This window comes from Photobacterium marinum (assembly GCF_000331515.1).
In the GTDB taxonomy this organism is placed as follows: domain Bacteria; phylum Pseudomonadota; class Gammaproteobacteria; order Enterobacterales; family Vibrionaceae; genus Photobacterium; species Photobacterium marinum.
Genome location: NZ_AMZO01000006.1, coordinates 230,686 through 288,356, shown reverse-complemented (window position 1 = coordinate 288,356; position 57,671 = coordinate 230,686). Strand labels below are relative to the sequence as shown.

General features: G+C 46.4%; 49 protein-coding genes, 1 pseudogene and 1 riboswitch (2 of these 51 only partly in view). Of the genes and pseudogenes, 15 read left to right on the top strand and 35 right to left on the bottom strand.

The window, feature by feature from the left end; translation table 11 throughout:
- Positions 1-722, bottom strand: partial view of a DUF3943 domain-containing protein gene (locus C942_RS05825; protein WP_007463544.1) — the 5' portion only. 652 nt of this gene lie to the left of the window's left edge; the window shows 722 of its 1,374 coding nt (coding positions 1-722); its start codon is at positions 720-722; the stop codon falls past the left edge of the window.
- A gap of 357 nt (positions 723-1,079) precedes the next feature.
- On the opposite strand from C942_RS05825, the gene C942_RS05820 reads away from it, so the two are divergent.
- A complete protein-coding gene (locus C942_RS05820) occupies positions 1,080-1,583 on the top strand; it encodes a DUF3016 domain-containing protein (RefSeq protein WP_007463542.1) in 504 nt (167 codons plus the stop codon).
- Positions 1,584-1,693: 110 nt separating this feature from the next.
- Here the strand turns inward: C942_RS05820 and C942_RS05815 are convergent, their stop codons facing one another.
- The 3 genes from C942_RS05815 to C942_RS05805 form a co-directional block, all read right to left on the bottom strand.
- Positions 1,694-2,569 (bottom strand): 6-carboxytetrahydropterin synthase, encoded by an 876-nt coding sequence (locus C942_RS05815; RefSeq protein ID WP_007463540.1) that lies wholly within the window; start codon positions 2,567-2,569, stop codon positions 1,694-1,696.
- Positions 2,570-2,686: 117 nt separating this feature from the next.
- Complete coding sequence (locus tag C942_RS05810) at positions 2,687-3,343, bottom strand: outer membrane beta-barrel protein (RefSeq protein ID WP_007463538.1); 657 nt, start codon at positions 3,341-3,343, stop codon at positions 2,687-2,689.
- A 152-nt stretch (positions 3,344-3,495) separates the two neighbouring features.
- On the bottom strand, positions 3,496-3,873 hold the full coding sequence (locus tag C942_RS05805; RefSeq protein ID WP_007463535.1) for a SpoIIAA family protein: 378 nt from the start codon (positions 3,871-3,873) through the stop codon (positions 3,496-3,498).
- A 228-nt stretch (positions 3,874-4,101) separates the two neighbouring features.
- On the opposite strand from C942_RS05805, the gene C942_RS05800 reads away from it, so the two are divergent.
- Positions 4,102-4,878, top strand: coding sequence for an AraC family transcriptional regulator (locus C942_RS05800; RefSeq protein WP_007463531.1), 777 nt, complete (start codon positions 4,102-4,104; stop codon positions 4,876-4,878).
- A gap of 22 nt (positions 4,879-4,900) precedes the next feature.
- Here C942_RS05800 and C942_RS05795 read toward each other — a convergent pair whose 3' ends face one another.
- Together C942_RS05795 and C942_RS05790 are read right to left on the bottom strand one after the other, a co-directional pair.
- Positions 4,901-6,832, bottom strand: a complete 1,932-nt coding sequence (locus C942_RS05795; RefSeq protein ID WP_036798875.1) for an alkaline phosphatase D family protein — start codon at positions 6,830-6,832, stop codon at positions 4,901-4,903.
- A gap of 105 nt (positions 6,833-6,937) precedes the next feature.
- Positions 6,938-7,810 carry a LysR family transcriptional regulator gene (locus tag C942_RS05790; RefSeq protein ID WP_007463526.1) on the bottom strand — a complete coding sequence of 291 codons (873 nt, stop codon included), beginning with the start codon at positions 7,808-7,810 and terminating at the stop codon, positions 6,938-6,940.
- A gap of 143 nt (positions 7,811-7,953) precedes the next feature.
- Between C942_RS05790 and C942_RS05785 the strand changes: the two genes are divergently transcribed.
- The gene (locus C942_RS05785) at positions 7,954-9,327 is read left to right on the top strand and encodes an MATE family efflux transporter (RefSeq protein ID WP_007463524.1); all 1,374 of its coding nucleotides are present in this window, start codon (positions 7,954-7,956) and stop codon (positions 9,325-9,327) included.
- A gap of 97 nt (positions 9,328-9,424) precedes the next feature.
- Here C942_RS05785 and C942_RS05780 read toward each other — a convergent pair whose 3' ends face one another.
- The 6 genes and pseudogenes from C942_RS05780 to C942_RS05755 form a co-directional block, all read right to left on the bottom strand.
- On the bottom strand, positions 9,425-10,039 hold the full coding sequence (locus C942_RS05780; RefSeq protein WP_007463522.1) for an outer membrane beta-barrel protein: 615 nt from the start codon (positions 10,037-10,039) through the stop codon (positions 9,425-9,427).
- Positions 10,039-10,224: a hypothetical protein gene (locus C942_RS05775; protein ID WP_007463520.1), complete on the bottom strand. Its 186-nt coding sequence runs from the start codon at positions 10,222-10,224 to the stop codon at positions 10,039-10,041. The genes C942_RS05780 and C942_RS05775 overlap by 1 nt, the downstream gene beginning before the upstream one ends.
- A gap of 233 nt (positions 10,225-10,457) precedes the next feature.
- Positions 10,458-11,750 (bottom strand): annotated as a pseudogene (locus C942_RS05770) (MFS transporter); the annotation flags it as partial.
- Positions 11,751-11,845: 95 nt separating this feature from the next.
- Positions 11,846-13,423: a long-chain-fatty-acid--CoA ligase gene (locus C942_RS05765; protein ID WP_007463516.1), complete on the bottom strand. Its 1,578-nt coding sequence runs from the start codon at positions 13,421-13,423 to the stop codon at positions 11,846-11,848.
- Between the two features lie 403 nt (positions 13,424-13,826).
- On the bottom strand, positions 13,827-14,402 hold the full coding sequence (locus C942_RS05760; protein WP_007463513.1) for a sugar O-acetyltransferase: 576 nt from the start codon (positions 14,400-14,402) through the stop codon (positions 13,827-13,829).
- A 359-nt stretch (positions 14,403-14,761) separates the two neighbouring features.
- The gene (locus C942_RS05755) at positions 14,762-15,442 is read right to left on the bottom strand and encodes a DUF4336 domain-containing protein (protein ID WP_036798871.1); all 681 of its coding nucleotides are present in this window, start codon (positions 15,440-15,442) and stop codon (positions 14,762-14,764) included.
- A gap of 403 nt (positions 15,443-15,845) precedes the next feature.
- Here C942_RS05755 and C942_RS05750 point away from each other — a divergent pair, with 403 nt between their 5' ends.
- Together C942_RS05750 and C942_RS05745 are read left to right on the top strand one after the other, a co-directional pair.
- A complete protein-coding gene (locus C942_RS05750) occupies positions 15,846-17,312 on the top strand; it encodes a Na+/H+ antiporter NhaC family protein (protein ID WP_007463509.1) in 1,467 nt (488 codons plus the stop codon).
- Between the two features lie 36 nt (positions 17,313-17,348).
- Entirely contained in the window at positions 17,349-19,460 is a 2,112-nt protein-coding gene (locus C942_RS05745) for a molybdopterin-containing oxidoreductase family protein (protein ID WP_007463506.1), read from the top strand.
- A gap of 94 nt (positions 19,461-19,554) precedes the next feature.
- Here C942_RS05745 and add read toward each other — a convergent pair whose 3' ends face one another.
- From add to C942_RS05700, 9 genes are all read right to left on the bottom strand, one after another.
- Positions 19,555-20,550, bottom strand: coding sequence for an adenosine deaminase (gene add, locus C942_RS05740; protein ID WP_007463503.1), 996 nt, complete (start codon positions 20,548-20,550; stop codon positions 19,555-19,557).
- A gap of 24 nt (positions 20,551-20,574) precedes the next feature.
- Positions 20,575-20,674, bottom strand: a riboswitch (purine riboswitch).
- A 198-nt stretch (positions 20,675-20,872) separates the two neighbouring features.
- Positions 20,873-23,050: a methyl-accepting chemotaxis protein gene (locus C942_RS05735; protein WP_007463501.1), complete on the bottom strand. Its 2,178-nt coding sequence runs from the start codon at positions 23,048-23,050 to the stop codon at positions 20,873-20,875.
- Between the two features lie 386 nt (positions 23,051-23,436).
- On the bottom strand, positions 23,437-23,868 hold the full coding sequence (locus C942_RS05730) for a hypothetical protein (protein ID WP_036798868.1): 432 nt from the start codon (positions 23,866-23,868) through the stop codon (positions 23,437-23,439).
- A 169-nt stretch (positions 23,869-24,037) separates the two neighbouring features.
- Positions 24,038-24,919, bottom strand: coding sequence for an L-ribulose-5-phosphate 3-epimerase (locus tag C942_RS05725; RefSeq protein ID WP_007463494.1), 882 nt, complete (start codon positions 24,917-24,919; stop codon positions 24,038-24,040).
- A 9-nt stretch (positions 24,920-24,928) separates the two neighbouring features.
- A complete protein-coding gene (locus C942_RS05720) occupies positions 24,929-25,576 on the bottom strand; it encodes a 3-keto-L-gulonate-6-phosphate decarboxylase UlaD (RefSeq protein WP_007463492.1) in 648 nt (215 codons plus the stop codon).
- 5 nt (positions 25,577-25,581) lie between these two features.
- Positions 25,582-26,403 carry a Cof-type HAD-IIB family hydrolase gene (locus C942_RS05715; RefSeq protein WP_007463490.1) on the bottom strand — a complete coding sequence of 274 codons (822 nt, stop codon included), beginning with the start codon at positions 26,401-26,403 and terminating at the stop codon, positions 25,582-25,584.
- A gap of 5 nt (positions 26,404-26,408) precedes the next feature.
- On the bottom strand, positions 26,409-27,101 hold the full coding sequence (locus C942_RS05710; protein WP_007463488.1) for an L-ribulose-5-phosphate 4-epimerase: 693 nt from the start codon (positions 27,099-27,101) through the stop codon (positions 26,409-26,411).
- A gap of 9 nt (positions 27,102-27,110) precedes the next feature.
- Positions 27,111-27,587 carry a PTS sugar transporter subunit IIA gene (locus C942_RS05705; protein WP_007463486.1) on the bottom strand — a complete coding sequence of 159 codons (477 nt, stop codon included), beginning with the start codon at positions 27,585-27,587 and terminating at the stop codon, positions 27,111-27,113.
- 61 nt (positions 27,588-27,648) lie between these two features.
- On the bottom strand, positions 27,649-29,409 hold the full coding sequence (locus C942_RS05700; RefSeq protein WP_036798866.1) for a PTS ascorbate-specific subunit IIBC: 1,761 nt from the start codon (positions 29,407-29,409) through the stop codon (positions 27,649-27,651).
- Positions 29,410-29,832: 423 nt separating this feature from the next.
- Between C942_RS05700 and ulaR the strand changes: the two genes are divergently transcribed.
- Both ulaR and ulaG read left to right on the top strand, forming a co-directional pair.
- Positions 29,833-30,588 carry an HTH-type transcriptional regulator UlaR gene (gene ulaR, locus C942_RS05695; RefSeq protein ID WP_007463482.1) on the top strand — a complete coding sequence of 252 codons (756 nt, stop codon included), beginning with the start codon at positions 29,833-29,835 and terminating at the stop codon, positions 30,586-30,588.
- Between the two features lie 186 nt (positions 30,589-30,774).
- Positions 30,775-31,842: an L-ascorbate 6-phosphate lactonase gene (gene ulaG / locus C942_RS05690; protein ID WP_007463480.1), complete on the top strand. Its 1,068-nt coding sequence runs from the start codon at positions 30,775-30,777 to the stop codon at positions 31,840-31,842.
- A gap of 103 nt (positions 31,843-31,945) precedes the next feature.
- Here ulaG and C942_RS05685 read toward each other — a convergent pair whose 3' ends face one another.
- Positions 31,946-32,185 carry a YgjV family protein gene (locus C942_RS05685; RefSeq protein WP_036798863.1) on the bottom strand — a complete coding sequence of 80 codons (240 nt, stop codon included), beginning with the start codon at positions 32,183-32,185 and terminating at the stop codon, positions 31,946-31,948.
- 2 nt (positions 32,186-32,187) lie between these two features.
- Positions 32,188-32,895, bottom strand: coding sequence for a purine-nucleoside phosphorylase (gene deoD / locus C942_RS05680; RefSeq protein WP_007463476.1), 708 nt, complete (start codon positions 32,893-32,895; stop codon positions 32,188-32,190).
- 117 nt (positions 32,896-33,012) lie between these two features.
- Here deoD and C942_RS05675 point away from each other — a divergent pair, with 117 nt between their 5' ends.
- Both C942_RS05675 and C942_RS05670 read left to right on the top strand, forming a co-directional pair.
- Entirely contained in the window at positions 33,013-33,663 is a 651-nt protein-coding gene (locus tag C942_RS05675; RefSeq protein ID WP_007463474.1) for a Crp/Fnr family transcriptional regulator, read from the top strand.
- A 502-nt stretch (positions 33,664-34,165) separates the two neighbouring features.
- Entirely contained in the window at positions 34,166-35,188 is a 1,023-nt protein-coding gene (locus C942_RS05670; protein ID WP_007463469.1) for a lipase family protein, read from the top strand.
- 123 nt (positions 35,189-35,311) lie between these two features.
- Here the strand turns inward: C942_RS05670 and C942_RS05665 are convergent, their stop codons facing one another.
- Both C942_RS05665 and agaR read right to left on the bottom strand, forming a co-directional pair.
- Positions 35,312-37,171 carry a methyl-accepting chemotaxis protein gene (locus tag C942_RS05665; protein WP_232428146.1) on the bottom strand — a complete coding sequence of 620 codons (1,860 nt, stop codon included), beginning with the start codon at positions 37,169-37,171 and terminating at the stop codon, positions 35,312-35,314.
- Positions 37,172-37,687: 516 nt separating this feature from the next.
- On the bottom strand, positions 37,688-38,458 hold the full coding sequence (gene agaR / locus C942_RS05660) for a transcriptional repressor AgaR (protein ID WP_007463465.1): 771 nt from the start codon (positions 38,456-38,458) through the stop codon (positions 37,688-37,690).
- Between the two features lie 294 nt (positions 38,459-38,752).
- On the opposite strand from agaR, the gene C942_RS25000 reads away from it, so the two are divergent.
- Positions 38,753-38,965, top strand: a complete 213-nt coding sequence (locus C942_RS25000; RefSeq protein ID WP_157372567.1) for a c-type cytochrome — start codon at positions 38,753-38,755, stop codon at positions 38,963-38,965.
- Between the two features lie 32 nt (positions 38,966-38,997).
- Here C942_RS25000 and C942_RS05650 read toward each other — a convergent pair whose 3' ends face one another.
- Positions 38,998-39,585, bottom strand: coding sequence for a hypothetical protein (locus tag C942_RS05650; RefSeq protein WP_007463461.1), 588 nt, complete (start codon positions 39,583-39,585; stop codon positions 38,998-39,000).
- A 106-nt stretch (positions 39,586-39,691) separates the two neighbouring features.
- Positions 39,692-40,615, bottom strand: coding sequence for a DUF808 domain-containing protein (locus C942_RS05645; protein WP_007463459.1), 924 nt, complete (start codon positions 40,613-40,615; stop codon positions 39,692-39,694).
- 309 nt (positions 40,616-40,924) lie between these two features.
- Between C942_RS05645 and ftsH the strand changes: the two genes are divergently transcribed.
- Entirely contained in the window at positions 40,925-42,841 is a 1,917-nt protein-coding gene (ftsH, locus tag C942_RS05640) for an ATP-dependent zinc metalloprotease FtsH (RefSeq protein ID WP_007463456.1), read from the top strand.
- Positions 42,842-42,980: 139 nt separating this feature from the next.
- Entirely contained in the window at positions 42,981-43,421 is a 441-nt protein-coding gene (locus C942_RS05635; RefSeq protein ID WP_198287464.1) for a hypothetical protein, read from the top strand.
- A gap of 234 nt (positions 43,422-43,655) precedes the next feature.
- Here C942_RS05635 and C942_RS05630 read toward each other — a convergent pair whose 3' ends face one another.
- The 4 genes from C942_RS05630 to C942_RS05615 all read right to left on the bottom strand — a co-directional run bounded on the left by C942_RS05630 (position 43,656) and on the right by C942_RS05615 (position 49,289).
- Positions 43,656-45,074 carry an FAD-binding oxidoreductase gene (locus C942_RS05630; RefSeq protein ID WP_007463453.1) on the bottom strand — a complete coding sequence of 473 codons (1,419 nt, stop codon included), beginning with the start codon at positions 45,072-45,074 and terminating at the stop codon, positions 43,656-43,658.
- Between the two features lie 110 nt (positions 45,075-45,184).
- On the bottom strand, positions 45,185-47,197 hold the full coding sequence (locus tag C942_RS05625) for a CocE/NonD family hydrolase (RefSeq protein ID WP_007463451.1): 2,013 nt from the start codon (positions 47,195-47,197) through the stop codon (positions 45,185-45,187).
- Positions 47,169-48,518 carry an ATP-grasp domain-containing protein gene (locus C942_RS05620; RefSeq protein WP_007463449.1) on the bottom strand — a complete coding sequence of 450 codons (1,350 nt, stop codon included), beginning with the start codon at positions 48,516-48,518 and terminating at the stop codon, positions 47,169-47,171. The genes C942_RS05625 and C942_RS05620 overlap by 29 nt, the downstream gene beginning before the upstream one ends.
- Before the next feature lie 213 nt (positions 48,519-48,731).
- Positions 48,732-49,289, bottom strand: a complete 558-nt coding sequence (locus C942_RS05615; RefSeq protein WP_007463447.1) for a hypothetical protein — start codon at positions 49,287-49,289, stop codon at positions 48,732-48,734.
- Between the two features lie 174 nt (positions 49,290-49,463).
- On the opposite strand from C942_RS05615, the gene C942_RS05610 reads away from it, so the two are divergent.
- On the top strand, positions 49,464-49,643 hold the full coding sequence (locus tag C942_RS05610; RefSeq protein ID WP_007463444.1) for a hypothetical protein: 180 nt from the start codon (positions 49,464-49,466) through the stop codon (positions 49,641-49,643).
- Positions 49,644-49,697: 54 nt separating this feature from the next.
- Here C942_RS05610 and C942_RS05605 read toward each other — a convergent pair whose 3' ends face one another.
- Entirely contained in the window at positions 49,698-50,969 is a 1,272-nt protein-coding gene (locus C942_RS05605; RefSeq protein WP_007463442.1) for a D-amino acid dehydrogenase, read from the bottom strand.
- A 121-nt stretch (positions 50,970-51,090) separates the two neighbouring features.
- Here C942_RS05605 and C942_RS05600 point away from each other — a divergent pair, with 121 nt between their 5' ends.
- Positions 51,091-51,999: a LysR substrate-binding domain-containing protein gene (locus C942_RS05600; RefSeq protein WP_007463440.1), complete on the top strand. Its 909-nt coding sequence runs from the start codon at positions 51,091-51,093 to the stop codon at positions 51,997-51,999.
- Here C942_RS05600 and C942_RS05595 read toward each other — a convergent pair.
- The 3 genes from C942_RS05595 to C942_RS05585 form a co-directional block, all read right to left on the bottom strand.
- Entirely contained in the window at positions 51,983-52,399 is a 417-nt protein-coding gene (locus C942_RS05595; RefSeq protein WP_007463438.1) for a PaaI family thioesterase, read from the bottom strand. The genes C942_RS05600 and C942_RS05595 overlap by 17 nt on opposite strands.
- 285 nt (positions 52,400-52,684) lie before the next feature.
- The gene (locus C942_RS05590; protein ID WP_007463436.1) at positions 52,685-54,412 is read right to left on the bottom strand and encodes an ABC transporter ATP-binding protein; all 1,728 of its coding nucleotides are present in this window, start codon (positions 54,410-54,412) and stop codon (positions 52,685-52,687) included.
- The gene (locus tag C942_RS05585) at positions 54,405-56,204 is read right to left on the bottom strand and encodes an ABC transporter ATP-binding protein (protein WP_036798861.1); all 1,800 of its coding nucleotides are present in this window, start codon (positions 56,202-56,204) and stop codon (positions 54,405-54,407) included. Before C942_RS05585 ends, C942_RS05590 begins: the two co-directional genes overlap by 8 nt.
- Before the next feature lie 994 nt (positions 56,205-57,198).
- Here C942_RS05585 and C942_RS05580 point away from each other — a divergent pair.
- Positions 57,199-57,671: the start of a cytochrome c peroxidase gene (locus tag C942_RS05580; protein ID WP_007463433.1), read on the top strand. Its footprint extends 1,855 nt past the window's final position; only the first 473 of its 2,328 coding nucleotides appear in the window; the start codon lies at positions 57,199-57,201; the stop codon falls past the right edge of the window.

Here is a 57,671-nt window from a genome sequence, read left to right as displayed (position 1 = left end):
CGTCCGATACTGTCGACAGGGTCGAGGAAAAACAATGTGGTATCACCGAGAACAGACGAACCCCACACCTTTCCGCCACTCAGGATAATTTCCCGCTCTTTATTAAACGCCCACTCACCATACACCCAGCCCAGAACTGGCGTGACCACTATGTCCTGGATTGAAGGAACCTCAGCAAAAGCCTCCAGGCCATACTCCCAGTAAAACGTCGACATCAGGAAGGAATAAACGAAACTGTCCCATTGGCGGTAACCGGATTTCCGCGCCACCTGATAATACACACCACCAAAATAAGGGTGACCTAAATAATTGATGTACCAGATATCACGATCCCAGACCGGCCCTTCTGTTACGTTATCCCACCATTTTTCCAGCAGGCGATCGTCACTTTTATCCCAGTTGGACAAATCTTCCGGCAACAACGCGATAAAACCGGCAACTCCCACACCGTACCAGGCTACGGATTTGGTCTGCGACCAAAGCCGCTCTTTATCTTCTCCGTTAGGGGCTGAAAACAAAGCGACATCAAAAGGCGAATCATAAACCTGCACGGATTTATCGTTCTCTTCCCAGGTCGAATTGCCAAACGGCTCCGTTGAATACTCAATCTTACCTTGCTGACTGTGTTCAGTATCCCCGGCAAGCGCAGAACCGACAGCCAGCCCTATACCCAAATTAAATACCAAAGCAATCAACAGGAGATGATAACGATCAAAATCCATAAGCAAAATGTCTCCCTTCCCTGGCAAAGCACGCACCCTGAATCATTTTAAAATCTTTATTATTTAAGCAATTACCATAAGCGTCACCTATGACAGTATAGTTGAGGGATTTTGTACACTGAGAAGAGAAAAACAGGATTGGTGGCACAATCACAATTATGAGTACCTGAGTGTGAGAGCTTTCCTAACAAGCGTCACCAAGAAGGAAATCACAATATCGCATGCTCTGATAAACTTAGGATTGGTACATGGAAATAGAATCAATATTCATTTTTGGCATACGTAACGTCAAATAAGGTCATTAACGTGACGAGGTTGAACTATCACTACCGCACTATTTTTAAGAGGCTATCTCCCATGAAATTGCCTGCCTGGCTTGGCGCCTTCCTGCTCGTATTCAGTATCTCATCCATTGCTGATGAGACAATCCATTTTCCTCCTGCCTTTGTAACCTGGGTCAGCCCGGAACAATACCGCGACATACGCACCACAGGTGGCAGCCAGAAACGCTTTCAGAAAAACCTGTTTAAGAGACTGAGTGAAGAGTTCAGTGAGATGGCAAGAATCTACCTGAAACCCGATCAAACACTCCATGTTCAGGTAACAAATGTTGACCTCGCCGGAGACACCCGCTTCAGCTCCAAGGCAGGAAAGGATATTCGTGTTCTGACCAGCATTACACCACCGACAATCAGCTTTAATTACCAGATCAAAAAAGGCGATAACACGCTCAGTTCAGACAGTGTCAAATTAACCAATATGAACTACCAATCCACCCCCGTCACTTCACAAATAAACAGAGCCCTGATGTATGAAATTAAACTTATTCAAGACTGGGCGAAAAAAACACTGAAAAACTAAAGCTTTTAAAATCCCTCAAAACGCTGAACACAAAAAAGCCCTCATCAGAGGGCTTTTTTAAATCAAATTGGCTTAGCCGATTTTACTTAAAGGCTGTTAATTAAAAGCTATCACTTAGAAGCCATGGCGCCTTTGCCGACACCTTCGTAAGCGACAACATCCAGTGCTTTACCCGGTACCATTTCACTTACCTGCTCAGCAATGTAGTCAGCAAGCAGTTCAACAGTGGTATCCGTATCAAGCACTTCCGATTCAAAGCGGGCAATCGCCAGCTCGAACTCACCTTGTGGCGCAGTGTAGCGGAAACCATAGTGAGAAGTATCTGTTGCAACAGCAGCCTTTTCGCTTAGTGTCAGCTCAGATACTGAAATCAGGTCTTCACTGCTGCCGAGGTAAATATCCTGCCAGCGTTCTGCCCATTTCTGCTCCAGCTCAGCATCACGCTGACCGTCAACAATCAGCTCTACCGGTGAACGGTGACCGTGTGCGATACGCTGACAGTTACCATCGTGCTTCTTCAGGCCGTGGCTGTAATGATAGAAAGCGCCGTCGATCTTTTCATGTCGCAGCGTCAGCTCCAGCCCCTGAACATTATCCGGCAACTTTCCTTCAAGCACTTTGTACAAGTGGTGGGTCACTGATTCGATAGTCACCACGTCATCATCAATATAACAATAGGCCTGCTCTGGGCAGTTCAGGTGGATGCTCTTTCCTTCACGCAATAAATCGACCATTGCGTAACCTGGCTTGCTTGCTGCAACGTGAATACGGGAGTTCTTCATCGGTACAATCAGGCGGTGATCGACATATTCATCCACAAGCTTTTTGATCTGCTTTTTTACCCGACCGAAATCAAGCACCATGCTCATTTCATTGAGCTCACCCGACATCACCACATCGAGGATCCAACTTTCGCCAACCATACCTCGCTTTTCGCAAAGGTAAGAGGCATCAATGACGGTAAGATCTCTGACAAATAGCTTCAAACTGAAGTCCTTATTGATAATGGTTGTCGTTAAACTAGCTGGGCATTATACGCAGCTGCAGCACGTAGTAAACTGATGCCTGCCATTAACCACCGTCAACAAAGCCTGCCGCTAAGCTTAAAAACGATAACTTACACTGCCATATAACGACGAAACGCCTTTCTGCTGAGACTCAATGGTTACCGGGTTTCCATTATTATCCTGCCCGGTCCAGCTTTGAGTATCTGACGGTAACAACGAATGACGGAAACCAAGCTCTAAACTGAGCTGATCAACAACCGTCCAGTTCACTCCACCCTGCAAGCCAAAAACAAAACCGCTGACGTCAAAGTTAGCAAAGGAGCTCGAATCAGGTTCAACTGAAGAATAGCCAAAGTGCAGGCCGACAAACGGTGTAATGTCGCGATTTTTTCTAAATAGGTAGTCTGCGCTAAACAGGTGCATGCTGGCGACCAATTCGTAGTTAGGAGTGTTCGGGAAGGAAACATCCGTGTTATGGCGTTCGTAGCTGTAATAAAGTCGGCTCTGTCCGCCAGGGGTATAAATACCGATATCGACGCCGGCAAAACCTTCAAAATCCGACTCGCTAGCTTCGACACGCTCACCATTGCTTTGAACAATACGGTCGGAATTACCGATCTTACTGATCCCGCCCTTAATACCGACAAAATACTGTGATGGTGAAAGAGGTTCAGGTTGTTCAGCGGTTTCTGCCAATACGCTAACCGGTAGTGATGCAGCAAGTAAGGCTGCGGCTGTTGATAGTCTGTCCATGATCACCCTTTTATGGTTGCGCTGCCGAAATCCGGGCTATGAGCAGAAAAAAGTGCCCAAATTCATCAACACATTGTTATTCAAAAAAATAATCTATCTTAATCTATCAACTATAGCTGCGCCATACTCATGAAGCATTCATCATGATTAACTCACTCCCTCAGCCAGCTCAGCGCTTCCAGAGGTTCATCAAAACACCGGACTTCACCGCCGACAAACCATGTCCCAACCCTTGATATTACCTCCTGCCATTCACTGTCATTGTAAATGGCCACCTTATTAAATTTTTTCCCGTGCTTCATGCCAAGCACAAGATCATCCCATGCTGCATGCAGTTGCCAGCCTTCACAATCAGTGCTGTCAACATATGCATTCACAATCGGCCGTTTTATATCGGACAATGCCTCATCAAGCTGTGGGGTGATTTTTTCATAATCCGAATGGGTCAGGGTGCCGATCGCCTTAAACTCCATAAAGACTCTTTCATCCACCCGCTCTACATCTACCGAAATGCCGTGTAAGTTGCTCATAACGCCTCCCTGGTGCTCACCTATATCTGGCAATTACCGAGTCGTTGCCTTCTTTTGCTATCAATCCGTCTTTACGATCAATCTTTACCTGCTACCCATATAGTTTAGCCGCCGAAAGCCACAGCAACACCAAGGCTTCTAATCCCAAGATGAACACTAATCTTAAATAGCATAAACAGATCAGGAGCTATAAAATGACAATCAACTAACTGACTGAAATAACAACCAATGGCCTTTATTACCGGGCAAAAACCATTTAATCCAGACACTATCGATAATGCCGTTGTGGGTATTGCTGCGGATGTGGCAAAGCATGACTCAGGCATGCACCATCATCAGAAAGCTCAGCTTCTCTATGCCCCTTCCGGCTGCATGAGCATTACGCTGGATAATATGCAATGTGTATTACCACCGACTCGAGCAGCCTGGATTCCCTCCGGCATCGACCACTGTTCAATCATGAGAAATGTGGTGGCCTACCGTTCAGTCTATTTTGATCCAGCATCCTTTCCGCAGCTTCCTGATAAGCTGAAAGTCGTCAGTGTCAACGGCCTGCTCCGCGAACTGATTGAAAGGATGGCTTTCTGGCCATGGGATATGCCGAATCAGGAACAACAAACCCTGCTTGCACTGTTTTGGCAGGAATTAGCGACAGCTCAGGTAGAGCAGCTCACCCTGCCAAAACCGCAGGATCGACGCTTGCAACAGTGGCTTTCTTCGCTTGAGCAACACAACGAGCTTCTGCCGACCTTGAATCAGGCAGCAAAAAACATCGGCGCAAGTGAGAAAACCATCAGCCGTATTTTTAGCAAAGAAACAGGAATGCCTTACCAGGCATGGCGACAGCAATGGCGCCTGATGAAAGCCATTGAGTTGCTGGCAGAAAAACATCAGGTCTCGGATGTTGCCTCCGAGCTGGATTTTTCCAGCGACAGTGCATTTATCAGCTTTTTCCGCCAGCATACCGGAGAGACACCGAATAAGTTCATTCGCGAGACCCGCTAGGCTTATCGGAACGGCCACATTTTCAGTCAATTTCGGGAAACACGACCCGATCACCACAAGCTGTCAGAATCGCAATATCTGTGGGCTTGCCGTCTTTATCAAGGCGCAACTCCCCGATCGCGCTGCGATTCACCAGTCGGTGATTGCCGGGTGAATCTGGGTCCCGCTTTTTGATTTTCATTCGCTTACGCTTGGTAAACCAGTTCAGCGGCGAGTGAGGACTGTATAACGCCCGGTCCATAAAGTCACAGACCCGCAGCAGGGTATTCGGGAACTCATTTTTAATCCCGCTTGAGGTTATCTGATAGATGTTCGGGCTGCTGCGGCGAAAACGCAGCTTAATGTCATAAGCGAAAGAATAATGCACATCACCAGACAGGATGACAAAGTTTGTCGGCGTCCGGGTATGGGTAAATATACTCAACAGGGTATTGGCAGAGCCCGGATGTGCCATCCAGTTTTCAGCATCTATCAGCAATGGATGTCCCAGCCAGGTCATCCCCCGTTGCAGCATCTCAATAAACTTGACCCCGAACATGGGTGCCGCCGATACCAGAATGACCGCAGGTTCATGAAGCAAAGACTGCTGCAATTCCGTCAGAGCTTCCCAATCCATCAGGCCTGACGGCTTATTCATTTTTGACTCAGAGCGCCAGCGACGAGTACGGGTGTCAAGTACCAGCATTTTCGGCGTCGTTTCTATCGCGTAATGCCATTGCTCAAAACGATAGAGAAAATCAATAAACTGTTCCTGATGGATATCGTCAGGCTCTGAAAAATACGTTTTAGCATGCTCCCAGAAGGTTGCATCAAAATGTTCCGGCGCATTGCCCCATCCCTGGCACAGCCAGTAACTGATCAGAGCGTTACCGATGATCCTGCGAGAAAGCTTGTTGCCATATGCTGCTTTCTCCCACCCGATGGTCAGATTCCAGTCATCAGTCACATCGTGATCATCAAAAATCATGTAGGTAGGAATGTGCGCCATTAAGCGCTGAACTTGCGGCAAACCGGAAACAAAATCATCGATATGGACTTTTTCTTCATGCCAGCGCTGTTGCCACTTCGGCTCCAGTTCGCGTTGCCCGCTCTTAAAGCCTAATTTCTTCAGCCGTTCACGATCGACCAAATCCCACAATTGCGGAGCCCACACCAGCAAGTACATGGCGAAAAACTCACTGAACCCCATCAGGTGATTTTCACTTTCGCGGGAACTGAACACAGGCCGGCCGCGATGTGGCAGCCACTTCCCGAATCCGTTGTCAGATAGCCATTTTCCGGAATCAACATAATGCGGCAGAATCTTATCCCGCGCATAGAAATTATAGGAATGACGGTAAAGAGCTTGTGTATCAGCAACCGGACTTTCACTGAACCTCTCATCCGGCAATCCCAGCAGGGTTATCACCTGCTGAATAGCATCGAGCATCGGCCCGGCCACATGGTCCGCATAAATCTGATCCCCGCTCATCATCAGCAATGCCGGGCGCTCAGGCACAGTTTGGCCGGCAACTTTACTGTCCGCAGCAACTAAGCTGTCTTTGCTCGGATAATGAGGATTACGGCAAGAGCCGTGCAGTACATAATCAGCCCGGGTACGGATGCAAAACGACACCCGCGTTTCGCCATCATAAAACAGGGAAGGCACCAACTGAGACAAATTGCCATGCTGCGTCAGAAGATCATATTCAAGCGGTGTGTCTGTCGGGTATTCACCGTTGAAATTTGCCATGACAACCCAGGCAGAGTAACCAATCTGAATCTGCTGCTGTCGGGTTATCACGTGAGAACAGAAAGCCTCGGACTCACCGGGATAATAGAGGGAAAACTCAGCATCAAGCGGCTCAGATACCACAAGCCACAATGTCAGCTCTCTGGCTGTACATTTTCGCAAAACCGGACCGGCTAATACCAAAGGTAATTGACCTGATGACACTTTTTCCCTCTCTGACATAATCTGCACATCTCTCCCAGGATCAATTAATATCCGTTTATCATACTCTGTTCCGGCAAGAAAAAATGACGGTAAAACGTAAAGTTATGTATCTGTTTAAGCGTTTCAGAACATTTTTCCAAGTTCATCATAGAGCCAGGTCATGATCTGCCCCCGCCCTTTGTCCCTGCGCTTAACCACCCCCATTTCAACCAACAGAGGCTCGGAAATATGCTCTGTCGATAGCTCCTTGAGCTCACTGGCATACCAGTCTTCTTTGGCAACATGCTCCGGCACTAACGCCCAGCCGACCCCCTGCATCACCATGGTCGAAATTAGATAATAACTGTCGATATGCCAGTAATTGGATGAAATCGGATTCGCCAGATGATTTCCCATCCGATCGCGAATCACCAGTTGGCGATAATGAGTAAGATCACTGACCGTCGGCGTAGCAATGTCGGCAAGCGGATGCTGACCAGAGACAATCAACGAGTGCCTGAACTGGCCGATAGACATAAACTCAAGCTCATCAGGTAATGCTTTCAGATTAAACAGTACCCCGATATCGGCTTTTTTCTCCGCCACCCACTGGGAGATATCGGCTTGTGAACCATTAATAATGGTTAACTTCAGCGACGGAAATCGTTCAGAAATTTGAAGATATAAGTGCTCGAACGGAGCAATAGGCACCGCTTCATCCATGGCTACGGTTAATGCCAGTTCCTCGCCGGTCGAAACAGTCATAGCTCGGGATTGCAAACGCTGGCACTGTGCCAAAACGGCCTGAGCTTCGACAAACATATCTTCACCTTCAGGCGTCAGCACTGGAAGGCGGGCACTGCGATCAAACAATTCAAAGCCCAAATCAGCTTCAAGATTAGTAATAGCCGTGCTGACCCGCGACTGCGCTTTACCGAGCCTTCTCGCCGCAGCTGAAAATGATCCCTGCTTTACCGCCAGAACAAAGGCTTCAAGCTGATCCAATGTCCAATTCATCCCTTTCTTCTCTCTTATATTATCTCAGTGTAAACACGCTAAACATCATTCTATCCATCCGAATAACGGATGGATACTAACTTTTATCAATCCGAAAAACAGTGATAATTTACTCATTCAAAACAAAAGCAAACGAGAATGATATGGCAGATACAATCACAGAAATCAATGAAAGCAACAGCACCAGCCGTACCTTCTGGCGTTATGCGATTCCGTCGGTTGCAGCCATGTTGGTCAACGGGTTGTATCAGGTTATCGACGGTATTTTTGTTGGTCACTATATCGGCTTTGAAGGGCTGGCTGGCATCAACATCGCCTGGCCGGTAATCGGGCTGGTTGCCGGTCTTGGTATTCTAGTCGGCATGGGTTCAGGCAGCCTGATTTCCATCTACCGTGGTGAAGGGAAAAACAATCAGGCCCAACAAACGCTGTCCACCGGGTTTGGCGTCATCATCCTTGCCGGGCTTATGGTCATGATGTTGCTGGCAATGCTGGCGCCGACCTTATTGATAGCCCAGGGCGCAACCGGCACAACACTGCAGATGGGTTCCGCTTACATTAGCGTGTTTACATGGGGCGCAATCTTTACCATCGCGGCCGGGGCTCTGCCGATGCTCATCCGTAATGATAACAGCCCGAATTTTTCAACCGCGCTCCTAATGCTGGGTGCTGTAATTAATATTGTTCTCGACTACCTGTTCATCGCTCACATGAACATGGGGTTAAAAGGTGCTGCGATTGCCACGGTGATTTCACAAAGTATTATCACCATCATCGCTGTCGGTTATTTCTTTTCTGCTAAATCGGAGCTGAGACTTTGCCTGGGAAAGCTAACATTTAGTTCGTCGCTGGCGGCCAGATCTATTGAGCTTGGAACATCCAGCCTGTTTATGTACTGCTACTTCAGTTTTATTCTGGCAATCCATAATAAACTGTTCATGACATACGGCAGCCCGGTGCATGTCGGTGCGTTTGCCATCGTCGGCTACCTGATGACCATGCACTATTTGCTATCTGAAGGTATTGCCAGTGGGATGCAGCCGCCGGTCAGCTACTACTTCGGAGCCGGTCAGAAAGAGAAGATCAGAGCCACTTTGTTACTAGCAATCAAGGTGGTTGTGATTTCTGGTATCGCTGCGGTAGTTTTCCTTAATCTATACCCTGAAACCTTAATCAGCCTGTTCAGTAATGGGGATCCGCAACTGGCAGCCGAAACCGAGAACGGCCTGCGCCTGCATCTGTTCTCTATGTTCCTGGATGGCTTCATTGCCCTTTCATCAGTTTATTTCATGGCAGTTAACCAGGGCGGTAAAGCATTGGCGATTTCCGCCGGGAATATGCTGGTACAACTGCCGTTTCTATACCTGCTGCCACAATGGATTGGAGTTGACGGGATCTGGTTGTCAGTCCCGCTGTCAAACATTGTCCTGTTCCTGTTCGTCGCCCCTTTGATTTGGCGAGAGCTTCAGGGAAAGCGTGAAGCTGAGGTAACAATGCAGGCAATCCAGAGCCGATAAGTTCAACGCAAATAAAAAAGACCGGGAATATCATTACCCGGCCTTTACATATTCACTTCAATAATCAACTTAACTTTATTGCCCAACGCCAGCAGCATCAGAACGAAAATCGCATACCGCCCTGCCAGTTAAACTGCTCAGCATCAATAAATTTGTTATACCCGATCCCGGCTTCAAGCGACACACAATCAGTCAACATCAACTCATTAATTAAGCGATAGTCATACATCTGCCCTTTGTTGAAAAATGAAAGGCGGTACTGCGGCTGAATGGCAAAAAAGGACGTCAGTTGCAGCTTCACGCCGACTTCCAGGCTGACAGCTGTCTCATCAAACGTTGATTCGCGGCTATCGCTGTGATTCCTGACAACTTCAACCATATTGGCACCGACACTGGTGTAAAGTGAATTAAAATCAAAATCGTAATGATAGCCGACTCCAAAGAAGTAGTTATCAATATCTGTGCTGGCTCGGGTTACCCCAGTGAGATCGACGGTTCCATAAAAGTGATCATTAAAAGCCAATGAACCGTCAAGGTAAAAGCCACCTAAATCCTTCGACTCATTCGGGTTGTAGTCGTTGCCCAGATAAGAGCCAAAACTATGAGATTTAACCTGAGTTCCCTGAATTCCCAGGCGAACACTGTCGTAAGAAGCAGCAGCATGGGCAAAAGCTGCGTTACTCAGCAACAAGGCGATAATTATTTTTTTCATTAATCACTCTCGAAAATAATGCATGTACCATCATCTCTGGCAGCACACTCGTTCCTGCGCTCATTAAGCACTCGCTCTTCAATACTCATTGATTGCCATTCATCGTCTTCGACATACCGGGTATTAACACAGGACGCATTGAATACGGATAACAGGATCAAAATTGCAGATTTGTAAAAACGCATCGATTTCTCACCAAATAAAACGATGTTCATTTTATTTGTATTATTATTGTATGCAATATAAAAATCAGACTTTCTCTATAAACATTTTTTATGGGCAGTTAGGCCATTACAAAAAAAACGGCACTCCCCTCTCTGTCCGAGTTTGAGGGAAGTGCCGTTGTTTTATTCTTTTAAACCCCTAGGGAGGGTTCCTAACATCAATCGTTACAACGCTCCGCACGTTTGCGTGTTGCCCAGGCAACAAAGCGCTGAGGAAATTCCGGCACTTTGCGGAACAGGTATAGCGCGGAAATGATATTCATCATCGCCAGCATGAAGAAAAACTGTGGAATAGACATTCCTGCCGCCCCCAGAAGCATCATGCCGGTAACGGCACTGACTACCATGAAAATCGCATTCATGATGTTATTAACAGCAATAGCCTGCGCCAACAATTCTTTCTTCGCCCGCTTCTGCATCATGGCGTACAGAGGAACGATGAAAATACCGCCGGACACGCCAATCATTATCAGATCAATGAACACTCGCAGCAGCTCAGGATGAGTGATAAAGCTAAGAATATCAGTGTAGGCAGGAGCGTTTGATGGCACTGCGAACAACAGATCTGCACCAAAAATAGTCAAGCCAAGGCTGCCCAGTGGCACCATTCCCGGCTCAATACGGTGCGCAGACAAACGGTCACACAGCATGGAACCCAAAGCGATACCGACCGAGAAAAGAGCCAGCAATACCGAAACCGCACTGGCACTCCCGCCAAGGTGCAATTTAGTGAACTGAGCAAATTGCGTCAGATAACTGGCTCCCAAGAACCAGAACCAGCTGATCGCCATAATGCACTGGTATACTGTTTTATTCTCTTTCACTGCGCGAATAGCCTGCCCGGTGTGCTTAACCGGACGCCAGCTGAACTTAATCGACGGATCACTGGCCGGTGCTTCAGGGATAGAACGCGAGGCGATATAGCCGAGTATCGCAAATACAACGACAGCCCCTGCTGCGATAACATTAGCATTCGGCTGATCAGCAATCACACCAGCCAGCAAAGTACCAAACAGAATTGCCAGGAAGGTTCCTGCTTCAACCAATGCGTTACCCGGCAGCAACTCATTATCTTTGAGGTGCTGCGGCAACAGCGCATATTTCACCGGGCCGAAAAACGCCGATTGCGTCCCCATAAAAAAGAGCAGCAACAACAACGCAGAATAGCTTTCCGTCAACAGTGCCAGCGCAGCCATCAGCATGATCCCGATTTCAGCCAGCTTGACCCGACGAATCAACCGGGACTTTTCATATTTATCAGCAAGCAGTCCGGCACTGGCGGAAAACAAAAAGAATGGCAGGATAAACAAACCGGCTGCCAGATTGATGATCAGGTTACTATCGATAAGCAATGTACCCGGTGCGGCGAAAGCAACCAACAGCAACAGCACATTTTTAAACACATTGTCGTTAAACGCCCCCAAAGCCTGCGTACAGAAATAGGGGAAAAAGCGTTTATTGGTAAACAAAGCAGATTTCTTATTCATAATTAAATATCAAAGGCACCACACTGTGGTGCCTGCATGATTAATGTTCAGACAGAACTTGCCGTTTGAGTCGCCAGGGTTAACGTCAAAAGCCGTTAACTCATTGACAGTTCAAGCTCAGCTTTCAATTCTTTCTTCAAAATTTTACCCGTCGCACTGATTGGCAGCTGTTGACGGAACTCGATCTGACGCGGGTACTTATACGATGCCAGCTGAGTTTTACTCCACTCAATCAGGCATTGCTCATCCGGCTTTTCAGCACTCTCGCCATTGTCTTTCAGTACAACGTAAGCTTTGATTTCCTCACCCACCTTTTCGTCAGGAATGCCGATAACGGCCGCCATAGCGACACCCGGATGAGTCATCAGTACATCTTCGATTTCACGCGGATACACATTGAAGCCTCCACGGATCACCATGTCTTTCAGTCGGTCGACAACAAACAGGTTACCCGCCTGGTCAAAACGCCCGATGTCACCCGTATGCAACCAGCCATCTTTCAATGAAGATGCAGTCTCTTCAGCACGATTCAGATAACCTTTCATCACATTGTGACCACGGATTAGAATTTCACCGTCCTGCCCGGTTTCCACCGTCTTGCCCTGCTCATCAACGACCCGGATTTCGACACCTTGTACTGGTTGGCCAACCGAGCCAGGAATCCGCTCAGCATCCAGGTGATGGAAACAGGCAACAGGACTGGTTTCAGACAGGCCGTAACCTTCCAGAATTGGAATATCAAACTCAGCTTCAAACGATCGAATCACCTCAGCAGGAAGCGGGGCACCACCGCTGATAGCCAGTCTCAGTGAAGAAATATCATAATTTTTCTCGCCGCTAAGCGTCGCTTTTGCCTGCAACATACCAATGTACATGGTTGGCACTCCGGCAAAGATCGTTGCCTTATGCTGTTCAATTTGCGCCAGTACCACCTGTGGATCGAAACGCGGAATCATCAGCAAAGTAGCACCACACATGACCGCTGTGTTCATATGCGCGGTCTGGCCGAATGAATGGAACAGCGGTAATACCGTAAGATGAACATCATTACCGTTACCAACAATCAGGTTAGCGGCCACCATGGCGTTACATACCATGTTGCTTTGGGTAAGAACGGCACCTTTCGGTGAACCCGTCGTACCAGCGGTATACAGAATAACTGCCGTATCATCCGCTTCACGGGCAACATAGTCCTGTACCGGCTCAGCCCCGTGAATTAATGCGCTGAATGTCGGCATCCCGTTAAAAGACAACTGCTTAAGATCACGGGTAATAACCGCCATGTGCTCACATGACTCAACCTGATTGAATGCTGCGATACCAGCTTCAGCCATCGGCAGTTCTGGCGTACCTTCAAAGCAGAAGAAGAATTTGGCACCGGAATCTTCCAGGTGGTACTTAATCTCACGTTCTTTAAACAGAACATTCAGGGGAACAACAACACCGCCTGCTTTTTGAATGCCATAATAGATGAAAGGAAAAAACGGAATGTTCGGGCAGCTCAACGCTACACGATCTCCCGGCTGGATACCTGAAGCAATTAGCGCTCCGGCAACCTGACTGGCGATATGATCAAACTCGGCATAAGTAAATTGGGCATCACCACAAATCAATGCAACCTTATTCGGTTTACATTTGGCGTTTCGCTGTAACGCGGCGGCTAGATTCATCATGTCTGTGTTCACATTGTTGTATTAATTAGGTGGCGTACCTTATATCAAAATTAAATATGATCAGATCCGACGAGATAAAAATACAAATATAAGCTTATTATATTGCATTAATATTTCAGTTATTAATCGACAATTACAGAAACTCATGAATCAAGTTGGTGAAATAGGGATAAAATCAGCCATTAAAGCTGCGCACAGAATTTTTGCTTTGGCAATAAGAAAATGAGAACAAAGAAGAATAAAAAGAAATAATAAAGAGAACAGAGCCTACGATAATATAAATATTTATTATCATTTAACCAAGAACGACAGATAGGATGAAGAGAATTATTATGCTGAATACTGATGATAAACACGAAAGTACTGCCGAATGTAGGCACCCGGCAGTCATAACAAATTAAAATCATTCAAAGGTGCGCTTTTCCCCAACCGCAAGAGTGCGAATCGGTTTTGCCGGCGAGCCCGCACATACGGTATTAGCAGGCAAATCTTTCACCACAACACTGCCAGCGCCCACGACCACGTTATCGCCGATGCTAACTCCCGGACACACGGTCACGTTGGCTCCAAACCACACATCATGACCAATAGTAATAGCCTTAGCGAACTCTTCACCTGAAGCACGCTCTACCGGATCCAGCGGGTGTCCCGCCGTTGCAATAACTACACCCGGCGCCAACAGGCAGTTATCACCAATCGTAATCGGCGCACAATCGAGAATGGTACAACCATGGTTGGCGTAAAAACCTTTGCCTACTTTAATGTTGTAGCCATAGTCACAGTTAAACGGCGACTCAATCCAGGCATCGCTTTCCTGCCCCAACAGTTCATTGATCAGGCTTTGCCGTTGTGCGCTTTCTGTCGGGCAGATTTGATTAATCTTAAAACACAGCCGTTTTGCTTTAAGACGCTCATCTTTTAGCTCGGCATCCCAAGCCTGATACATCTGACCGGATAACATCTTCTCTTTTTCAGTCATGGTAATTCCGTACTAGTTATTTCCATACACAGTTTATGGTTGGCTATTATGAGCAATTGGATGGCTGATATCTCACAAATTTAAGAGATTGACGATAAATATCTAAAAGAGATCACACTTGGGGAGAAGAATAAAAACCTTTAATAAGAACAAATCACCATAATGATAAGTATTAATAGCAATATAAATACTTAAAATAGGAAAATGCAGGAGTGCAACCTACATTAACCCTTCATCAACGAGATGTGATTTCACCAGACTTATCGACAAAAAATAATATCAGACGTCTTTTATCGCCACCCTGTAATACATATTTATGACTCATATCTGCAGTATAATTGCAAAACGCAAAACACCTTTTACTCAACCCAGTTAAATGAGCGTTGCAGAAAAGCTTCCGCATCCTGCTCTATGATCTCACCATGAGCCATTATGATCCGCTCAGGCTGCCATTCCTGAATTGTGTGAATATGCTCCCTGACCACTTCTTTTTTAAAACTCAACCGCCAGTCCAGCGGGGTCTTACCATTAGGAGCCACAATACCGGCCAACTTGCACAAGAGCTTACGCCAACCTTTAAAGTGATTTTCAGAAAAGTTTTCGATCAAATCGGTCACAATCACCGTCTGAGAAGGATGATGGAAAAACACACACTCCTGCATTAATGATGAGCCACTAACCAGAACCTGGTCGATTTCATCTCTCCACGGCCATTTACGATCGACATTGAGTGAATCATCAAAGTGCAGATCAGCACGCTTTCTGATGACTTGGTCGGTACCGGACAGATGAGCATCCGGATAATGCTCCACCCAATCACTAAGGTAAAGATGATGAAGATGGTTAGGCGCTACCAGATACCGAACAGTCCCTAAAATCGCTAGTTGTTCAGCCAAATAAAAGGAATACGCGATCGGACTATGCAACCATAAGTCACCATTGGACATTCTTACCACCGTCATTCTGGTAGTAAACGGGCAGTGATAAAAAGTGACGGTGTCTCCTTCAAAGATCCATAATTCCTCTGCCAATTGCTGCATTTCATCCCTCACTCAATTAAGGCTTAATTGTTATTAAGCATAAACCAGGATTTAATGTGGAAAGAAAATAACCTTCAGTAAAATAAATAACTTTCGATATTATGTCTCAGTGATGCTAATAAGATTTTTATTAAAGAGGAATGAACTAAATAAATTATCCATAAGTAGCTCTCACCTTCATTTATGTATTTAATGTCGTAGTCTCCCACAGAAACGGCTCAGGGTTATCATTAAATTAATCAATAAATACAACAAGTTGGAACCCGGCACACAAAAAACTGAAACAAACAACAAAAATAGCACCAACTCCATTTAAAACAATGAGTTAAGTCACAGCCAATTATTTTGCAACAATTACAATCTCTGCTTCTTCTTAATCCCACACTTTTAATGGAATACGCCTGTGGAAAATACATCTTCCGTTGTCGGGCAAAGTGAAGGCATCCGCTTACCTTATTTCAGCGAAGCCGCCTTCCTGCTCTCTTTTATTACCTTATCGTTAATTATTGGCATCATGGTATTTAGCCTTGATGTACACATTTTATTAATAGGCTCTGTAGTTCTTGCCATGCTGTTTTGCTGGCGTTGCGGATTTAACCTGGAACAACAAATTGAAGTGATGGGCGAAAGCCTGAAAAATGCCACCGGGGCAATGTTCTCGTTCCTGCTTATCGGGATGATCATCGGAGTCTGGATCCTGGCTGGCACCATTCCTGCCCTGATTTACTATGGTCTGGATATGGTTTCACCCGAGTTATTCCTGCCAGCAGGTTTTCTCGTTTGCTGCGGTATCACTTATGCCACAGGGACTAACTGGGGCGCGGCATCAACTATTGGTGTTGCGCTAATCGGTATGGGGATCGGCCTTGGTGTCCCGCTGCCGATTATTGCCGGTATGATCATCTCCGGCGGTGTGTTCGGTGTTAACCTGTCTCCGGTCTCTGACGTGACGATTCTAGCTTCAGCAACTGTCGGAACCAGTGTTAGTAACCACCTGAAAGCACTAAATAAGGTCAATAAAGTCGTACTGGTGCTTTCTACTGTTGCCTATTACTTCATGGGGGCTTTCTTCGTTGGCACCGAAACCGGCGGCACCGGCCATATCGGCGAGCTGCAAACCACACTCAGCCAGACTTTCGACATGAACTTAATCGTTCTTGCGCCGATTGTGGTGACATTAGCGCTGACTTTCGCAAAAATCCCATCTCAAATTGCCCTTTTCTGCGGTGTCGTTGTCGGGGCGCTTGTCGCAGGCCTGTGGCAACAGAACAGCGTGACTGAAGTGTTTGCTGCTCTAAACTACGGCTTTACCGATTCAACCGGTTCAGAACTGGCCGATAAGCTCTTGATACGCGGCGGCATCCAGAGCATGATGTGGACCTTCTCGCTGGCATTTATCGCCCTTTGTATGGGTGGCCTGCTGGAAAAAGCCGGATTCCTTGGTGTTCTGCTGGAAAAAATCCTGCCGCGGATCAAAAGCGATTTCAGTCTGGTGCTAACCACACTGTGTACCTGTGTGCTTGCTAACGTCGCCACCAGTGAAGTGTACCTGTCGATGATCCTCAACGGCTCGTTGTACAAAGGCGTGTATGCCGATCGCGGTTTTAAACCGGAAATGCTAAGTCGCCTGCTGGGTGAAGGGTCCATGACCTCAGGTATGCTGCTGCCCTGGACAACCGCCGGTGCCTTTATGACCGCAACCCTCGGCGTCAGCCCGCTGGTCTATGCCCAATACGCCGTGTATGTCTGGCTGACACCACTGGTTTCGTTGCTGCTAGTCGCCATGGGTCGCACCCTGATCAGAGGCGAGGCAACAGAAGTCAGCCGCAAACAACAAGAATCTGGTGTTCCACAAGATGCCGAAGCCTGATACGGGTAACGACAGAAACTTTTCATCGAGGTATTGATGTTCAGTCAATCAAGCTTTCAACCAATTCCGGCTGAAACAATCACAACCAGCTGCGCCCTGTGCGGCAGCGGCTGTAGGATCCGGGTTATCACCAACCCGGATGGCACCATCAGTGCCAAAGGCGATCGTAGTGATGCTGTCTCTGGCGGGCAACTCTGCCGCAAAGGCATGCACAGTATTGATCTGATGAACCACCCGGATCGCCTGACTCAACCGCTAAAACGAACAAGCAAACGCGGTGAAGGGCAATGGCAGTCTATCAGTTGGGAAGAAGCCATCGCATACACCGCAGAACAGTTCGCGAAATCCCAACAGCAATGGGGGCTGAACAGTGTCTTTATGGCTTACGGCTATTCCAAAGACTTTATGTATACCCAATTGCTACGTCTTGCCAATGCGATGGGAAACGTTAACGTGGTCGGCCCGGAAACCGTATGCTGGGCACCAACTAAACTCGGACGTGAATATACGCTTGGCTATTACCCATCGCACGATATCAACGAGCAGACACAATGCATTCTGCTGTGGGGCGTCAATAAGTACAAAACCCGCTTCAGTGATGTCAAAACGCTGAAAACAGCAATGGATGCCGGAGCGAAAACCATCTGTATCGACCCGCAGCGAACAAAGCATGCCAAGAAAGCAGAACACTGGCTGGCGCTGAAACCAGGCAGTGATTTAGCGCTGGCGCTGGCACTGCTCAAGGTTATTATTGATGAACAACTTTATGACCATGAATTCGTGGAACAGTGGTGCGAAGGTTTCGAGCAACTGACCCAACACCTGGCACAATATGAGCTCGCTCAATTAGCGCATGAAACGCAGCTCGATATTGATCAGATCCGCTCTTCTGCCCGGCTTTATGCCAGCACCAAACCCACGGTGATCATTACCGGTAATGCCCTAGACCACAACAGTGACAGCTTCCAGGTCAACCGCGCCATTGCCATGCTGATGGCGATAACTGGTAACCTGGATGTACCCGGAGGTCAGTTCCAAAGCCATGCCCCATCACTGGTTTCCGGACGCTGGCCTTATGACGATAAAGAAGTCAGTGCGATGTCCGCCGAATCACGCGCAACCAGTGCCGGTACGCCGGTATTACCGGAGTACTTCCGCGCCACCAGCCATGGCATTACCAAAGCGATTTTAGGTAAGGGTGACCAGAGAGAAAGCCCGATCAAAGCCGGACTGGTTGTCGGGGCTAACCCGATGCTGAGCTGGCCCGATACCCATGCCGTCCATCAGGCGTTGTCATCGCTGGACTTTCTTGCTGTTTCAGAGCTGTTCATGACCCCGACCGCGATGATGGCAGATATCGTCTTCCCGGCAGCCAGCTTCATGGAATATGAAGCCATAGCCCAAGGTCTTGACGGCTCAGTACGCTATCAACCCAAAGTCGCGCAAATTGGCGAATGCCGCCCTGATCATCAGATCATCGCTGCTATAGGTGAAGCCATGGAGGTCATGCCACCTCATTCTGAAAACGAATACTGGAACGGCTTTCTGGCAACCGAAGGACTCGACTTTGCCACTGTCAAAGCCAAACAGCTCGTCACGCCTCCGGCAACACCACAACGGTTTCGCAAGTACTTAACCGATGGCTTCCCTACCCGTTCAGGTAAAGTAGAACTGTTCAGCCGCCGACTGGAAGAAATGGGGGCTGAGCCGCTGCCTGTATTCCGTCCTGTAATGAAAGCCGATCCGGACTTTCCGCTGGCGTTAACAACAGCCAAAGCCAAACACTATATGTTCTCTCACGGACGACAAATTGCACCGCTGCGCAAAGCTCATCCTGAGCCGCTGGTCAGCCTCCATCCAGAGACAGCCAAAAAGCTGGGTCTGTCTGAAGGGAAAAAAGTGAAGATTGAAACACCGAACGGCCGCGCTATTACTCAGGTACTTCAGCTAGACAGCAAACTGTCAAAGAACGTCGCTATAGCAGATTTGAGTTGGTGGTATCCGGAACAAGGTGAGTCCAATCTTGGCGGTGTATTCGAGTCGAATTATAACGTCCTGACTTCCATTGAAGATAATGGCAGAGGCTTCGGCGAAGCAGGAAGCTTCGACATCAACGGCCTGGCGTGTCGCATTTCTGCCTGTGACTAACGAACTTTAGAACGATCAAAGATAATGAAAAAACAAGGGGCTGAATATTATTCAGCCCCTTGGTATATCCGACAGTAATGTTTAAGAATTGCGATTATTCAGCGTACTGACGCAGGTGTTGCTTCACTGCTTCAGACGCAAATGAGTGCTCAATACTCACTTTGTAGATTTCGAAGTAATCTTCACGAGTCAACTCAAACTCCTCAACCACTTTACGCACTTCGTCCGTCATTGTAGTGTTAGATACAGTACGGTTATCTGTATTGATTGTGATCAGTACGCCATCTTTGTGGAATGCTTTGATTGGGTGGCTAGCAAGATCATCAACTGCTTTAGTCTGGATGTTACTGCTAGGGCAGGTTTCCAGCGCAACCTCATCACTCTTCACCAGATCATAAGCCTGCTGATGGCCTTTGATGTGGATACCATGGCCGATACGCTCTGCCCCCAGCAGGGAAACCGCATCGTAAACGTTCTGACCGGAACCCTGTTCACCGGCATGAATAGTTACACGGTAACCTTTCTCGATGGCGTATTTCGCGTAAGGAATGAATTCATGACAGAATCCAGGTACTTCACTACCAGCCAGGTCAAATGCAGCAACACCGTCATTCAGGTATTTTGCACCGGCATCAATAACTTCATTGATCTGATCTTTCGGCATGGTACGCAGAATAGACAGAATGTAGTTACCTTTAATGTCGTACTTCTCTTCAGCTTTTTTCATACCTTTCACGGCACTGCCGATGATCTGATCAAGGTTCAGACCTTTTTGCGTGTGCAGCAACGGACCGAAGCGTACTTCCAGGTATTTAACGTTTTCTTTAGCCGCATCTTCAAATACTTCAAATGAGATACGCTCAATCGCCTCTTCTTCCTGCATTACAGAAAGCGGCAGTTCAAATCGCTTCAGATACTCATCCAGGTTCGGGCAAGTCTCTGGTGCAACCATCATGTCTTTGATTTCAGCGATATCTTCACTAGGCAGAGTCAGACTTTGCTCACGAGCAAGGTCTAGGATAGTTTGCGGACGAACACTGCCATCCAGATGGCAATGTAGATCAATCTTGGGTAAATCAAAGTAATTCATGAGTCTCTACCTTTACTAGGCTATACATAAAGTTACAGACTTCATAATCAAGAGTTTAAGGCTCTTGGTAGAAACTCCCAAACCATATCATTGGGATTATACGAAGCAAGATATCAAGAAGTTTATCATTGAGATCTAGCCCTCGCAATTTCCTGCAATTGCATTATTTGCAATTAATTAATGAGAGTGTGATCAAAATCTGATGGTCAACAGGAAAAGAATCTTAGCTGTGTATTTGTATGATTTTATTAGGTATAGGACGTGGTTTGTTCTTCCCTCCTGATAGCTAGTACCACATTCAGGAGGGAAGAGTAAAATGAGCTTATTTCACTTTAAACTGGCGAACCAGAACTTGCAGTTCCTGCATCAAAGCCTCTAACTGCTGGCTACCTCTGGCGGAGTCTTCGGCCCCGGCACTCACCGACTGGCTGACATCCCGAATATTAGACACATTACAGCTCAGTTCTCCGGCAACATTGTGCTGTTCTGTAGCAGCAACCGAGATGAGGTTACTGATGTCATCAATACTGGAGATATGCGTGATAATCTGCTCTAGAACCGCAACAGTTTCCTTCACCTGCTCAGCAGTAATTAGTGCCTTATCATTGCCTTTTTGAATTGCTTCAACCACTTCGCCGGTTCCCGCCTTCAATGAATCGATCACCTCACGAATCTGACTGATAGAATCCTGTGTACGGCTGGCCAATGTTCTCACTTCATCGGCAACAACCGCAAAGCCACGCCCTTGCTCACCCGCTCGGGCAGCTTCTATCGCAGCATTCAACGCCAGCAAATTAGTTTGCTCTGCAATGGCTTCGATAACTTCAAGAATTGAATCAATATTGTCGCTGTTTTGCGCCAGACGATCAGCAATCGGTACTGTGGCACTAACCTCATCAACCAACGAAGACATAGCTTCAGTCGTCTGTGCAATAACGCCTTTACCCTGCTCTGCCGCATTATTGGCTTCCTGGGCGGAACTGACCGCCCTTCCTGCATGACCGGCAACTTCCTGTGCGGTTGATGCCATTTCAAGCGCAGCACTGGCCACCAGATCAATTTCACTCAACTGTTGCTGCATTCCGTCACTGGTGCGGTGAGAGATCTGCGAAGCCTGCTCAGCACTCTGTTTCGCGACATCGACAGAACCAGCGATCTGCTTCACCGTTCCCTGCAACTTATCGACAAACAGGTTAAATCCATTTGCCAGCGCCCCAAGCTCGTCCTCACTGTTCACCGTCAGCCTTCGGGTCAAATCACCTTCACCGGTTGCAATGTCCTGCAAACGATCTGCCACCATTCGGATAGGTGCAACCAGTCGTGCAGCCAACAGCCAGATGATTGCTAACGCCAGAAGCGTTACCACAACAGCAATCATGGTAATTTTCGATGTATTTTCTTCATTGGCCGTTTTTAGCAATTCCTGCAACGCAATAGCCCGCGCCATCACACTCTCACGGGGAAGTTCAAAAACCATCCCCCAAGGCTGTTCATTCCCTGCGAACTTAACAGGAACACATGCTTCCAGAATCTGACCGTCATTTTGCCATTGAACAGAATACTTTGGATTCTTCAGCCAATTCAGCAACGAACCTTCAGATACAAAATTACCCGCTTTCAGATGTTCGCCTACCAATGCAGGCTTTGCATCATAACCAACAATCAAACCGCCATGACTCAACAAGATAACTTCACCGTCCCCATCAAAAATACGACGGTCTGCCTGGTTTATCATGCTCTGAATATCAGCAAGGCTAAAATCAATGCCCAGCATACCAATCAGTCTACCGTTTTCCTTCAGAGGCAAGGTCAGAGAAGTCATCAGCATCTCTTCACCGTCAACCGTATCAAGGTAAGGATTAAGCACACATGCTTGGCCATTGTTTCGCATTGAACAGGCATACCACTCATTCATTGACATCTGATTATCGTCAAGTTCTGTGTCGTACAGATCTTCTTCAAGCAACACTTCAAGTTCAACGCTACCATCTGAATTACGAGCCCAATAGGGAGCAAAGCGCCCAATGCTGGTACCAGCCAATTCCTCAGCATCAACAAACTTTGCGTCGTCACCATCCAAGGCATTCTTATCAAACACCACATAGATACCCAGCATCTGTGCGTTATCACTGACCGTTTGCTGAATAAGCTGATTCATGGAAAGACGTAATTTTGCAGCCGGGATCTGATTCTCTGCAGAGTTTTTTTTCAGAAAAAGCAGACTGCTGCGTAACATCTCAGCACGATCAAACGAACGGTCGAATAAGCGCTGGATCAAAAGGGATTGCTCACCAGCCAATTCTTCAATATATAGCTCTGCGGACTGTTTAAGGTTTTCTTCCATCTGCTGACGCACCAAATCCTGCGTTTGCTGGTTAGCATAAAAAAACGAAAAAATAAGTGCCGTGACCGTGATAACCAGGCTTCCCCCTGCGGCAAGAAGGAACTTCCAGCGTACAGAACGACGTCCGAGAAAGCTGGCAGATTGAGTGTTGTGCATTTAGTACCTCAAAACCTTTCGGTTTTACATAATGCTAATTGATAAAATAAACAATAAGCAGATAGTACCAGATAACCACCATCTAATCGTACAGTATGTTGTTTAATTACTAACCAATTGATCGTACTAAAAAATACCAGCATCAAACTGCGTTCAAGGAAAAACTTTATAATTAGGTGTCTTATAAAAGGCTATTATTTACGACCGAAGTGAAGAATTATGGATAGCTGGGTTATTTACTGTCAGGAAAAAGCGTTTGCGAATATTCCTACCTGTTTTTTACCGCTGGAGCTTTAGAAACGTAATCAACCGAAACGACAAGAGCTTTATCGTTAATTAGGTCAGTATTATCTGGTTGATACAATCAAATTCACGCCGGAACCACATCACGCTCCCGGATGCAGTTTCATAAACTTGCTATAAGAACTTACTTTGCCGTTAATGTATTCAAACCCGCTGTGAATATTATTTTCAGTATTACCAACGATCTGATATTCGACGATGAACTCACCGCTGATCACCTTAATAAACAGAAAACCATCGATCACTTTCCACAAGCCGTTGAGGGCTTTCTCACTGAATAGATCTTTTTCAGTCAAAGTACCGTTCGGCTTGAGAAGCAATGTCGATGAGAAACCGTCAGCATTCACCTTTACCCAAGGCTGCTGATGCACTTCATAACTCAAAAGCTTGCGGCGTTTCTTCGACCACTCTTTCAGTTCCTGCTCCTGAGCCGGAGTCAATACAGGCAGGTCTTCCATCTCCAAAAGGGTTTGATGTTTTTCGTACCAGAACAATTGTAGATGGAGTAATTTCATAATGCGTTGGTCAGCTTGGAACAGGAAAGCCTGTAACTCTGCGCCAATGCTAATGGGTTGTCAATAACCGGATGTTTTGAAAGGAAAAGGTGCAGCATCCACTGGAGAGAACGCTGCACTATCTTAAAGAACAAAGATAAATAATGATGGTTGCTTAGGATCTGTTGTTTCAGGCTACGAATAGTCTTGGTAGCCCGGCCTTGTCACATGACTGGTTCAGGCGAACCTGTGCAGTCAGGATGTTCTGTTTCCAGTTATCATCCTGCGCCCACATTTCAATCACCAGCGGCACGACACAATTGGTTTCTTTCAAGGTGCTGAAGATGGCATCAAAATCCACTTCCCCCTCACCAATCACCAGGTCCCTAAATTTGCCTTGGTAATCAGGTGTTACCCTGAAGGTATCTTTGAGGTGGATTTGAGTAATATGCGGTACGCTCAGTGCCAGCTCTGTACAGATATCGTAGTTCCAGCCGGAGATATTGCCGACATCCGGATAGGCGGTGAAATAAGGAGAATTCACTTCCCGGTTCAGAATCTCAAACTTGCTCAGAGAATTAAGGTAATCGGTATCCATAATTTCAACCGCCAGCATAACTCCGGCACGCTCCGCCATTTTCGCCGCCTGTTTCATCCCTTCGATAAAACGCTGGTGAGTCAGCTTATCGGCCGGCTCATAATAAACGTCATAACCGGCTAACTGGATAGTCCGCACCCCCAGTTTGTACGCCAGTGAAATAGCCTTCTCCATATGAATGACTGCCTGCTCGCGTATCTGCGGATCGGCAGAGCCAAACGGAAATTTACGGTGTGCACTCAGGCACATCGACTGCAACGGGATCTGGTACAACTCACAGAGACGACGCAGTTCATAAATAGTGTCATCATCCCAATCGAGGCGACTGCGGCGCTCATCCGATTCATCAACTGAAATTTCTAGGAAATCAAAACCCAACTCACGAGTGGTTCGGATTTTATCTTCCCAACTGAAAGCATTCGGCAAGGCTTTCTCATACAAGCCGACACGATGGCGCTGTAAAGTCTGATACATAATCGCCCCCTAGCCCCAGAAGCGATCGATCTGTGCGCGCAGTGCTTCAGCCGTTTCACGGCCTTTTTCACCAGCCAATGCGCGGCCTGCAATGAAGGTTTTCGCTTTGATACCTTCAAACAGGTAAATATCTTCAGGCACAATACCGCCGGTGATCGACAGTTCCAGGCCCAGCTCAGACAGCTGGCGCATTTTTTCCAGATCTGCTTCTGTCCAGCCGACACCAGCCAGTTCAGCATCTCGTGAGCGGTGGTAAATGGCCTGAGTAATACCCAGATCAACCCAGGCTTTGGCATCTTCCATGGTCCAGTTACCGTAGATTTCAATCTGGATTTCGCCGTTGAACTCATCAGCGACTTTCTTACACGCACCTATGGTCGCAATGTGAGCGGCCGCCGATACCGTGATCCAGTCCGAACCGGCTTCAAACGCCATACGAGCAAGGATGGCACCGCCGTCGGTGGTTTTCATATCACACACCAGTACATGTTCCGGATGATTCTGACGCAGGGTTTTCACAGCGTTCATCCCTTCGGCAAAGGCCAGAATAGTGCCGACTTCAATGACATCGACAAAGCTTTCCACATTGTTTGCCACTTCGATAGCCGATGCCAGATCAGTCTGGTCCAGTGCAATTTGAATCATTGGTTTTGTCATGAGGATTATCCTTGAATTTTTTCACGTATCAGACGGGCCAGGCCGTCCTGGTTGTTATCGGTTTGGCAAACAAGTCTGGCGTGGGATTTCACCATTTCATCGGCGTTGAACATCGCCACTCCTAGTCCGGCATAGCGCAACATGGAGATATCGTTATGGTTATCACCGACGGCAATAACATGATTAGCGTGATAGCCCAGCTCAGAGACATATTCCGCCAGTCGCTGTCCTTTACTGTTGCCGATAGCAGCAAAATCGACGCGGTTCGACCATGAACGTTCACCGTTGAATTTCTGCTGCACCCAGGGCTGCTTAGAAAGGCGCTCAATTGAACTCGGCAGCCCCTCAACAACAAATTTCCAGACATGCTCAACTTCACCCACCCGCTCGCTGAAAGAGTCAATCTGTTCAATCTTCGGCTGATGCCCTTCCGGGTACTGGTTTGCCCATTTTTCCAGTGCCTGCATATAAGCAATAGGGTTGCATCGGGAGTAAGTCATCGAGTCGGTGACGTACATAACCATTTTCATCTGGAACTCTTTTGCGAGAGCGATAAAGCTCAACGCATCCTGCTTCTCAATGGCGTTCTGTTTGAGCACCCGGCTGTTGCCGTAGTCGTACACATAGGTTCCGTTGCAGCAAATAATCGGGGTATTCAGCCCCAGTTCGTCATAGTAGGGTTTTGCTGCTGTATGGTGACGACCTGTCACAATCACGACATGACACTTGTCCTGCGCCTGTCGGATCGCTTGTTTGACCTCAGGATGAATGGTGTGATTATCGGTCAGCACCGTTCCGTCTAAATCTAATGCAAGCACTTTATACATAACGATTACCTTTGACCGTAGTAGGCGTTCTCACCGTGTTTACGCAGGTAGTGTTTATCCGAAAGCTCCGGCTGGATTTTGATACCGCTATTTAGAGAGCGGGTTGCCAGCGCCATTGCCGACACCTCTTCCAGCACGACAGCGTTATGCACGGCATCGCCGGCATTTTTACCCCAGGAGAATGGCGCATGCCCGGCAACAATCACGCTCGGAACCGCCATCGGGTCGATCTTGCGAATGGCAAATTCTTCAATAATCACTAAACCGGTATTCTTCTCGTAAGCGCCGGCAATCTCATCATGTGAAAGCTTGCGGGTACACGGAATATCACCGTAGAAATAGTCGGCGTGGGTCGTGCCGAGTGCCGGAATATCGATACCGGCCTGCGCCCAGATAGTGGCACTGCGTGAATGAGTGTGTACTACGCCACCAATACCCGGAAATGCTTTGTAAATCTCAATATGGGTATCCGTATCACTGGACGGGTTCAAAGAGCCTTCAACCACATTTCCGTCCAGATCCACCACCACAATATCGTCCGCAGTCATCTGGTCGTATTCCACACCCGATGGTTTGATAGCCAGCACACCGAGTTCGCGGTCAATCTCAGACACATTTCCCCAGGTGAATGTCACCAGACCATATTTCGGCAGCTTGAGGTTGGCCTCAAGCACCCGTTGTTTCAAAGTGCTGTACATAGTCCCTCCTTACAGTGCGTCAGCCAGAGCCTGATCAATAACCAGGTAAACATCTTCCGCACTACGGCAGCGGCGCAGCTTATCCAGGTCAACACCAGTTTCACTGTCTTCATCATCCAGAACCTGAGTGACTTCCATCAGGCCTTCCATGTGCTCGTCAGAAGAGCTGCCAGCCAGAGTGATAAGCACATCAACAGGCTCATCTTCACCTTCGAAATAAATCGGTTTATCCAGCGTCACCAGCGCAAAAGCAGTTTTCAGTACGCCATTTTCCGGGCGGGCATGCGGTAATGCGAGGTTTGGCGCAATCACAATGTAAGGGCCAAGTTGCTCAACGCTGCTGATAATTGCCTCGTGGTAGGAAGGAGCAATTGCGCCGGAGGCAATCAGCATGTCGGTACCGATCTTGATTGCTTCACGCCAATCGTTAGCTGATGCCTGCAGCTTGATGGAGTTATTGTCGATTAGTGATTGTTTTAAACCCATTGTTCTATCTCCCGTTGGGTGCCAGCCGAGCTGGCACCAAATTCACTTTTGTTCTGTGTACTTATTTTGTAGCAGCGAAGTTCTTGTCGATAATATCGAGCAGCTCGTCACCGAATGAGTTAGGGTTCAGCATATTCTGGACACCGAGGACAAACTTACCTTCGCCCGGTTCCATCTCAGATGACAGGTGCTTAGAGGAAACGATGATGTCAGTCGTGGCCAGCTTGGACTTGTAATCCGACACCGCACAAGAATCCATCACATGCGGAATACCTTTCTTATCCAGATACTTACCGATCTTCATTTTCATCATCATCGATGAACCCTGACCGTTGCCGCACACCGCAAGAATACTGACCGGACGGACACCGTCGCTGGCTTCAATCGCACGCTCAACCGCTTCAACAACTTCCGGCTCTTCAGCTACATCCACAGTACCCTGAGCATCTTCCTCAGCACGCAACTTCTTCGATGCGAAGTACATGTAGACAACTGACAGGCCAACCAAGACGAAGAAGAAGAGTTTCGACGCCGACAGACCCTGCATAATTGGCGGGAACAAGAGTGCCCAGTCCGCCATTCCCATCCAGCCGCTGAATTCTGCACCTTGCTGGCTGAACAGGTGGATTGCCCATGCAGAGCCGACAACTTCGATGATGCCCATCACGAAACAGATCTTCATCACAGCACGCCAGCCGCCGAAGTGGTTCGCGAACACGCCGATGGTTGCGTTCGAGAAGAACATAGGGATAAAACCAGGGATGATCATGATTGGCGCATCAAATGCCAGCATGGCCAAAACAGCAGCGAACTGACCCAGCGCACCCCACATGAAACCGAAGACCATGGCATTTGGTGAGAAGGCATAAATAGCAGCGCAATCGATTGCCAATACGGCATTAGGAATAACGCGCTCAGAGATACCCTTAAATGCCTCAGACAGTTCGGCCACGAACATACGCACACCAGCAACGATTACCTGAATAGCAACGGCGAACTTAAGGCCGGTTTCAAGGATATAGATTGTCCAGTGTGTTTTGCCGGCCATCGCCTGCAGGTTATCGAGACCGAAAGAAAGCAGAATGATGCCGAAGAAGAAGGTCATCACAATCGCAGTCGCTGCGATGCTATCGTGGAAGATGTGAAGCCATTTAGGCAGCTCAAGGTGGTCAACACTGTCTTTCTTGTCGCCCAACTTTGGCGCAACCTTGGTTGCAATCCAGGAGGCAACCTGCTGTTGGTGACCAATCGAGAAGCCCGCACCACCGGTGACTTCCTGGGTTGGTTTGAACATGATATTGGAGGAAATACCCCAATACAGTGCCATCAGAACCGCAGAGTAAATGATGGTTTCCCACATGCTGGCACCGAGCACTAAATAGAATACGGCAATCAAACCCGCCTGCTGGAACATAATATGTCCCGTCAGCATGATGGTACGGATACCGGTGTAGCGGCGGAAAAGCACAAGAAGAATGTTTATGCCCAGTGCCAGCAGCACTGCGTAACCAACCCATGAGTAGTTGTCACCCATAGTTTCCATGGTCGCCATCATGGATGTGTAAGGGTCGATGACAGAACCCGTAAGACCGTGGTACTCAGACAGCTTTGAGATGACAGGTTTGAAGCCTGCAACCAAAGTACCGGCACCAACCTGGACCAACATAAAGCCGACAATGGTTTTAATTGATCCTTTGAGGATAGTTGTCGCGTCTCTTCTAAGCAGCCAGTACCCGATAAGGGTGACCAGTCCCAGCAGCAGAGGTGCTTTGGTCATAACCTGACTGTAAAAAATGTAGAAGATATCGTACAAGAACTCCATATCTTTACCCCTTGATAATATCTTTGTTGTTATGTGGATACCCAAACCACCTCAACATGCTCATCTGTGTAACACCTTGATTCCTTTTGGGTATGGGTCAGAGTGATTCAGTGATTATTTGCCTGATATCTACTCAGCTTTTGCTCACAAAACAAACCATAACAATCATAAGTAATCATTCAATGCTCATTTATGATTATTTTGATATTTATCAATTTTGCTGATTAAAAATCGCCGCATTTGATAACCACGTCACACCAAATTTATAAAAAACCAATAAATACAATAACTTAATTATTTTTGTGATTATCAGCAAAGTTTTGTGGGTGGAGAATTTGACATCATATAACCTGAGCCATAGAATCAAAACAAATCAAAAATAATCACCAAGTAATCACTTGATGAAAAGATAAGGTGATAATCATGAATGAAGTTCAAAGACATCACGCAATTTTGTCTTTGCTGGATGAAAAACGAACGATCAATATCGCGAACATTATTGATAAGTTTCACGTCTCGCCTGCTACGGCGCGTCGCGATATCTCTAAGCTTGATGAGCTGGGTAAATTAAAGAAGATACGTAACGGTGCTGAACGCATTGAGGTTAAAAAGAAAAACTGGACGCCGCTGAACATCAACAGCACGGATCATTTCCACGAGAAATCCCAGATTGCCCTCAAAGCAGCAGAGCTCTGCCAGCCTGGTGACAGCGTTGTCATCAACTGCGGTTCAACCGCCTTCCTGCTAGGCCAGAAGCTCTGCGGTCAGGATGTTCAAATCGTTACTAACTATTTCCCGCTGGCCAGTTACCTAATCAATGAAGATCATGAGAATGTCATCATCATTGGCGGTCAGTACAACAAAGCCCAGCATATCTTCCTGAATCCGGCCCCGGATGCACTAGGCGGATATGCCGGCCACTGGATGTTTACCAGTGGCAAAGGACTTACCGATGCTGGGCTATATAAAACCGACATGCTGACGGCTGTTGCCGAACAGCAAATGCTGGAACAAATCGACAAGCTGGTTGTTGTTGTCGACAGCTCCAAAGTCGGGCATCGAACAGGCATGCTATTTTGCCCGGCAACTAAGATCGACATTGTTATAACCGGTAAGGATGCCGATCCAAAAGTCATCAAGACGATTGAAGAACAGGGAACCCAGGTGATCTTAGTGTAGATATTGGCGTCACCGTTACTTCCGGTCCGGATATGAATTAATTATTCCCTTCTCCGACTATCCGGGCTGGAGTAACTCCCTCAGATTAAAGAACAAAACTGCTAAGTGTCTTAACCGTGCGTTAAGACGCTCAGCCCCCTACATCCAAAATTTGTCTTTTAACGTTGTGAAAGAAAAGGTGTTGCTATGAGTAATGTAAATGAAATCACCCGCGAGTCATGGATTTTGAATACTTTCCCTGAGTGGGGAACCTGGCTTAACGAAGAGATCGAACAAACGGTTGTTGAGCCGAATACTTTCTCTATGTGGTGGCTGGGTTGTACCGGTATTTGGCTGAAGTCAGAGGGCAACACCAATATTTCCATCGACTTCTGGTGTGGTACAGGTAAAAAAACCCGTAAGAATGCATTCATGAAACAGCAACACCAGATGATGCGTATGGGTGGTGTACGCGCACTCCAGCCTAACCTGCGTACCTCAATTTTCCCGATGGATCCGTTTGCGATCAAAGAAATTGATGCTGTGCTGGCTTCTCACGATCATGCTGATCACATTGATATCAACGTTGCCGCGGCTGTACTGCAAAACTGTGGTGAGCACGTGAAATTCATCGGCCCGCAGGCTTGTGTCGATCTGTGGACTGGCTGGGGTGTACCTGAAGATCGCTGTATTGTTGCTAAAGTTGGAGACTGTATTGAAATCGGCGATATGAAGATCAAGGTTTTAGACTCTTTCGACCGCACTGCGCTAGTCACTCTGCCAGCCGGTACTTCATCTAATGATAAAGAGATCCTCGACGGTATGGACGCACGAGCGGTGAACTACCTGATCGAAACAACCGGCGGTTCTGTTTACCACTCAGGTGACTCACACTACTCGAACTACTACGCTAAGCACGGTAATGAATACCAGATTGATGTTGCCCTTCTTTCTTACGGCGAAAACCCTCGCGGCGTTACTGACAAAATGACCGCTTCTGATATCCTGCGCGCCGGTGAGTCACTGGACTGCGAAGTGGTGATCCCTTTCCACCACGATATCTGGGCCAACTTCCAGAATGACCCGCGTGAAATCGAAGTACTCTGGAAGATGAAGAAAGATCGCCTGCAATACGGCTTCGCGCCATTCTTCTGGCAGGTTGGCGGTAAATACACTTACCCTACCGACAAAGGTCGCATGCACTTCCAGCACTTCCGTGGATTCCGCGATATTTTCACTGATGAACCGGAACTGCCATACAAAGCATTCCTGTAATTTCACACAACAGGCATTGTGACGGTAACGCCACTCGTCACGGCTAAAATACAAAGCCCCCGCCATGAGCAAGCGGGGGCTTCTTCGTTGCGAAAGACCGTAATTAAGCGACTCTTTTCAGCCTGAGCACGTGATAAATATTAATCATCGCGCAAAAGGCATTCAGCAGAGCGACTGGCAATGCGTCAATAAATACACCGTAAACAACAAACATCATGCAGCCGCAGAAATTAAAATACCGGAGCCTTTCCATATTGGTCATCAGCAATGAGATGCCAACCAGAAGGGAGCCTATATATCCGATGATTTCTACATCGAACCCGAGGGATTGCGTATCAAACATAATTAAGCCCTGATTGCAGTTTCAAACGCCAGCAGCATCATGTTGTCGAAAGTCGTTTCGCGCTCCTGTGCCGTGGTTTCTTCTCCGGTGACGATATGATCCGACACGGTAAGAATACTCAGGGCTTTTACCCGGCTTTCGGCTGCAATCGCAAACAGTGCCGAGGTTTCCATTTCCACTCCTAAGATATTCATATTCTGTAATGCAGGCAGAAGGTTATCGTCACATCCGTAGAATAGATCATTGGTGAAGATATTGCCGAAATGCACTGCTATTTGTTGCTCTTGGGCTATATCGGAACAGGTCTTCAGCAACTGGAAGTGGGGCACTGCAGCATAGTCGTACCCGGCAAAACGAGTACGGTTCGTTATGCTTGCCGTACCGGCACCAGTAGCAACTACAATATCGCGGACATGAACATCATCAGCCACGCCACCGCAACTGCCGATACGAATCAGGTTTTTCACCCCGTACTCTTTAATCAGCTCATGGAAATAAATAGATGCTGACGGGATCCCCATACCATGACCCATTACTGAAATACGCTTGCCCTTGTAAGTGCCGGTGTAGCCAAACATATTTCTGACATCCGTAACCAGCTCAGCATTTTCCAGGTAATTCTCGGCAATATATTTCGCACGTAACGGATCACCCGGCAACAGTACAGTTTCAGCGAATGAATTTGGTGCAGCATTAATATGTGGTGTCATAGTGATGTCCTTAACAGTAATTTCGTTCGCTGCTATATTAGGCAAGTCTCCTTTTTCTTATTAAGGACAAATGTCTGGATCACGCCTTCTCCCTTCACATTTCAGATATCACGGATTATGACGATTAATAACATTGCCCTTGAAGGGCATCAGGAACTGACGAAACTAATTAAAAGTCAGACCTTTAAGACAAGGCATTTGGAAGAAGGTGATTTCATTGTCAAACAAGGGCAGGCAATCAGTGACGTGTACTGGGCAGATCTCGGTCAGTACACCATCCGTCACACCGCATCAAACGGCAGATGCCTCAACCTCGGCTTATTCTTTTCGATTGACCGCCTTTTCGGAGAGGTTGAACTGTTAACTGGCCAACCCTGCCAGTTTGACGTCATCGCAACCGAACCGATGGATATCCTGATCATTCCGTCCGGTACAATGACAGAAATGATGCTGAGCGATCCCCGTATTGCATTCTGGGTATCAAAATCGCTTTCCGTTCGCTATCAAGAAACCATGACGATTGCGATGAACCGAATTCTCCACCCGCTGGTTTACAACGTCGCATGGGATATAGAACAACGCCATTTACAGAATATTCCGCAGGTAAACTTTTCTCTGGTCCATAAAGAAGCACAGCGTTTCGGCTGTTCGGAGAGGGTTTACAGCCGAGTCGTTAAACAGCTTATTGATGCCGAATTGGTGAAAAAAGAAAATAACCGGCTGGAAGTCATCAATATCGGAAAACTCAGCCGATTTCTGGCATCGTGATACTTAATTCTAGATATAACCCACCCGGCAGGAGTTACAACGTCACAGAAAAAGCAGAGGGCGACAATCAACAGGCTCAACAATCAACAGGCTCAATGTTGATATCAGACTGCCAGAAGACTGTGTCTTCTTTCCTCACAATGGCATAACGAAAACTTTGTAATGCGATAAAGGAAGATAAATTAAAGAGTTCAGGTTATTAAATCCTAACTCTTATAACCCCTATCTATAAAAGAAAGTACAAACAGCGAATTCAGCCAGAAATGTAAAGCCGACATAACAACCGTTTTCAGATGTTTAGTTATTATTGATCACAAAAATAACACTATATATTTCACCACAAAAAACAGGACTAATATTGATTACAGTGATTGTCTGTGTTTCGAATTTATTAATTGTTCTATTAATTACATCAAATTCCATTCACACATCACAATCAATTTTATCTGCATTACCTAAATATATTAATCATTAATACCGAATGTGATTCAAAGGTGGAATTATGGCTTATACCAAAGATCAACTCATGCTCGCATTCAGCTACATGAGCTATTACGGCATCACCCATACAGGCACTGCACAAGAAAATGCCGAACTCATACTAAACAAAATGAATCAGGCTTTAAAAGAATGGAAACCTTTTCAGGATGATGACTGGGAGGTTGTCTGGGGCCCGGCAGTTTATACCATTCCTTTTACTATCTTTAATGATGCCATGATGTACGTGGCACAAAAAAAAGGTGTTGAAGGTGAATATGTAATAGCCATTCGAGGTACTAATCCGGTATCGATTTCTGACTGGTTGTTCAATGACTTCATGGTAAGAAAAATGAAGAAGTGGCCATATGGTTCTGTTGAAGGCCGCAAAATGAAAATCTCCAAGAGCACCAGTTATGGTCTGAAAACCCTGCAAAAACTGAAGCCTAAATCAGGTATTCCCGGCGAAGGGAAAACTGTTCTGCAATTCCTGAACGAGCAGATTGGTGAAGAGGGTGAAGCCAAAATCTGCGTTACCGGGCACAGTAAAGGCGGCGCATTATCCTCCACTATGGCGTTGTGGTTGAACGACATTCAGGGTAAAGATCTCTCCCCTAACATCGACATTTCAACTGTACCATTTGCCGGACCAACAGCCGGTAACGCTGCTTTTGCCAATTACTTTGATGAGCAGCTTGGCGATAAATGTTCCCGTATTGCTAACTCATTAGATATAGTGCCATATGCATGGAACACGAAATCGCTGAAAAAACTGAAGTCGTTATATTTATTTGAGCTGCCACCGGTATTGCCTTCGCCATTCCAGCGGGCTTTGATCACAGGGATGATTGCCGAAACCAAGTTTAAAAAATACAAACAAATAAAAGCTGAAACTCCTGCATTGGAAGGCCATTTCAATCCATTATTAATTGAATACTTGGTGCAAGCTGCATATCAACATGTTGTCGGCTATCCGGAACTCATGAATATGAAGGATGATATTCCTTTAGCTGACATCTTCGAAGATGCTATTGCGGGTCTGTTGTAGATGTATATAAAATCGAATTATCAATAAGGAACAAAGGCCCGATTATTTCGGGCCTGATTGTTATAAACCACACAGTGGATTCTTACTCAATATTAAAGATGAGTAAGGTTAGAATGCACCAGATCACTTCAACTTAAACTTATTCACAACAGTGATCAGCTGGTTGTTTGCCGAAGCCAGATTATTAGTTTCACTAACTGTTGCCTCACCACTCTCAGAAAGTTCTCCGACAATTTCTCGAATAGCTGCCATATTGCGAGTAATTTCATCGGCAACTGAGCTTTGCTCTTCTGCTGCGGTTGCAATCTGTGTATTCAAATCATTAATCTGAGTAACAGACTGAGCGATAGTATCCAGATCCGTTGCCACCAAAGAAGTGTTCTCTGCCGTTTGCTCACAAGTAGCCTTTGTCGCTTCCATCGCCGTAATCGCTCCGTTTGAACCAGTATGGAGCTTACTTAATGTTTGTTCGATTTCTGCCGTACTGGTTTGTGTTCTGGCGGCAAGGGCTCTTACTTCATCCGCAACCACAGCAAAGCCTCGGCCCTGCTCACCAGCGCGGGCCGCTTCAATCGCAGCATTTAACGCCAATAGGTTCGTCTGATCAGCAATTTCACCAATCACCTTCAGGACATTAGTAATATCGGAAGTATCTTTTCCGATTTCTGTAATACTGTCAGATGTATTTTCAACATCAGCAACTAATTGAGATACGGTATCAGTCGCATTAGTTACCACATCCTTAGAAGCCGACACTTGTGAATTTGCATTATGAGTGATCTGAGATGCCTGAGAAGCACTGTTAGCAACATCATTTGCTGTTGCACTCATTTCTTCAATTGCGGTAACAACCTGTTCTGTTTCAGTCGTATGGGCAACCAGAACCTCGTTATTAGCTTCTGTCTGTTTTTTCAGCTGCTCAACACTGTGGAAAATATTCTCAGAAGATGTTGAAACTTCCAGCATCAGAGACTGCAAATTACCGATAAATTCATTAATCCCTGCCGAGATCTGTCCGAGATCATCATTACTGGTTACAGGCAGTCGACGAGTAAGATCACCGTTACCTTGCGACAAATCGATGATAACTTCTTTCAGTGAAAGAATTGGGCGATAAAGAATATTCAGTAAGACATAAATCAGCGCTGCTGCGACCGACAGCATCACCAGTGAAGAAACTACCGACCCCGACAGGGCTTCATCTACTTTCTCGTAAGCAACGGCTTGATCAATAACAATCAGCAAATACCACTTCTTACCGTTCACCAAATCAATTTCTTTGGTAAAAGCCAGCTTATCAATGCCATCCTGCACAAAAGAAAACGAGCTGATTTCATTAGACAGCATCTGGCGCTGAACATCTGCCATATCATGCTCAGCAAGGGTGGTTCCCAATGTCAGCTCAGAAGAAGTCGACGCCAATACTTTACCAGTTGCATCCAAAATCGAACTTGCCGCTCCCGGAAAATCTACACTTTCAACCGTATCGGCCAGAATAGACAGCTCGATATCGCCCATCACAACACCATCACTCAACTTTTTAGCGATAGAGACAATATTTAGTCCTGTTTCGGAGTCGGTATAAACATCCGTCAGATTTAAGCCTTCAGTGCGCTTGGCCATTTGAAACCATGGACGGGTTCTTGGATCATATTTGGTGGTATCTGCCACACCATTAATCCAGCGCCCGCTTACAGCTGTTGAATAAGCAGTACCATCGTCAAAACCAAAATAAACGCCCGTTAATTCACCGGCATCCATGGTGTACCTTGCGATATCAACATAATCTTCTTTATGCATCCCCTTTTCATAAGTTTGGGACAATGAATTGATTATTCTCGCTTTACTCTTAAACCAGGTTTCAATTTTCTTTGCTTCATAGCGAATTGTTGAAAGTGACTGGGTATTTATACTATCAATTGCACTTTGTTTTAAATCACCATATGCCATCCAATTAGATGCAAGCAAACACACAGTAACCATCATTATAATTGAAATAATGATCGTTTCTTTAAAGCCCAGGGATTTCATTTGTTTAACCTTATTGAAAGTAATAATACGCTATTAGCAGTTAATCAGCTTAAGATTCTGTGCTGGTTACAACATCAAAATAGCACCGTACACATCAAAGCCATAAAATGCTTTATATTCAAAGCATTAAAAATGCAGTGAACGATTTATAATTTAATAGGAAATATCAAGAAGCGACGTGACGAGAAAAAACTTAAATATTTTTCCTGGAAAGTTAAAAATAACCATCCATACAAATAAGAATCAATATCACAAGAAAGATGATAGCAAAATATTACTTATCCAAGAAAACATCAAATTAAAAAGAAAAACTGAATAGAGTGACTATAAATAATAAACTTACTGACAATTGGATATATCTATAACTCGTCATGCTATGGCTTCACGATTAACAAGTAACAATCTAAAAACAATAGCTTAATATCAAGAGTCAAGCCCTTGTATAGGCAAGGGCTTTTATAGCTAAAACTAGATTTGTACAATAATGAGATTGATATTCATATTCTTTAAAGTCTGAACATAATCATCAGGAATACCAGAGTCAGTAACGAGTGTATCAATATGATCAATTTCGCGAATCAGATGATGACTTCGTTTACCAAATTTACTTGAATCCGCAACAGCAATAACCTGATCAGAAACCTCACACATCAAACGGTTAAGGCTAGCTTCCTGTTCATTATGTGTTGTAATTCCTGAGCGAAAGTCGAAATCATCTACACCCAAAAATACTTTATTGAAGCGATAATTCTTCAAACCGGCTTCAGCCTGTGCCCCGGTGAAAGATAACGTTTTTTTTCGCAGAGCGCCTCCGGTCATCAATACTTCGACGCCGGTTTTTGACGACAGCTCAACTGCCACATCCAAGCCATTAGTCATTACTATTACATTTTCAACATTGGAGATATTGGCTGCGATTTCGCGCGTTGTTGAGCCAGAATCCAGAATGACGATATCTCCATCTTCGATCAATCGCGAAGCAGCCTCCCCAAGTAAGGTTTTAATCCCCACATTTTGACGACGCTTTTCATGAACATTCAGTTCCGTAATTCCACCGGTGTTAGATATGGCTGCGCCATGCGCCCGCACAATGTAACCATTTTTCTCAAGAAAACTGAGATCACTTCGAATGGTGACAGTGGAGACATTAAACCTCGAAGCAAGGTCCTCGACGAGGGCTTTACCATCTCGGTTTACCACATCGACTATTTCCATACGTCTTTCGACAGCACTTTTCATTTTATCTAGCCTTCTTACGAAATCAGCAATGCACAATTTCAAATACAACTTATACGCAAATAACCTTAATCGCAGGGTTCAGATTAATTTCACTAAACTGTAAATATCAATCCGATTAGTCAGAGAGATAGCCGACAACCTTTATTTTTTCTTATTACACCTGCAAACAGATTAGACCATATCATAACGTTCCAAAATAGAACTGCCAAACAACTCTTCCGCTTTCATTAAGAAACTAATTATCTGATATTTATGAATATCTGGTAGTTATTATCACTAGTAGTTAGGGATAGAGTGATTACAACAACATTAGTGGTTAGCCAGGATAATATATATGACAAATTGATGAATCTGTTTGGTATGAAAACCGAACTTATTAATTCAGTTCTTGATGGTGACAGCGATCAGGGGGGAGTAATGCCAGCCTTAAAGAGTACACTTTCAAAAGCAGATGTTAATGATATCTTTGAGTACATTAAAAGCATCAATGGGCGTGTTATGAAATAACGCCCCAAAACGGGGCGTTATCAGTTCGTTATTCAATCGATCTCTTCATAAGTCTTCGTCATTTCTGCCGGGGCGATACCATAGCCGCCGTCCGTCAGATAACCATCTTTGTAGACCGTCATTCCCTGCTCATTCCATTCAACGGCAATGATGGCAGTTTCACCATCTTCACTGCCCAGCAGGGTCAGAATGTCGTCCGTGATAGGAATAGCTTTAATGGTTTTTGCTCGCTGGAAAGGCATGAATCGCATCTGATCTGGCAATTCGCCGTAAGTTTCCTGCCACTTCTCTTTTGGTACCAGCCATTCATTAAAAACTGCACCGCTAACCGGCTCTGGATTACGGGCAATCACAACATCCGATGAAATCACATTCTCAGTTTCCAGTTTTGGCTTACCGTTTTCATCAGCCACATAAGTAGGAATATCCCGACCAATCTCACTCGGGTGAGGCAAGCGACCCAAAGTAAACGCCTTTTTACGAAACACTTTCGCTGAATAAAACTCCGCCATTACCTCAGGAATATCCTGAAAAGTAACCGGCTCAGTTTCAGCTGTTGCGTAAAAGCTTGATAGACTCAATAAAGCAGTTAAAGCTGTCGCAAGCAGTACGTTTTTCATTTTGTGTCTCTTTCTGTATGGCATTCGGCAAGATGATTCTAATCCAAATCCCTCTTTAACATAACTCCTTATATTAAAAAGAGTTTGAATCGACACAAAATCCGGCTCAAGATCCCGGTTTAGCCACCGCTTTCATCTTTCCGAACACAGAAAAAATCCCAAGCACCAAAATACCGGACAAAATACCAATCACAGCATTGAGAAACGCAGGCAACATAATAGCGTTGCCAGGCATCATATCTGTCTGCTCCGTAAGATGATGAATGAGCTCATGGGAATTCGGAATACTATGAACCACAATACCACCGCCAACCAGAAACATCGCAACTGTACCGACAACTGACAGCGTTTTCATTAAATAAGGCGCAGCATTGATTAATCCGTTCCCCAGCGCATGGACATAAGTTGAGACGTGGTTATTTCTGACTAAATGCAATCCCCAATCGTCAAGTTTTACTATCCCGGCCACCAGCCCATATACCCCAGTTGTCATCAGCACCGCGATCAAGCTGACAACAAGAAGCTGGGTAACCAGACTGCTACCCTGAACCGTTCCTAATGCGATCACTATAATTTCAGCCGAAAGGATAAAATCGGTTCGTATTGCTCCTTTGATTTTCTCTTTTTCAAACTCAACCAAATCGTCGGCCCTGTCCATTTTCTCCAGCAGATCTGACTCTTGCAAAACCGGAGAGTGCAGTAACTTTTCAACGATTTTCTCAGCCCCTTCAAAGCACAAGAAAAGACCACCGAGCAATAACATTGGGGTGGACAGCCACGGGGAAACCGCGCTAATCAACAATGCCGCCGGCACAAGGATGCACTTATTACGAAAAGAACCTTTTGCCACCGCCCAGACGACCGGAATTTCCCGCTCAGCCCTGACGCCGGACACCTGTTGTGCGTTCAGAGCAAGATCGTCTCCCAACACACCCGCGGTTTTCCTCGCCGCCACTTTGCTCATTACAGCAACATCATCGAGCACTGTCGCTATATCATCTAAAAGGGTTAATAAACTCGCTCCGGCCATTTTCACTCCTGAGAATCAGTTTTTTATAAACATAGCCAACGTTTCTGTTTTTGCATATAGCAAATCACGCACAAATAACTGACATACTTCACTTTTTTGTGACAATACGTGAACCAGTAAAGTTACTTGTTCACTTGAAACTATTTAGGAGTTAATCAGTAGAGTCCGTTCTTTTTTTATCCATGACTTTCGCTCCATATTTTTCAGGGATACTGGCAATTCTCAGACAAGAGGCACAGCCAACAACTGCTACAGTTAAGCCAGAATGAAATTTTCTGAACCTAATCAGGCTTACAGGCAGGAATACAGATGCCAGATGAACAGCAAGATCCGAAAAAAACACCGGATATCCAGAACTGGATTATCAATGCCGTACTGATTCTTGGCCTGATCATGTTTTATTTTTTGCTAACGAATGACTCCGCCAAGTCACCATCCGAGGCTGTTCCTTACAGTGAATTCAAAGCATTGCTCACTGACGGAAAAGTGGCATCGGTCACCCTTAGAGGCAATAAAGCCGAAGTCACCTTATTGCAGGAAGAACCCATCGGCCCACAGAAAACCCTGAGCCGAAAGTTTGAAACCCGCATACCCGATATTGGTGATGAGAGCCTGCTTCCGGCCCTTGAAGCACAGCGCATTGTGCTTAGAGTACAACCACCAGATGAAAACAAAGGATTATGGTTGATCCTGCTGAACCTGTTGCCATGGATCGTGATCATTGGCTTCTGGTTCTGGGCTATCAACCGGGCACAGCAAAACATCACCGGCGGGATTGGAGGCAAAGGCAAGCTGGACTCCTTCCTGCGCGGTTCACCTCGCAAGTCAGATATCCCAAATGTTAATTTTGATGATGTCGCCGGGCAGGACTCTGCCAAACGAGAAGTATCAGAACTGGTTGAGTTTCTCAAACACCCATCTCACTTTCGTCAGCTCGGAGCCGAAGTGCCACGCGGAGTGCTAATGATGGGGCCACCGGGTACAGGAAAAACCTTAATGGCGCGGGCTCTGGCTGGTGAAGCTGGTGTCCGTTTCTATTCAATTTCCGGCTCGGAGTTTATTGAAGTTTTTGTCGGAGTGGGGGCTTCACGCGTCCGCCATTTATTTGAGGAAGCCAAAGAAAATTCACCGGCCATTATCTTTATTGATGAACTGGACAGCATCGGCCGCACCCGTGGCACAGGGCTCGGCGGCGGCCATGATGAACGAGAACAAACCCTGAACCAAATACTTGCTGAAATGGACGGATTCAGCGGCCATGAAGCCATCATAGTACTTGGAGCAACCAACCGTCCTGATGTACTCGACCCGGCATTACTACGCCCAGGCCGTTTCGACCGCCATGTGGTATTGGAGCTACCGGACCGCAACGACCGCATTGCTATTCTGAAAGTCCATAGTCGAAAAATGCCGCTTGATGATGATGTCAGCTTTGAACAGCTATCAGCCGGGACACCCGGTTTCTCCGGAGCCGATATAAAAAATTTGGTAAATGAAGCAGCAATGTTCGCTGCCCGTGATAAAGCAGACAAAGTCTGCATGGCACACTTTGATGAAGCCAGAGATAAACTGATGCTAGGAACGGTGCGCACTCTGGCAATCCAGCCAGACGAACGCCATCGTCTTGCCATTCATGAATCCGGACACACCTTAGTGGCCTATTTCCAACCCGACGCTGATCCGATTTATAAAGTCAGTATTATTCCTCGCGGTCGAGCTCTCGGTGTTACTCACCAGTTGCCGGAATATGAGCGTTATACCTTGTCTGAGGACTATTTAAGAGCCCGATTAGCAGTAATTCTGGGCGGGCGCAGTGCTGAGCAAGTCATGCTGGGGACAATCAGCTCCGGTGCCGATGATGATATAGCCCAAGCCACCGCATTGGCACGGGCCATGGTTTCCCGCTGGGGCATGTCGAAGGAAATTGGCCCGGTAGATCTCCGAGACAGCGAATCGCATCCGTTTTTAGGTAAAGAAATCGCCCAGCCCCGACACTTTTCCGAAAGTTCGGCCCGCTCTGTCGACAAAGCAGTAAAAGCATTTCTTTCTGAAGCGGAAAAGCAGGCGATAGATTTAATTGGCACCCACAAGAAACAACTGGAAAGCTTAATTCAAGAACTCGAAGAACATGAAACCCTCGACGGAGAGCAGATTAAAGTATGTTTAGGAGATAAGGTTAGTTCGATAAAAACCAACAGTACAAAATCGAAAGAGGTGCGTGATTAGGGAACAACTTTACCAGCCACTAAATAACCAATAATTACAAATCCATACAATCAAAGCATTAACCTTCACTCACATTTGGTCGTTTTCTGTTAAAAAGAGCCAATAAAAATAAGGACTAAAGAGCCAAATGAACATTTCAATGCACACAGCATCTCTCTTCAGGGACTTTCAACAACCAGTCTCACCAAATTCTCAAGCAGAGGCAAACAAACACAACAAGCTTGCTGAAACAGATAACCCGTCAGGGATCAATCTTAATAACCCAGCACCAATCTCTGCTATCGACCATGCTAAAAACCTCAATATCCAATTAAAGAAAAGTGTAAGCAGCGTTACCAAAGAGCAGCGTACAGAGAAAGATGACAAAGAAAAAAGCCAAATCGAAAAGCTGAAAGAACGCCTGAACAAAGAGATTGAAGAGCTGATAGAGCAAATAAAACACTTAGCAAAGTTCGATAACGAGCCAGCACAAAAGCTCAAAGAAAATCTTCAGAGCCGCCTTATTCAAGTACAAGAGCAACTCAATAAGATCATAGAAGAAGAGCAAAAGAAAAAAGAACGTGAAAAAAATATGCGTTAGTTGTACCCAAAGGTCTGCTACTGGCAGACCTTTTGTAGAAACTATTTCACGTATTTGCCCGATTTACCGACTTCATAAAAAAACACAGTCAAAGCCCGGCCTGCATTTTCCGGTGTCAGCGGTCCCAATACGGCGGGCCGCTGGCAAAAGAACAGTAGTGGAAATCAAAAAGATATAAGACAAACAAATAAGCCTCTGATTCTTTATCTTCCATTAAGGTGAATTAACACAAGTTCAATACAAAGGTTTAATATTGCGGTTGGTACGAAAAACATTTTCAGGGTCCCACTTAGCCTTAATTTCTGAAAGACGTTTTAGCCCTTTACCCAAAGCTGCCTCCATTCTTTCAGGACCTTCATCTTCAACCAAAAAGTTAATATAGGTCCCTCCGGTTGAGAAAGACTTCATATCTTCCCACGCCCGCCTTGCCCAATCTATATTCTGCAGGTCATCGTTTTCATCTTCCCAGGATCCGGCAAGATTAAGTACAAAATGCGCATTGCGGTTACCGACTGGCGAATGTTCATCCTCTAATCTGTTCAGTGCTCCTGCCAAATGAAACAAAATAACGGCCGAGTGAGGCGAGGGAATCTGAGCTGCATGATCCATCACTTTCTGACATAAATTATCTTCCACAGCAGGCAGGTATTCACTCTTCCAATAATAGCGACGCCCCTTAGGCTGCGTTGCATCAAGCAATGACTGCAACTGCGTATAGGGCCTACGCATCAGAATATCACCAATCGGATTACCCAGAGATTTAATAGGGGCTATAATTTTTTCACCCAACTCAAGATCACCACTATAACAAGCAAGCATAATGACAACTGGCTTACCGTGATATTCCTTTGGCAACCAAGGAGCCGGAGGTGCAGGACGCATCAACAGTGCAAGAGTAAGTTCCGGTGGTGCATTTTCAGTAAGCTCTCGGTACAACTTCAACACATTAGGTGCCTCACTGGCTGGCCATGCGACAGGTCCACCAATAATCTCTTCTCCCAAAGGGTAGAGTTTGTAATCAATACCGGTTACAACACCAAAGTTTCCGCCTCCGCCTCTAAGCCCCCAAAATAAATCTGAGTTTTCCTGCTCACTGGCATGAACTAATTTTCCTTCGGCAGTTACGACATCCATCCCCACCACATTATCGGATGCCCAGCCCCAACGTCGTGTCAGGTAACCAAAACCGCCTCCCAAAGTGAGGCCGGTGATTCCGGTTCGAGATACAAACCCCAGAACTGCCGCTAAATTATGTACCTGTGTCTCTCGATCAACATCTCCGAGTAAACATCCCGCCTGGGCATGAGCAACTTTTGTTTTTACATCGACCCACACACCACGCATCAGGGACATATCAAGCATCATGGCTCCATCAGCAGTTGCCAGTCCGGCGATATTATGACCACCACCTTTTACACAAAGCAGTAAATCATGTTCACGTGCAAACTGTACGCATGTCATCACATCGCCTACACCGATACACCGAACGACAAACGCGGGATAATGATCAATCATCGCATTCCACACCGTGCGAGATTCTTCATACTCTGAATCACAGGCAAAGATCAGTAAGCCATTTAATTTCGATTTCAATCCATCCAGCTCTTGCTGAGACAGTTCAACCTCAGAGCCACTCAATGTTTTAACTTTCACCGTGAATCCTCCAATCCTAAGCCATCAAGCTCTATAAGTACGTGCATGAGACATTAGATTTAGGGATAACCGTTACCCAGAGCTTGTAGCCATATCAATCTTTCAAAAGATCACACTAAATTACGTTTAATACGTAAGTTCCAGTTCTGTGAATACACGCGCTGCTCACCCTCATAAGCGTCAAGTTCAGCATCCAGATAAAAGTAGGATTCATCGCAATGCAGCAGCGTTCGCGTGACGGTTTCAACCGACCAGTCTCCCCGCTCAAATCCCCACCGCCACTCCGTCCGCCCTTTCGGTGACTGAAAGTCATCACACTGATAGGAGTACCATTCTTTTGCTTGGCGGTTGACCACCATATCTATATCTTCGAGCCGATAAGTACCGTTATCGTTAATCACTTCCAGAGTTGATAAGTCCTTATCCAGCTCTCTGATCACCCGCCAATTATGATGCCCCTCCTTCATCTGCTGTTTGGCACCACTGGCTGATTGCTGAACTGGTTCAAATAAAACTGTTTCTTCTCGAGGTGAGCGAACTGGCAGGCTCAGTCGGCCATAACCGGTATAAATTGAAAGCTGAACCGGTTCACCCGGTGGCCAGGCCAAAGGGAAATAGGAAGAAGAAATCGAGAGCCGGATACGATGTCCTACGGGGAACGTTTGAGCCACATCATTCAACTGTACCCGAACTCGATAACGCTTATCGGGTTCAAGTGGTGTCGGCTGTTCATGGCTGTCCCTGTGGGTTAAATTCAGCAGACCATAAGTCACTCGTGAACTTTTGTTATCAGGATGAACATCGCACAATCGCACCGCCAGCATTGCTACAGGTTTATTGGCCGACAATTCCAGTTCAACCACCGGGGCTCCCAGTATTTCTAGCGGAGCTTCCAAAGGGGCGCTAGTAAAGAGTAAAGCCCCTCCGTCCTCTTCACGCTGATCATGCGGCAGATCCGGTGTTGCGCTGTAAGAACACCACTTACCGGCAAATAATCCGGTGCTTAATGGCGATTGTAATACCAACCTTTCTTCAGAAACGCTCTGAGCCTTATCCACCAGACTATATTTTGCTAACAAAAACGTCTCTTCCCCGATATTTTCTGAAGGCCAGGTCGGTTCGCTAACCCAGCGCCCATAGCGCTGATGATAAAAAGTTGATGGCGGCATGCTGTCGAGCATCCAGGCACGCAGCATGGGTTCATCCATAATATTGGTTTCTATCCCCTTCAGCCATTTATCCCACCAGCGAAGGCATTCCTGTAAAAAACCAATTGCAGGCCCCGGCACACCAATATGCGGGTACTTATGGCTCCAGGGGCCGATCAACCCCATCCGTGGTACAGTCAACTTATCGAGTAAGCGAAACACAGCATTACTATAACCGTCGGCCCAACCACTTACTGCCATCACAGGAACAGTAACCTGAGAGAAATCTTCACAAATAGAGCCATGTTTCCAGTACTCATCACGATGCTGGTGCTGTAGCCAGGTATCAAGCCACAACCCGCTCCCCTGAAGACGCTCAAACCACATCTCACGCCATTTTTCACCCACAATCTCAGGATCCGGCGGTAAAGAGTTATAAGCGAACATGGTCGATGCCCATGACAGGTTATCACCCAGTAAACAACCTCCCATGTAGTGAACATCATCGGCATAACGATCGTCAGTCGAACATACACTAACAATCGCTTTAAGGGATATAGGCTGCATGGCTGCAATCTGGAGCCCGTTAAAACCTCCCCAAGAAATCCCTATCATCCCGACATTACCATCACACCAGGACTGCTGTGCTAACCAGTCAATAATGGCAACTCCGTCATCCAGCTCCTGCTGTAAATACTCGTCAGTCATCACACCTTCCGAGTCTCCACTGCCACGAATATCAACCCGGATACAAGCATATCCATGCCCGGCAAAATAGGGATGGAAGGTCTCATCCCTCAGGCGTACACCATCACGTTTACGATAAGGAATATACTCCAGGATAGCGGGAACAGGCCGGGCATCTGCATTTTCTGGCATCCAGATCCGGGCCGCCAAACGAGTGCCATCTGGCATGGGGATCCAAGTATGTTCAATGTGCTGAATCTTATGTGGAAACTGCTCGACAACTGCCATCACTTTTTCCTTCTCTTTTATCGCATGACATACCATCCAATAAAGGACTTAGCTCCAGTCCCAGTGCCTGCTTAACATTATGGTACTTTTCCAGTAATTCATGCTCGCTGTTTCCGCCAATGAACACTTCGGCAATCTCATAGCTATAACTATCCTGATTTATCAAATCAGACAGATGCATCCCTTCATGAACATGCAGTTTAATTTCGCAGCCGGGAAACTCTCTGATAGCCGCCTGTATTTGTTGCTCAGATGGAACCTTGACCACGAATGCGTCACTATGGATTCGCCACATAAACTTCGCGGCATAACTGTACGGTCCTTGTCGGTGAGGAAAGTCTGGCTCTTTACCCAATGCCAGATCCAACATGACCTGATGGTGGGACATCCCATCAACATAATGAAAAAGCGGACAATGTGATTTTGATATCCGGGCATTAACTTCAAGCAGCCAGATGCGATCAGCCTCGCTATCCCAATAAAACTCAATATTGAACGGGCCATTATCATAGCCAATATGCTGAAGGAAGCGCTCAGTAACGGCGATCATCTTCTGCCGAATATGTAACGGAAGCATGGAAGGATATTGATAACGCGAGAAGCTGGAATTATGTTCACCTTCACGGATGGAATCGACAGTACCATAAACACAGCAGCGGCCATGATAAACATACCCTTCCAGGGTACACTGCTGCCCGTTGGATATTATGGATTCAGCAATACAGTAATTGCCGTCGACCGTCTTCACTTCACTTGGTAACTCAGCAAATTGCATCAAGTAGTTAAACGGGTCGGCAAAGCCGGCTATCTTTTGTCGTATTTCTTCAATAGCGGCATGCAACTCACTTTCATTTCGCACCATAAAACCAAGCTGAGAAGAGGCAGCTTTTACCGGTTTGAGCCAATATGGAAAAGGAAGGGATATTTGCTGGCCGGGATGATCACAAAACGGGTCAACGGCACAAAAATCAGGAATGAATTCAGGTATTACCCGACGCTGCTCAAGCCTGCTCCAATATTTATGTTCACATTTCAGTAATGCTTCAAAAGAAGGAGAAGGCAGATCAAATGACCGCCGAAATAAAGGCAACAGGGTACTTACCGGAAAGTCCCAATAACCGACAATCGCATCAACTCGACCCGGAAAACTTTTCAGCTTTTCCAGCCCCTCTTCATAAAGCGAGGGAACAGGCCTCCCGCCTCCCATTTTCACTTCATCGTAATCAAACAGAACGTGAAAACAGTAGTCCTTGGCAGATACCAGCGTTTTCATCAATGACAAATTAAACTCATCTGAGCCCAGAACAAATATATTCTTCACTGTCTGCTCCTTACTCTGAATGCTCAAAGCTTTTAGTCGCTAAACCACAGCATCTGCGTCGCGATCAAAGTATGGCAGCCAAAAGAAGCGAATGAATGATTTATTAGTAACGCCCGTGTGTTAATCCAGTCACGCCAATATGAATATATTGCTTCATTCTCAAAGAAAACAATAACACTCATGGTGTTCTGCCTACTGGAAAGTTAATACACGTTACGGCATCGCGCGTTTTATTTTGTCCCAACGACTCTGTGCTGTAATGAGCCATTGAGGTGGTGCCTTAGCAGTGCCAGCCAGCTTCAACTTGTCATGCGCCAGTGTCACATTGGCCAGCACAATTTCCTGACTCGGCTTAACATCAACCATCAGTACATGCTTGCCGGATTTCAGGACATGTTTAAACCGTCGAAACTGGTAGTGCAATTCCTGAATACCAAACAAACCACCTTCCCAAGTGGTAAGTCCCAGCATCACAATCGCCAGTATCGTAAAGGGAATCCAACCGGCACTTTCAGTAAAACCGGCCAGATAAGCACAGATAAGAACAAAGACCGCAATGCACATCCCCACTACCGCGCCAATTTCTGTTGAGTGGATGACATCATTACGCATATAGGATTTCACTGGGTGAAGATTCTGATGGCTGGCAACCTCGGCGTCATTATCGCTGAGCACATGGATTTGAGGTGAGCTGATACCACTCAGCTCCAGTTCATTTTCCACCAGCTCAAGGTCGTCTAAGTCATCGCTAATGTAAAAGACCCGTTTCATATGGCCTCCCACCTGGTTACGATCCGACATTAGTAATTCAATTTTACTACACAATACCGCAGACACCTGCCCGATCACGGCTGGCGGTTATCATTCTCTGACTTTCTCCTGACACTCACCCAAGCTATAACACATACACTAGCTGATAATTTCATCAATAGATATCAAGCGACAATGAAAAAACTGACTCTGATTAGCATCATTTTCTCAGGCCTTCTGCTAAGCGGCTGCCAGCTCACTCATATTGAAGGCGAAGTCGACGGTGTAAATATCAAAGCCTCTACCAACGACAAAAACCATCATGGCAACGGTAGCTTCTGTCCTCCGGGTCAGGCGAAAAAAGGTAACTGCTAATCAGTACGTTATCTACGAGTAAGTAGCCACAGAGCACTTCAGCAACCATTTTTATCAGCTCGCATAGCGAAATAGATCCAGCCCTACCGGGTCGATATCCGGATCTCTGCCGCTGACAATATCAGCCAAAAGTCGCCCGGAGCCGCAGGCCATAGTCCAGCCCAAAGTGCCATGACCGGTATTGGTGAACAGGTTGGCATAAGGTGTTCTACCGATAACCGGCGTGCCGTCCGGTGTCATAGGACGCAGGCCGGTCCAGAATTCCGTCTTGCTGATATCGCCACCCTGCGGGAACAGATCCTGAATCACCATAGCAATAGTCGCTTTGCGTTTCTCGCTCAGGCTCAGGTCGAACCCAGCCAGCTCTGCCGTTCCGGCTACCCGGATCCGATTATCAAAACGGGTCATGGCAACCTTGTAAGTCTCATCCATCACCGTTGATTGCGGAGCCAGATCAGGCTCGGCAACAGGCATGGTCAGCGAATAACCTTTAACCGGATAAACCGGCATATCCATTCCCTGCGACGATAGTCCCAGCGATGCCAAAACCGACACTGAGTAACACCCCATTGCCACAACATAGGCATCCGCTTTTAATTCTCCGGCACGGGTCTGCACGGATGTAATTTTCCCGTCTTGATGAATGAGCCGGTGTACTTCGGTATCAAACATAAACCGCACTCCTGCCTGCTCTGCCAATGCCGTTAACTGCTGACAGAAAAGATAACAATCACCGGTTTCATCATCCGGCAAGTACAATCCGCCAACTAGCTTGCCTTTCACTTTTGCCAGAGCAGGCTCGACATCAATACAGCCGGCAACATCAAGCAGCTGGTATCGTGTACCGCTGTCAGCCAGTACCTTTATATCTTTAGCAACAGCCTCAACCTGAGCTTCACTACGAAAGACCTGCAAGGTTCCCTTCTGACGTCCTTCATAATTCAGCTTCTGTTGCTGTCGCAATTCCTGCAAGCAATCACGGCTGTAGTTCGCAATCCGTAGCATTCTGGCTTTATTGATCTGGTATTTTTCCTGATTACAGTTAGCCAGCATCTTCGATGCCCACACATACAATTCAGGAGAAACCGACGGTTTAATCTTAAACGGCGCATGCTTTTGCAACAGCCACTTCATGGCTTTCAGCGGAATACCCGGTGCAGCCCAAGGGGATGAATAGCCATAAGAAATCTGACCGGCATTGGCAAAGCTGGTTTCTTCTGCACTTCGACTCTGACGCTCCACCACAGTCACATCATGCCCGGCCAGGGCCAGATACCAGGCTGAGGTTAATCCGATAACTCCGCACCCTAAAACAATGACTTCCATTTCACGACTCTCTTTTAACTGCGACTTAATGAAACAGAGGATGCTTTATTTACATTTACGCAACAATCGATAATATCTAACAGCAGTGTTTAGTTTTTCTAAAAGCAAACCGGAGGAGCCAATGCCAGCAATCAAGAGCAGTACCCTATCAAGCCTGGCAACTTTTGAGGTTACCGCCCGGTTTAGCAGCTTCACCAAGGCAGCTGAACATCTGCACATCACCACCGGAGCTGTCAGCCAGCAAATACGCCAGCTCGAACTACAACTTAATTTCCCATTATTTAACAGGCATTCACGAGGGATAATGCTCACAGAGCAAGGTCAGATGCTTTTCGATGTTGTTCATCAAAGTCTGACAGATATTCAAACCATGATTGCAAAGCTTCAGCAACCGACTGCCGAAGGTGAAATCCGCCTCAAGCTCACACCATCTTTTGCTTATAAATGGCTGGTTCCCAGACTTCAGGATTTCTATCAGCAGCACCCGGAAATCAAGATCCGAACCTTTGCCGAAGGTGCACTGGTTGACCATAGAGAAGCCGGATACGATTTGGTGATTGATTACTGCCGTCAGCCTCATAACAAAGGCGTACTGCTGTTACCTGAAGGGCTACAACCCGTAATGAGTCCGGAATACGAAAAAAGATTTAACTGGAATGATCCGGCCTGCTGGCGACAAGTCACTCTTTTGCATGATGCGATGCCCTGGCGCGACGCCAGGCCGGATTTTGAATGGCGCTATTGGTTTGAAAATATGAATCTCAAAGCAGATAGCGAACAGGGGCACTATTTCAACCGAACTGATATGGCTATGGCGGCAGCTGAAGCCGGACTAGGCGTTGCCATGGCCCGTTGCGCCCTGCTCAAAAACGACCTTACCAGCGGCAAACTGGTTTCTCCGTTTGCACCTGTTTCAGCCAACGCCGGCTACTACCTGATCTCGCATCACCATAACAATGCAATTGAATGCTTCATCGAGTGGCTGCAAAAATCTGCAGAAGCCTGTTCACCATTTACTTCGGTTCAATAAATTTTGCTGTTGCGCGAGCCAATAGCTGCTGCTCGTCGGTAATGCTTGCCTCTAACTGGTAAATTCCCCTGCGCTGCCCCGTCAAACGGGCTTTTAGCCGCACTTTCTGTCCAATCTCTACAGGCGTTGAAAAACGAACTGTCAGCTCAGCCGTCAATGCCTGAATACCCTGGGCAAAAAGACAATGAGTCATCGCCGCATCAAGCAAGGTGCTGATCATGCCACCATGAAGAAAACCGTCATATCCCTGATAGCGAGCACTCACATCAAAAGATGCAGATACTGAACCATCCTGCTGCGGCATAAACGTCAGCCCCAATGAATCGGGGTTATTATCAACGCGACCACAGGCAATACAATTATCGTGGGCCTGCTTTGTTATCTGATACTGCTCCATCATTTTTTCTCTTATCCACTGTTACATACCATCGTCCTATAGAAACCGCAGCTGAGTATTAGCCTTAGTAAAAAACGCTGGTTATTGGCATATGCCAGTTATACGCTTTATTTCTGGCATATGCTAGAAACCTTCACTGAGATCTTTGATTGCACGATACTTCCTGCTGACTTTATGTGGTTGTCATATTCGGCAACCACAAAACAGTCACCATACGATTAACCATACAAACAAACCGCAAAGAAAAAGGCCGCTATCGCGACCTTTGAATTACGTAGCAGGAAAATATCAGCAAGTTGCCAGCGTCCAGCCCTGACTTTGCTGCTGGGCTTGCCACAACTGCTGGTATAAACCGGGATGGCAGACCAACTCCTCATGTCGGCCACACTGAACCACTTCCCCCTGATCCAATACGACTATCTGATCGGCATTAACGATGGTATTCAGACGGTGAGCTATCATGATCACGGTTTTCTCTTTGATCAGTTCACTCAGTGCGATTTGAATTTCACTTTCGTTTTCCGGATCCAATGATGCTGTTGCCTCATCCAACAGAATGATTGGTGCGTCTTTCAAAATGGCCCTGGCAATGGAGAGGCGTTGTTTCTCACCACCGGAAAGTGTCGCGCCGCCCTCGCCGATCATACTGTCCAGCCCGTCCGGTAAGCGGGAGATAAACGACCAGCAACAGGTCGCCTTACAGACTGCCTCAACTTTCTCCCGGCTCGGATTATCCATCCCCAAAGTCAGGTTGTGATAAATAGTATCGTTGAACAGGTAAACATCCTGGAACACCATACTGATATGATCTGCCAGACACTCAGCCGTCAGGTGACGAATATCCTTCCCACCAATCGAAATCACACCGCTATCCACATCCCAGAAGCGAGCCAGCAGGCTGGTGATGGTGGTTTTACCGGAGCCGGACGGGCCGACAAGCGCAGTCAGCGTACCCGGCTTACAGTGTAAATCGACATGCTTGAGTACCACATCATCAATGTAAGAGAAGCTGACATCACTGAACTTAACGTCCGGAGTCAATCTTTGACTGATCATGCCCTGCTTCAGCTCGGGCTCTTGCAAAATAGCCTCAATGCGGTTGGCTGACTGGCGCATAAAACCGTATTCAGCCAGATACATAGCAATAGACATCAGCGGCTTGAAAAAACGACTGGAGACAATCAGGAACAGAACGAAAACCTGCGGTTCCAAATTCCCATCAATAGACAGAAAAACCCCGGTCAGTAACATCACAGCAAATCCCAGTTCGACAAACGAAATGAAACCCAGTGGTGCCAGGCCAACGATGAACTCATGCTTGAGGCTTAAGTGCTGAAGCTCCTTCAGGCGTTTATCCAGCCGGGTAAAGCGCTTACCGGCAAGGTTAAATGCTCGCAACACTTTAATCCCGAGAATGTATTCCATCAAAGATCCGTTCATTTGCCCCAGCAGCTCAAGTAACGCCCGGCTATAGCGGGTGCCGATACGTTTAAGCAGAGTAAACACCACCACAGCAACAGGCAGCCCGATACACATCGCAACCCCAAGTCGCCAGTCTTCAAAAGTCAGACCAATAGCAACCAAACTCACCAAGCTGATAGTGATCACCAGTTGGGCGAACAGGTGAGAGAAAATCTGCTCAGTGAAAGTCACATCCTGCAGCATGGTTGAGTTCAGTTTTCCCGGATCAGTTTTGAGCAAATATCCCATCGGAACCCGTTTCAGCTTCTTCGCCAGGTGATTACGCATATCTACACCAGCGTCATAGCCCAGAGAATGGCCTTCAATCGTCACCTGACGAGCAACAATCACCCTGGCCGCAAAGAGCACAACCATCACACCGCAATATGACCAAATCAGCGTCATATCCGGCGTCACGGCAAACATCTCCCTGATCACTAAATACAGAAACACATATGGCAAGCCTGTCAGCAATGCTTCAACAAAACCTAAACCAATATTCCGACCGAGGTTCAGGTTGTCATTTCCTGTCAGCAGCTTCATTTGACTAAGCATTGATCAACTCCTCTTGCTGGTGTGACTCATTCTGACGAACTGTTCGGGTAGAGAGTTCCCACAGGCGGGATTGTTGGTGAGATGCCCAAAGCGTCTGATAAACGTCATTTGACTCAAGCAGCTGCTCATGAGTACCGCTACCGACAAGACATCCCTGATCCATCACCAAAATATTATCGGCACCGACAATAGTAGAAAGACGGTGAGCAATGACAAAGACCGTTTTATTGGCAATCAAACGGCTAAGGGCTGACTGGATCTGTGCCTGATTATTGGCATCGGCATAGGCCGTCGCTTCATCGAGGATCAGGATCGGCGCATCCTTAAGCACCGCACGGGCAATAGCGATCCGCTGTTTTTCACCGCCACTTAAGGTTACCGTTTCACCAAGCTGAGTGTCATAGCTATCCGGCAAGGCCGAGATAAACTCATGGGCCTGAGCCGCTTTGGCTGCTGCAATAATCTGCTCATCCGTGGCCTTTATACCCATCGCAATGTTATCGCGCACCGACTGACCGAGCATGAAACTGTCCTGAAAGACAAAAGCCACCTGGTTCATTAAAACCTCACTGCCCAGGCTGCAGATATTCTTTCCGCCAATCTTAATTTCACCGTCACTAACATCCCAGAACCGAGCAAGCAACATGGCTATGGTTGACTTACCGGCACCGGAAGGGCCGACAATTGCGGTAAGGGTTCCTTGCGGTGCACTAAAGCTGACATTCGACAACACCTCCGGCCCCTGTTTTTCATAACGGAAACTGACATTGGAAAAATCAACACCGGCATCAGCAGGGGTACTTGCCTGGTTCGGCTCAGATAACTCTGGCGTTTCCAGCAAATCCTGTAATCGGTTAACACCTTCGAAGATTTGGTTGAGGTAACCGCTCAGCATACAGAGGTTATACAGCGGCTCCATCATGCCGACCCCCAGTAAAATACAAAGAGTGAAAGCAGCGATATCCAGGGAGCCCTGGCTCCAGAAATAAACACCAACAGGCAACAGAACCAACAGCCCGCAATCAAGCAAGGTTTTGAATGCCGCAAACGGCCAGCCGGAGTCTTTAATCCAGTTCATTACCAACTCACGGTATGCGGCGAGACTGTCGGTAAACAGAGTATGTGGCTTACCACCGGCATTAAACGCCCGGATAACAGGCATAGCTCTTACGTACTCAATAACACTGGCATTAAGTTGCTCAAGGGTTTCGTGATAGCGCTGGGTCTTTTCTTCCACACCACGGTACAAAAAGCCCTGGCTGATAATCGCTAGCGGTAACGGTATGAGCGCAACCAGCGCCATACGCCAGTCAACCGCCAACATATAAATGAAGACCACCAGCGGGGTAATCAGTGCCGATGCGGTATCCGGTAAATGGTGGGCCACAAACAGCTCAATCCGCTCAACATCTTCCGACAGGATTTTTTTCACCTGACCTGAGCTGCGCTGACTGAAAAAGCCGAGTGGCAACTTTGCCATATGGCCTAGCGCCAAAGTCCGAACTTTGTACTGAATAGCAAAAGCAGACTTATGGGAAAGCATAAGGGCGACCATCATCAGTGCATAGCGAATCAGCATGCAGACTACAGCCAAACCACACCAAAGAAAGATCTCCGCAGCCGCCAGTTCACCACCCAATAAGTGATCAAGAACAAGATAAACAAAATAGAAGGGAGCCAGTGCAAACACCGCGCTGACACTGGCAAGTAACATCGAAAACCACAGCTTGACTTTATGCTCGGCAGCTACCTGAAAAAGCCACCGGAGACTACCCATCGCTCCACGGTTCATTTAACACTCCTTATTAAATTCACCTGCACAACCAAGTCGTTTTCATAAGAAACCGACATGCAGGCGCAACTACTGACGGCATTCAATTGAATGCCGCCAATTCTCGGTCGGGGGATATCAGGAAAGAATCCGGCACCGATCTGATCACTGACAAAGGCAATTCAGATCTGGTCTGGTGTCGTCATTGATGCTGGCGGCGTAAGGCGCAGAACTGCTACTGCCAAAGCAGTGAACATATAAGAATGATAACAATTATCAATAGCGATTAATTCTAACGAATTATGAAACAACGAGCAAAGATTGTTAGGCAATATTGCATTACCAAAAGCGTTTATGTCATCGACATCACACTTATTAGAACTGAGGTGAAATTCAGCATCACTAAAACCAACATTATTGCCCTGATACTAATTGACAATTTTAGCTCTGACTTATTCCTAATAAGATTACAAAACTTGAGGCGGGATGTATTAAGTTAATATCAATATGTAAAAATGAGACACTAAATTTTTATTATTAATTTTTCCATTATGACTAAATTTGACAAACTTAAATTCAATACAAAAGTACAACCATGTATTCAAAACAAGGCAAATAATCTTGTCACGATTAAAAATCTATTAACAAGAAATTATTATAGATAATACACTATCGGAACAATTGAGACCCGAATCACGCTTGAAGCAACCACCATTAATCCATTGATATTACTAGATCACCACAAATAGATATTGAGGTAAGAGAAAAACATCAGAAAGAAAAACAATTCAAATTCAACTTTTAACTCCAACAAAAACTCACTAAACACTTTTTGATTTTTAATATTTTAGCGTAAGTTTTTTATATCACTTTAAATATTAGGGATATTTAATATTAATTAAATTATCACAAAGTTGATAAATGAGACTGGACCATTTTGCCATTATGAATAACGCGGGCGCACAACTCGTAATTTTTGAAGATATATATGGCGAATGGACGCCAGGAGCATACGATGAATAATAATAAGCTGAATAGACGGCACCGACTTGGTGTGCTGATTGCCGCAGGGTGTATACTCGGGCTTTCAAACAGCCTGGTTCATGCAGAAGTAGAGCCAGCTCCCTCATCACTCCCTATCAGTTCTCTGAAAGGTGTTCTGCCAGCACCTGTACCGGGGTTAGATAAATACATCAAAGATAAACAGGCCGCAATAGATCTTGGTAAAGCTTTCTTCTGGGACATGCAGGTAGGCAGCCAGGGGCAAAGTTGTGGTAGTTGTCACTTCCATGCCGGAGCTGATAGCCGAACCAAAAATCAGTTAAGTCCGGGATTAAGGCATACAGACGAGTCACTTCAAGAGGTATTCAACCCAACCCTTTCCGGTGGTCATGGCGGCCCCAACTATAACCTTCTAGCCTCAGACTTTCCTTTCAGGAAATATGAAAACCCGGATGACAGAAAATCAAAAGTACTCTTTGACACTGA

Excerpts from the sequence above, each read along its gene's own strand:
- C942_RS05650 (WP_007463461.1), bottom strand. The coding sequence starts at position 39,585 with ATGAAAAACGTACTGCTTGCGACAGCTTTAACTGCTTTATTGAGTCTA.
- C942_RS05765 (WP_007463516.1), bottom strand. The coding sequence starts at position 13,423 with ATGATGAATCTAGCCGCCGCGTTACAGCGAAACGCCAAATGTAAACCG.
- deoD (WP_007463476.1), bottom strand. The coding sequence starts at position 32,895 with ATGACACCACATATTAATGCTGCACCAAATTCATTCGCTGAAACTGTA.
- C942_RS05670 (WP_007463469.1), top strand. The coding sequence starts at position 34,166 with ATGGCTTATACCAAAGATCAACTCATGCTCGCATTCAGCTACATGAGC.
- C942_RS05585 (WP_036798861.1), bottom strand. The coding sequence starts at position 56,204 with ATGAACCGTGGAGCGATGGGTAGTCTCCGGTGGCTTTTTCAGGTAGCT.
- C942_RS05610 (WP_007463444.1), top strand. The coding sequence starts at position 49,464 with ATGAAAAAACTGACTCTGATTAGCATCATTTTCTCAGGCCTTCTGCTA.
- C942_RS05600 (WP_007463440.1), top strand. The coding sequence starts at position 51,091 with ATGCCAGCAATCAAGAGCAGTACCCTATCAAGCCTGGCAACTTTTGAG.
- C942_RS05710 (WP_007463488.1), bottom strand. The coding sequence starts at position 27,101 with ATGTACAGCACTTTGAAACAACGGGTGCTTGAGGCCAACCTCAAGCTG.
- C942_RS05720 (WP_007463492.1), bottom strand. The coding sequence starts at position 25,576 with ATGACAAAACCAATGATTCAAATTGCACTGGACCAGACTGATCTGGCA.
- add (WP_007463503.1), bottom strand. The coding sequence starts at position 20,550 with ATGAATTACTTTGATTTACCCAAGATTGATCTACATTGCCATCTGGAT.
- C942_RS05635 (WP_198287464.1), top strand. The coding sequence starts at position 42,981 with ATGCACACAGCATCTCTCTTCAGGGACTTTCAACAACCAGTCTCACCA.
- ulaG (WP_007463480.1), top strand. The coding sequence starts at position 30,775 with ATGAGTAATGTAAATGAAATCACCCGCGAGTCATGGATTTTGAATACT.
- ulaR (WP_007463482.1), top strand. The coding sequence starts at position 29,833 with ATGAATGAAGTTCAAAGACATCACGCAATTTTGTCTTTGCTGGATGAA.
- C942_RS05755 (WP_036798871.1), bottom strand. The coding sequence starts at position 15,442 with ATGCAGCAATTGGCAGAGGAATTATGGATCTTTGAAGGAGACACCGTC.
- C942_RS05775 (WP_007463520.1), bottom strand. The coding sequence starts at position 10,224 with ATGCGTTTTTACAAATCTGCAATTTTGATCCTGTTATCCGTATTCAAT.
- C942_RS05615 (WP_007463447.1), bottom strand. The coding sequence starts at position 49,289 with ATGAAACGGGTCTTTTACATTAGCGATGACTTAGACGACCTTGAGCTG.
- C942_RS05705 (WP_007463486.1), bottom strand. The coding sequence starts at position 27,587 with ATGGGTTTAAAACAATCACTAATCGACAATAACTCCATCAAGCTGCAG.
- C942_RS05785 (WP_007463524.1), top strand. The coding sequence starts at position 7,954 with ATGGCAGATACAATCACAGAAATCAATGAAAGCAACAGCACCAGCCGT.
- C942_RS05715 (WP_007463490.1), bottom strand. The coding sequence starts at position 26,403 with ATGTATAAAGTGCTTGCATTAGATTTAGACGGAACGGTGCTGACCGAT.
- C942_RS05725 (WP_007463494.1), bottom strand. The coding sequence starts at position 24,919 with ATGTATCAGACTTTACAGCGCCATCGTGTCGGCTTGTATGAGAAAGCC.
- C942_RS05820 (WP_007463542.1), top strand. The coding sequence starts at position 1,080 with ATGAAATTGCCTGCCTGGCTTGGCGCCTTCCTGCTCGTATTCAGTATC.
- C942_RS05795 (WP_036798875.1), bottom strand. The coding sequence starts at position 6,832 with ATGTCAGAGAGGGAAAAAGTGTCATCAGGTCAATTACCTTTGGTATTA.
- C942_RS05790 (WP_007463526.1), bottom strand. The coding sequence starts at position 7,810 with ATGAATTGGACATTGGATCAGCTTGAAGCCTTTGTTCTGGCGGTAAAG.
- C942_RS05805 (WP_007463535.1), bottom strand. The coding sequence starts at position 3,873 with ATGAGCAACTTACACGGCATTTCGGTAGATGTAGAGCGGGTGGATGAA.
- ftsH (WP_007463456.1), top strand. The coding sequence starts at position 40,925 with ATGCCAGATGAACAGCAAGATCCGAAAAAAACACCGGATATCCAGAAC.
- C942_RS05730 (WP_036798868.1), bottom strand. The coding sequence starts at position 23,868 with ATGAAATTACTCCATCTACAATTGTTCTGGTACGAAAAACATCAAACC.
- C942_RS05760 (WP_007463513.1), bottom strand. The coding sequence starts at position 14,402 with ATGACTGAAAAAGAGAAGATGTTATCCGGTCAGATGTATCAGGCTTGG.
- C942_RS05675 (WP_007463474.1), top strand. The coding sequence starts at position 33,013 with ATGACGATTAATAACATTGCCCTTGAAGGGCATCAGGAACTGACGAAA.
- C942_RS05780 (WP_007463522.1), bottom strand. The coding sequence starts at position 10,039 with ATGAAAAAAATAATTATCGCCTTGTTGCTGAGTAACGCAGCTTTTGCC.
- C942_RS05625 (WP_007463451.1), bottom strand. The coding sequence starts at position 47,197 with ATGGCAGTTGTCGAGCAGTTTCCACATAAGATTCAGCACATTGAACAT.
- C942_RS05745 (WP_007463506.1), top strand. The coding sequence starts at position 17,349 with ATGTTCAGTCAATCAAGCTTTCAACCAATTCCGGCTGAAACAATCACA.
- C942_RS05810 (WP_007463538.1), bottom strand. The coding sequence starts at position 3,343 with ATGGACAGACTATCAACAGCCGCAGCCTTACTTGCTGCATCACTACCG.
- C942_RS05800 (WP_007463531.1), top strand. The coding sequence starts at position 4,102 with ATGGCCTTTATTACCGGGCAAAAACCATTTAATCCAGACACTATCGAT.
- C942_RS05605 (WP_007463442.1), bottom strand. The coding sequence starts at position 50,969 with ATGGAAGTCATTGTTTTAGGGTGCGGAGTTATCGGATTAACCTCAGCC.
- C942_RS05735 (WP_007463501.1), bottom strand. The coding sequence starts at position 23,050 with ATGCACAACACTCAATCTGCCAGCTTTCTCGGACGTCGTTCTGTACGC.
- C942_RS05685 (WP_036798863.1), bottom strand. The coding sequence starts at position 32,185 with ATGTTTGATACGCAATCCCTCGGGTTCGATGTAGAAATCATCGGATAT.
- C942_RS05590 (WP_007463436.1), bottom strand. The coding sequence starts at position 54,412 with ATGCTTAGTCAAATGAAGCTGCTGACAGGAAATGACAACCTGAACCTC.
- C942_RS05595 (WP_007463438.1), bottom strand. The coding sequence starts at position 52,399 with ATGATGGAGCAGTATCAGATAACAAAGCAGGCCCACGATAATTGTATT.
- C942_RS05700 (WP_036798866.1), bottom strand. The coding sequence starts at position 29,409 with ATGGAGTTCTTGTACGATATCTTCTACATTTTTTACAGTCAGGTTATG.
- C942_RS05665 (WP_232428146.1), bottom strand. The coding sequence starts at position 37,171 with ATGGTTACTGTGTGTTTGCTTGCATCTAATTGGATGGCATATGGTGAT.
- agaR (WP_007463465.1), bottom strand. The coding sequence starts at position 38,458 with ATGAAAAGTGCTGTCGAAAGACGTATGGAAATAGTCGATGTGGTAAAC.
- C942_RS05645 (WP_007463459.1), bottom strand. The coding sequence starts at position 40,615 with ATGGCCGGAGCGAGTTTATTAACCCTTTTAGATGATATAGCGACAGTG.